The organism is Pseudomonas serbica (assembly GCF_028823535.1).
Taxonomy (GTDB): domain Bacteria; phylum Pseudomonadota; class Gammaproteobacteria; order Pseudomonadales; family Pseudomonadaceae; genus Aquipseudomonas; species Aquipseudomonas serbica.
Genome location: NZ_JAQIYM010000007.1, coordinates 57,338 through 115,008, shown reverse-complemented (window position 1 = coordinate 115,008; position 57,671 = coordinate 57,338). Strand labels below are relative to the sequence as shown.

47 protein-coding genes and 5 pseudogenes (2 of these 52 running past the window's edge) are annotated in these 57,671 nt (G+C 58.5%); 24 read left to right on the top strand and 28 right to left on the bottom strand.

Annotated features, from left to right (window positions below):
- Positions 1–671, top strand: the 3' end of a protein-coding gene (gene hglS / locus NQL71_RS13000; RefSeq protein ID WP_274642755.1) for a 2-oxoadipate dioxygenase/decarboxylase HglS. 709 nt of this gene lie to the left of the window's left edge; 671 of the gene's 1,380 nt are visible here — the last part of the coding sequence; its start codon lies off the left edge, out of view; the stop codon is at positions 669–671.
- A gap of 118 nt (positions 672–789) precedes the next feature.
- Here the strand turns inward: hglS and NQL71_RS12995 are convergent, their stop codons facing one another.
- The 9 genes from NQL71_RS12995 to NQL71_RS12955 form a co-directional block, all read right to left on the bottom strand.
- Positions 790–1,467, bottom strand: coding sequence for a type 1 glutamine amidotransferase domain-containing protein (locus NQL71_RS12995; protein ID WP_274642754.1), 678 nt, complete (start codon positions 1,465–1,467; stop codon positions 790–792).
- Positions 1,468–1,853: 386 nt separating this feature from the next.
- The gene (locus NQL71_RS12990) at positions 1,854–2,435 is read right to left on the bottom strand and encodes a hypothetical protein (RefSeq protein ID WP_046816274.1); all 582 of its coding nucleotides are present in this window, start codon (positions 2,433–2,435) and stop codon (positions 1,854–1,856) included.
- Between the two features lie 86 nt (positions 2,436–2,521).
- Complete coding sequence (locus NQL71_RS12985) at positions 2,522–2,689, bottom strand: hypothetical protein (RefSeq protein ID WP_162837827.1); 168 nt, start codon at positions 2,687–2,689, stop codon at positions 2,522–2,524.
- 11 nt (positions 2,690–2,700) lie between these two features.
- Positions 2,701–2,943, bottom strand: a complete 243-nt coding sequence (locus tag NQL71_RS12980) for a hypothetical protein (protein ID WP_166620730.1) — start codon at positions 2,941–2,943, stop codon at positions 2,701–2,703.
- Positions 2,944–3,051: 108 nt separating this feature from the next.
- Positions 3,052–4,125: a lipocalin-like domain-containing protein gene (locus NQL71_RS12975; protein ID WP_274642753.1), complete on the bottom strand. Its 1,074-nt coding sequence runs from the start codon at positions 4,123–4,125 to the stop codon at positions 3,052–3,054.
- On the bottom strand, positions 4,115–6,586 hold the full coding sequence (locus NQL71_RS12970; RefSeq protein ID WP_274642752.1) for an ABC transporter permease: 2,472 nt from the start codon (positions 6,584–6,586) through the stop codon (positions 4,115–4,117). Before NQL71_RS12970 ends, NQL71_RS12975 begins: the two co-directional genes overlap by 11 nt.
- A 1-nt stretch (position 6,587) precedes the next feature.
- Complete coding sequence (locus NQL71_RS12965; RefSeq protein ID WP_274642751.1) at positions 6,588–7,256, bottom strand: ABC transporter ATP-binding protein; 669 nt, start codon at positions 7,254–7,256, stop codon at positions 6,588–6,590.
- 113 nt (positions 7,257–7,369) lie between these two features.
- Complete coding sequence (locus NQL71_RS12960; protein ID WP_046816269.1) at positions 7,370–8,311, bottom strand: AEC family transporter; 942 nt, start codon at positions 8,309–8,311, stop codon at positions 7,370–7,372.
- Between the two features lie 104 nt (positions 8,312–8,415).
- Positions 8,416–9,522 carry a mandelate racemase/muconate lactonizing enzyme family protein gene (locus NQL71_RS12955; protein WP_274642750.1) on the bottom strand — a complete coding sequence of 369 codons (1,107 nt, stop codon included), beginning with the start codon at positions 9,520–9,522 and terminating at the stop codon, positions 8,416–8,418.
- A gap of 262 nt (positions 9,523–9,784) precedes the next feature.
- Between NQL71_RS12955 and NQL71_RS12950 the strand changes: the two genes are divergently transcribed.
- Entirely contained in the window at positions 9,785–10,519 is a 735-nt protein-coding gene (locus NQL71_RS12950; RefSeq protein WP_046816267.1) for a FadR/GntR family transcriptional regulator, read from the top strand.
- A 164-nt stretch (positions 10,520–10,683) separates the two neighbouring features.
- Here NQL71_RS12950 and NQL71_RS12945 read toward each other — a convergent pair whose 3' ends face one another.
- Positions 10,684–11,706, bottom strand: a complete 1,023-nt coding sequence (locus tag NQL71_RS12945; RefSeq protein ID WP_274642749.1) for an LLM class oxidoreductase — start codon at positions 11,704–11,706, stop codon at positions 10,684–10,686.
- Positions 11,707–11,812: 106 nt separating this feature from the next.
- Positions 11,813–12,721, bottom strand: a complete 909-nt coding sequence (locus NQL71_RS12940; RefSeq protein WP_046816266.1) for a LysR family transcriptional regulator — start codon at positions 12,719–12,721, stop codon at positions 11,813–11,815.
- 509 nt (positions 12,722–13,230) lie between these two features.
- On the opposite strand from NQL71_RS12940, the gene NQL71_RS12935 reads away from it, so the two are divergent.
- Positions 13,231–14,181: an enoyl-CoA hydratase/isomerase family protein gene (locus tag NQL71_RS12935; RefSeq protein ID WP_178134532.1), complete on the top strand. Its 951-nt coding sequence runs from the start codon at positions 13,231–13,233 to the stop codon at positions 14,179–14,181.
- Between the two features lie 245 nt (positions 14,182–14,426).
- On the opposite strand, the gene NQL71_RS12930 is transcribed toward NQL71_RS12935, so the two are convergent.
- The 3 genes and pseudogenes from NQL71_RS12930 to NQL71_RS12920 all read right to left on the bottom strand — a co-directional run bounded on the left by NQL71_RS12930 (position 14,427) and on the right by NQL71_RS12920 (position 16,123).
- Positions 14,427–15,257 (bottom strand): type 1 glutamine amidotransferase domain-containing protein, encoded by an 831-nt coding sequence (locus tag NQL71_RS12930; protein WP_274642748.1) that lies wholly within the window; start codon positions 15,255–15,257, stop codon positions 14,427–14,429.
- Between the two features lie 98 nt (positions 15,258–15,355).
- Positions 15,356–15,607, bottom strand: a pseudogene (locus NQL71_RS12925) (SAM-dependent methyltransferase); the annotation flags it as partial.
- Between the two features lie 39 nt (positions 15,608–15,646).
- Positions 15,647–16,123 carry a hypothetical protein gene (locus tag NQL71_RS12920; RefSeq protein WP_274642747.1) on the bottom strand — a complete coding sequence of 159 codons (477 nt, stop codon included), beginning with the start codon at positions 16,121–16,123 and terminating at the stop codon, positions 15,647–15,649.
- 574 nt (positions 16,124–16,697) lie between these two features.
- Here NQL71_RS12920 and NQL71_RS12915 point away from each other — a divergent pair.
- Positions 16,698–17,342, top strand: a pseudogene (locus NQL71_RS12915) (IS3 family transposase); the annotation flags it as partial.
- Between the two features lie 91 nt (positions 17,343–17,433).
- Here NQL71_RS12915 and NQL71_RS12910 read toward each other — a convergent pair.
- Both NQL71_RS12910 and NQL71_RS12905 read right to left on the bottom strand, forming a co-directional pair.
- On the bottom strand, positions 17,434–18,780 hold the full coding sequence (locus NQL71_RS12910) for a DUF1329 domain-containing protein (protein ID WP_274642746.1): 1,347 nt from the start codon (positions 18,778–18,780) through the stop codon (positions 17,434–17,436).
- The gene (locus NQL71_RS12905; protein ID WP_274642745.1) at positions 18,780–20,645 is read right to left on the bottom strand and encodes a DUF1302 domain-containing protein; all 1,866 of its coding nucleotides are present in this window, start codon (positions 20,643–20,645) and stop codon (positions 18,780–18,782) included. The genes NQL71_RS12910 and NQL71_RS12905 overlap by 1 nt, the downstream gene beginning before the upstream one ends.
- 145 nt (positions 20,646–20,790) lie before the next feature.
- Between NQL71_RS12905 and NQL71_RS12900 the strand changes: the two genes are divergently transcribed.
- From NQL71_RS12900 to NQL71_RS12890, 3 genes are all read left to right on the top strand, one after another.
- Positions 20,791–21,831, top strand: a complete 1,041-nt coding sequence (locus NQL71_RS12900) for an AraC family transcriptional regulator (RefSeq protein WP_274642744.1) — start codon at positions 20,791–20,793, stop codon at positions 21,829–21,831.
- Between the two features lie 248 nt (positions 21,832–22,079).
- Positions 22,080–23,528: a DUF1254 domain-containing protein gene (locus NQL71_RS12895; RefSeq protein WP_274642743.1), complete on the top strand. Its 1,449-nt coding sequence runs from the start codon at positions 22,080–22,082 to the stop codon at positions 23,526–23,528.
- Between the two features lie 49 nt (positions 23,529–23,577).
- Complete coding sequence (locus NQL71_RS12890) at positions 23,578–24,708, top strand: AraC family transcriptional regulator (protein WP_274642742.1); 1,131 nt, start codon at positions 23,578–23,580, stop codon at positions 24,706–24,708.
- Between the two features lie 8 nt (positions 24,709–24,716).
- Here NQL71_RS12890 and NQL71_RS12885 read toward each other — a convergent pair whose 3' ends face one another.
- Entirely contained in the window at positions 24,717–26,237 is a 1,521-nt protein-coding gene (locus NQL71_RS12885; RefSeq protein WP_274642741.1) for a carboxylesterase/lipase family protein, read from the bottom strand.
- Between the two features lie 191 nt (positions 26,238–26,428).
- Here NQL71_RS12885 and NQL71_RS12880 point away from each other — a divergent pair, with 191 nt between their 5' ends.
- Positions 26,429–26,998 carry a MarC family protein gene (locus NQL71_RS12880; protein ID WP_343228875.1) on the top strand — a complete coding sequence of 190 codons (570 nt, stop codon included), beginning with the start codon at positions 26,429–26,431 and terminating at the stop codon, positions 26,996–26,998.
- A gap of 84 nt (positions 26,999–27,082) precedes the next feature.
- Here the strand turns inward: NQL71_RS12880 and NQL71_RS12875 are convergent, their stop codons facing one another.
- Positions 27,083–27,850 carry a sulfatase-like hydrolase/transferase gene (locus NQL71_RS12875; protein ID WP_274642740.1) on the bottom strand — a complete coding sequence of 256 codons (768 nt, stop codon included), beginning with the start codon at positions 27,848–27,850 and terminating at the stop codon, positions 27,083–27,085.
- A 433-nt stretch (positions 27,851–28,283) separates the two neighbouring features.
- On the opposite strand from NQL71_RS12875, the gene NQL71_RS12870 reads away from it, so the two are divergent.
- Positions 28,284–28,412, top strand: coding sequence for a hypothetical protein (locus NQL71_RS12870; protein ID WP_274642739.1), 129 nt, complete (start codon positions 28,284–28,286; stop codon positions 28,410–28,412).
- A gap of 146 nt (positions 28,413–28,558) precedes the next feature.
- Here the strand turns inward: NQL71_RS12870 and NQL71_RS12865 are convergent.
- Together NQL71_RS12865 and punC are read right to left on the bottom strand one after the other, a co-directional pair.
- Positions 28,559–28,797: pseudogene (locus NQL71_RS12865) on the bottom strand (group II intron reverse transcriptase/maturase); the annotation flags it as partial.
- Between the two features lie 178 nt (positions 28,798–28,975).
- Complete coding sequence (punC, locus tag NQL71_RS12860) at positions 28,976–30,166, bottom strand: purine nucleoside transporter PunC (RefSeq protein ID WP_274642738.1); 1,191 nt, start codon at positions 30,164–30,166, stop codon at positions 28,976–28,978.
- Positions 30,167–30,288: 122 nt separating this feature from the next.
- On the opposite strand from punC, the gene punR reads away from it, so the two are divergent.
- The 8 genes from punR (at position 30,289) to NQL71_RS12820 (ending at position 39,237) form a co-directional block, all read left to right on the top strand.
- A complete protein-coding gene (gene punR / locus NQL71_RS12855; protein WP_194939641.1) occupies positions 30,289–31,206 on the top strand; it encodes a DNA-binding transcriptional activator PunR in 918 nt (305 codons plus the stop codon).
- A gap of 281 nt (positions 31,207–31,487) precedes the next feature.
- Entirely contained in the window at positions 31,488–32,342 is an 855-nt protein-coding gene (locus NQL71_RS12850) for an aromatic ring-hydroxylating oxygenase subunit alpha (protein WP_274642737.1), read from the top strand.
- A gap of 29 nt (positions 32,343–32,371) precedes the next feature.
- On the top strand, positions 32,372–34,123 hold the full coding sequence (locus NQL71_RS12845) for a Rieske 2Fe-2S domain-containing protein (RefSeq protein ID WP_274642736.1): 1,752 nt from the start codon (positions 32,372–32,374) through the stop codon (positions 34,121–34,123).
- A gap of 11 nt (positions 34,124–34,134) precedes the next feature.
- Positions 34,135–34,773: a glutathione S-transferase family protein gene (locus NQL71_RS12840; protein ID WP_274642735.1), complete on the top strand. Its 639-nt coding sequence runs from the start codon at positions 34,135–34,137 to the stop codon at positions 34,771–34,773.
- A gap of 41 nt (positions 34,774–34,814) precedes the next feature.
- A complete protein-coding gene (locus NQL71_RS12835; RefSeq protein WP_274642734.1) occupies positions 34,815–36,188 on the top strand; it encodes a nucleobase:cation symporter-2 family protein in 1,374 nt (457 codons plus the stop codon).
- A gap of 43 nt (positions 36,189–36,231) precedes the next feature.
- Positions 36,232–37,338 carry an S-(hydroxymethyl)glutathione dehydrogenase/class III alcohol dehydrogenase gene (locus tag NQL71_RS12830; RefSeq protein WP_274642733.1) on the top strand — a complete coding sequence of 369 codons (1,107 nt, stop codon included), beginning with the start codon at positions 36,232–36,234 and terminating at the stop codon, positions 37,336–37,338.
- 65 nt (positions 37,339–37,403) lie between these two features.
- Positions 37,404–38,249: an S-formylglutathione hydrolase gene (gene fghA, locus NQL71_RS12825; RefSeq protein ID WP_274642732.1), complete on the top strand. Its 846-nt coding sequence runs from the start codon at positions 37,404–37,406 to the stop codon at positions 38,247–38,249.
- 28 nt (positions 38,250–38,277) lie between these two features.
- Positions 38,278–39,237 (top strand): LysR family transcriptional regulator, encoded by a 960-nt coding sequence (locus NQL71_RS12820; protein WP_274642731.1) that lies wholly within the window; start codon positions 38,278–38,280, stop codon positions 39,235–39,237.
- Between the two features lie 332 nt (positions 39,238–39,569).
- On the opposite strand, the pseudogene NQL71_RS12815 reads toward NQL71_RS12820, so the two are convergent.
- Positions 39,570–41,002: pseudogene (locus NQL71_RS12815) on the bottom strand (IS1182 family transposase).
- Positions 41,003–41,774: 772 nt separating this feature from the next.
- Between NQL71_RS12815 and NQL71_RS12810 the strand changes: the two are divergent.
- From NQL71_RS12810 to NQL71_RS12795, 4 genes and pseudogenes are all read left to right on the top strand, one after another.
- A complete protein-coding gene (locus tag NQL71_RS12810) occupies positions 41,775–42,557 on the top strand; it encodes a maleate cis-trans isomerase family protein (protein ID WP_274642730.1) in 783 nt (260 codons plus the stop codon).
- A pseudogene (locus NQL71_RS12805) lies at positions 42,503–42,859 on the top strand (isochorismatase family protein); the annotation flags it as partial. The gene NQL71_RS12810 and the pseudogene NQL71_RS12805, both read left to right, overlap by 55 nt.
- A gap of 129 nt (positions 42,860–42,988) precedes the next feature.
- Entirely contained in the window at positions 42,989–43,366 is a 378-nt protein-coding gene (locus NQL71_RS12800; protein ID WP_077182651.1) for a c-type cytochrome, read from the top strand.
- A gap of 107 nt (positions 43,367–43,473) precedes the next feature.
- Positions 43,474–44,457: an NAD-dependent epimerase/dehydratase family protein gene (locus tag NQL71_RS12795; protein ID WP_274642729.1), complete on the top strand. Its 984-nt coding sequence runs from the start codon at positions 43,474–43,476 to the stop codon at positions 44,455–44,457.
- Here the strand turns inward: NQL71_RS12795 and NQL71_RS12790 are convergent.
- Positions 44,423–44,836 carry a MerR family transcriptional regulator gene (locus NQL71_RS12790; RefSeq protein WP_077182650.1) on the bottom strand — a complete coding sequence of 138 codons (414 nt, stop codon included), beginning with the start codon at positions 44,834–44,836 and terminating at the stop codon, positions 44,423–44,425. The genes NQL71_RS12795 and NQL71_RS12790 overlap by 35 nt on opposite strands.
- Positions 44,837–45,087: 251 nt before the next feature.
- Here NQL71_RS12790 and NQL71_RS12785 point away from each other — a divergent pair, with 251 nt between their 5' ends.
- Positions 45,088–45,633: an NMCC_0638 family (lipo)protein gene (locus NQL71_RS12785; RefSeq protein ID WP_274642728.1), complete on the top strand. Its 546-nt coding sequence runs from the start codon at positions 45,088–45,090 to the stop codon at positions 45,631–45,633.
- 458 nt (positions 45,634–46,091) lie between these two features.
- Here the strand turns inward: NQL71_RS12785 and NQL71_RS12780 are convergent, their stop codons facing one another.
- Entirely contained in the window at positions 46,092–46,898 is an 807-nt protein-coding gene (locus tag NQL71_RS12780; RefSeq protein ID WP_274642727.1) for a class I SAM-dependent methyltransferase, read from the bottom strand.
- Between the two features lie 179 nt (positions 46,899–47,077).
- Here NQL71_RS12780 and NQL71_RS12775 point away from each other — a divergent pair, with 179 nt between their 5' ends.
- Positions 47,078–47,458 (top strand): hypothetical protein, encoded by a 381-nt coding sequence (locus NQL71_RS12775; RefSeq protein ID WP_046816263.1) that lies wholly within the window; start codon positions 47,078–47,080, stop codon positions 47,456–47,458.
- Positions 47,459–47,509: 51 nt separating this feature from the next.
- Here NQL71_RS12775 and NQL71_RS12770 read toward each other — a convergent pair whose 3' ends face one another.
- The 5 genes from NQL71_RS12770 to NQL71_RS12750 all read right to left on the bottom strand — a co-directional run bounded on the left by NQL71_RS12770 (position 47,510) and on the right by NQL71_RS12750 (position 56,041).
- Positions 47,510–48,940, bottom strand: coding sequence for a sigma-54-dependent transcriptional regulator (locus NQL71_RS12770; protein ID WP_077182967.1), 1,431 nt, complete (start codon positions 48,938–48,940; stop codon positions 47,510–47,512).
- The gene (locus tag NQL71_RS12765; RefSeq protein WP_077182966.1) at positions 48,909–50,402 is read right to left on the bottom strand and encodes a sensor histidine kinase; all 1,494 of its coding nucleotides are present in this window, start codon (positions 50,400–50,402) and stop codon (positions 48,909–48,911) included. Before NQL71_RS12765 ends, NQL71_RS12770 begins: the two co-directional genes overlap by 32 nt.
- Positions 50,403–50,501: 99 nt before the next feature.
- Positions 50,502–51,581 carry an SCO family protein gene (locus tag NQL71_RS12760; RefSeq protein ID WP_274642726.1) on the bottom strand — a complete coding sequence of 360 codons (1,080 nt, stop codon included), beginning with the start codon at positions 51,579–51,581 and terminating at the stop codon, positions 50,502–50,504.
- Between the two features lie 17 nt (positions 51,582–51,598).
- Positions 51,599–54,406: a multicopper oxidase domain-containing protein gene (locus NQL71_RS12755; protein ID WP_274642837.1), complete on the bottom strand. Its 2,808-nt coding sequence runs from the start codon at positions 54,404–54,406 to the stop codon at positions 51,599–51,601.
- A 186-nt stretch (positions 54,407–54,592) separates the two neighbouring features.
- Entirely contained in the window at positions 54,593–56,041 is a 1,449-nt protein-coding gene (locus tag NQL71_RS12750) for a sensor histidine kinase (protein WP_077182963.1), read from the bottom strand.
- A 290-nt stretch (positions 56,042–56,331) separates the two neighbouring features.
- Here NQL71_RS12750 and NQL71_RS12745 point away from each other — a divergent pair, with 290 nt between their 5' ends.
- Positions 56,332–57,671: the 5' portion of a hypothetical protein gene (locus tag NQL71_RS12745; protein ID WP_274642725.1), read on the top strand. Its footprint extends 7 nt past the window's final position; only the first 1,340 of its 1,347 coding nucleotides appear in the window; it begins with the start codon at positions 56,332–56,334; its stop codon lies off the right edge, out of view.

Genomic DNA, 57,671 nt, shown 5'->3' with positions numbered 1-57,671 from the left:
TGCAGGCGCAAATGCCGGCGCACGGCATCACCCCCAAAGCGGTGATCGAAGGTCCGCCGCGCCGCCAGTGCCCTATCCTGCTGCGCCAGACCAGTTTCAAGGCACTCGACGAACCGGTCGCTTTCACCGATCAAGCTGACACCCGCGGCAGCCACAGCGCCCGCTTCGGTGAAATCGAACAACGCGGCGCTGCACTGACACCCAAAGGCCGGGCGCTGTACGACCGTTTGCTCAATGCCGCACGGGACGAGCTCAAGGATTTCCCCAACGAAGCCAACGCCGCTCGCTACAACGAATTGATGGCGCAACACTTCAGTGAATTTCCCGACACCCATGAGGGCATGCGCCAACAGGAACTGGCGTTCTTTCGCTACTTCGTGACGGAAAAAGGCCAGGCGGCCGATGACCTGGACACCTTGAGCCTCGAAGAGCTGGTCAGTGGCGGGTATCTGCGAGTTGAACCGCTGGTGTACGAAGATTTCCTGCCGGTCAGCGCGGCAGGGATCTTCCAGTCAAACCTGGGGGATGGCGCGCAAACCCACTACGGCGAGCACTCCAACCAGCAGGCGTTCGAAAAGGCCCTGGGGCGTTCGACCATTGATGAACTGCAGTTGTATGCACAAACGCAGCAGCGCTCGATCGAGCAGTGTCTTGCCGCATTGGGCAATTAATTAACACCTCCCCTGCAGGAGCCGGCTTGTCGGGTCGCCGCATCGCGGCGAAAGCGTGCGCAAGACTTACGCACTGTTCGAAGACGAGTTCGCCGGCAAGCCGGCTCCTACAAAGTGATCATTTCAACTTGGCCAGCAAAGCTTCAGCCGTGGCCTGTGAAGACGCCGGATTCTGCCCCGTCAGCAACAGGCCGTCGGTTCGCACGTAGCTCGCCCAGTCAGGTCCCTTGGAAAAAATCCCGCCCTTGGCCTTGAGCTCGTCCTCCACCAGGAACGGCACGACATCGGTCAGTTGCACCGCCTCTTCTTCGCTGTTGGTAAAGCCCGTGACCTGCTTGCCCTTGACCAGTGGCTGGCCGTCGGCGCCTTTGGCATGACGCAATACGCCCGGCGCATGGCAGACCGTCGCAACCGGTTTGCCGGCGTTGTAAAAGGCTTCGATGAGGGCAATCGAATGCCGGTCTTCGGCCAGGTCCCAGAGCGGACCATGCCCGCCTGGATAGAAGATCGCGTCATAATCCTGCGCCTTCACCGTGTCCAGTACGACGGTAGAGGCCAGTGCGGACTGAGCCGAAGGGTCCTGGCGAAAGCGTTCCGTGGCTTCGGTTTGCGCATCCGGCTCGTCGCTCTTGGGGTCCAGCGGTGGCTGGCCGCCCTTGGGCGAAGCCAGGGTCAGTTGAGCGCCAGCGTCCTTGAAGGCGTAATAGGGTGCCGCGAATTCTTCCAGCCAAAAGCCGGTTTTCTTGCCGGTGTTACCCAATTGATCATGGGACGTTAGAACCATCAGGATTTTCATGTCGTCGTCACTCCATCGCGGGGCTGCAGGCAAACTGATAACAGTTAGTTACAAGTTTAAGCCCGGTGGATATTTCAGAACATAACAACTGCGCCGTTCATTCGATTGAAAGTGCAGTCATCCATCGTGTAGAAGAGTTCGCCCAGTGCAATGGCCTCGGCAATCCTTGCACTGGTAAAGAACCCTGGCACCGGGCGAACGGGATGTATTTTAATAGATGTTTACGGATATGTCCGCGCCTTAAACATGAAATTTGCTGATACATACCCTATTAGATGTCGGCTTAAATACCATTCAAAACCAACAACTTAAACTCACTGGTTCGACCAAAGTAGTTGATTGTTCCTATACAAAAGTTGTACAGGAACAATCAATTGAGAGATCACTCAACTTTTGGCTTTGGTGGTCACTTGCAGAATGTCGGTGTATGTCACGTACACGCTTTGTCCGACTTTAAGGTCCTTGAGCTTGGCTTGAACTTTCGGATCTTCGACAGTGATGGTTTTGGTTTGCCCCTGCGGGTTTTTAAAGGACACCTGGTTTGTCTTCAGGTCGATGTCGGTGATTTGCAGCTGGACTTGCACCTGACGATAAGCTTCGCCGCCAGGGACGTTCCCGGGTGCGTTGCGGGCTTCACCGACACGCTCCGAGCTGCCCGGCAAGCCTTTGTCGACATCGGTGTCGAGGTAGGCCGCGACGGAACGGGTGACCTTGATGTCGACCTGGTCGCCGGCCTTGAGGTTGCCGAGGTTTTTCGCCTTGTCGGTCAGTTGCACATGAACCTGGCGACCTTCCGGCCCTTTAAGCACCACTTGATGTTTGGCGGCATCGACCGAGACGACTTCGGTGCTGATCTGGTCAGCTTCCACGACGGCAGACAACGGAATGTCGTCTGCAACGGCATTAAGACTGGCGGCGGACAGCAAGGTGGCAAGGGCGACGGCTTTGGTCAGTGCATTGAGTTTCATAGGCAGAACATTCCCTGTGGTAAATGATGACAAACGGCGCGCAAGCGAAGCCGCAACGCCGTGTGTGGGATGAGCATAGACGCTGATCAGGGAGTGTTCGCAGTTTCTTGAGCGGTGGATTCGCCGCTGGTCGTACCTTTGCCGCTTTCCTTGCGCCGGGTCGGATCAGTGGGGCGCAGGGCGTCGTTGTCACGCTCGGTTTCTCCGGGCGGCCGAGGCTCGTCGGGGTGCTGCGTATCGGGTGTGGGTTTCATGGGCATCCTCCTCATGCTTCAGGATCATCGAGCTCCCGGGCAACGTTGATCGCCGGGGAGTCCTTGTGGGATTGTTCCGCCCTGGCCTTGAGTTCCTGCCATTGTTCGAGATCGATGGCGCCCTGCCCCAGCAGATCGTCCGCCAGACGCTGCAAATCCATGTAATAGGAGTCGGGGGACTGCTGCCAGTACGCCTCGTCTTCGAACAGGCGCTGCCATGCGTCCAGGTCGGGCGTTGTAAGGTCTTCGCGCATGGCGGGCTCCAGCAGAGGCATTCGTACGGTAGAGAGGTGGACACCCCACGGAGTTCCGGTTGATTGTCGAACCCTGTGGGAGCTGCCGCAGGCTGCGATTCTTTGGTTTTAATAACCGGTCATTTCCAGATACCCCTGCCCGCCATGGCTGCCGCTCAAACGCACCGGACCTTCCCAGTAAGGGATGCGCAGATCCATCCAGGCATTGGGGTTGAGGGCGCTGATGACGATGTCGAGGTGTTTGCCGGGGATCTGGATCGACCAGCGCACGGGCATCGAACGCCCGGCCACCTTGGCGGTATCCTGCGGGGTAAGGCGGATGTCGTCGGCGGTGAGCATTTGCGCCTGGCCCTGGGCGTCGATCCAGGTTCCCGTCAGGTAAGGTTCGCCATCCTTTTGCCGCATGCGATAAAGCATCACCTGCTCGCCGCCGGCCAGGTGCAGGGAAAACCAGTCCCAACCGCTCTGATTGGCGGTCAGGGGTTGACTGCTCCATTCCCGGTCAAGCCAGGCGGGGCCGCTGACCTGAAAACGCTGGCCGTCGATCTCCAGTGTGCCGCTGGCCTGGAAAAACGGCTGGCTGTAGTAATAGGACGCCTGGCCCTGTTCGGATTTCTGACTGAACCCCTTGTCGCCCTGCAGCACCAGCGGTCGATTCGCGGTCAGCCGCAGCTGGTAGCTGAACGCCTTGTCGCGGGCGCTGAGCTGCAGATCGGCCAAGGGATCAGCACCGGTTGCCTGAGTGCTGAAGCGCCAGTCGTCGATCCACGCGTTGAACGGCGTCAGGCTCACGCCGGCCTGTCCCACGCCGCCCCGGGCATAACGCTCGGCGGCGTGATGCACCGAGGCCGATGTTACCGCCGCGTGGCCCAGCCATATCGTCTGGTTGCCCCAGCCAGCCGTTTCGGGCGCCGCCTTCAAGGCACTGCGAAAAAGTGTCCATTGCACGCCGAACTCGCGGCCCTGATCATCCTTGAGGTTGGCGGTGACGTACCACCATTCGATGCGAAAACCATCATGAGGGCCATGATCCGCCGGGAAGCTGAACACCCGGCCGGGCACAACCTCGGCAAACGCGGCGGCTTGTTTGCCAAGGCCGGCGAACCCCTTCTCCACCGGCGCCGGCTGATCGCAACCAGCGAGCAACGCGACGGCCAGGCATAGCCCGAGCTTAATCCTCATGGGCAAAGGTCCTCAGCAGGTCCGCCGGTTGCGTGCGATACAGCGAATACAGCGGCCACGCTGACGCCAGTAAAGTCGCCAACAACGCCAGCCCCATCAACTGCAGCAATTGCTGGGGAAACACCTGCAGCGGCAGGCGCCAGCCAAACGCCTGGACGTTGATCACCGCGTCCAGGCACCAGGCCAGCGCGATACCCAAGGGCAACGCCAGCACCAGGGTCAACAGCGCCAGCAGCCAGGTTTGCCCGAGGTTGAGCAGCATCAGTTGCCGGCGGGTCACGCCCAGCGCCCACAACGGCGCCAGTTGCCCGAGACGGCTCTGGCTTTGCGTCAGCAGGCTGATGAACAGCGCCACGCCGGCTACGCAAAGGGTCAGGCTATTGAGCGCGGCGGTGGCAGCGAAGGTGCGCTCGAACACTTGCGTCGACCAGCCCTTGAGCCGGGCCTGGTCGACAATGCGGCTGTCTTCCAGGGCGAAGCGTGCTTGCAGCGCCGTCACGAACGGCGTTATCAATGCCGGCTCGATGCGCAGGTTGAAGCGGTTCGGTGTCAGTTGCGGCCAGGCGCGCAGCAAGTGATCGACGTTGACCAGCAGGTGGCCCTTGGGATTGCCATAGTCGGCGTAGATGCCGACTATGCGCGGCGACCATGGACCGTTGGGCGTGGCAATCGTCAACTGATCGCCGAGCGTCACCTTCAAGCGCCGCGCCAGTTGTTCGCTCAGCATCATCGTGTCGTCCGCTGCCAGGCGATCCCAGGCCTTGTCGTCCAAGGCTTCCAGCAACGGCCAGTGCTGACGATAGGTCGGGTGATCGATCACGCCAAAGACATCCGCCGGCCAGCCTTGCAATTGAATGGAAACCTGCCAGTTGGGCAACACCGCCGTCAACTGCGGTTGTTGCTTGAGCCAGTCGTGCATCTCCCGAGCCTGGGCCGGGTTCTGTGGATTGAGGTAGAGCTCGGCAGTCAGCCGTTGTTCCAGCCAGTGGCTGAAGGTCTGGCGAAAACCGGCGGTCATGCTGCCGGCACCGATGTTGGCCGCCAGGGCCAGCAGCAGCGCCATCAGCGCCAGGCTCAAGGCCGGCAGCTGCTGGCGGCAATCGGCGATGAACCACTGGCCGAGCACCGAAGCACTGCGGTGGGCCAGGCCATTGAGCACGGCATTGAGCACCACCGGCAGCGCCAACGCGGCGCCCAGCAATAGCGTGGCCATGAGCACAAAACCACTGGCCAGGCTGTCCCCGCGCAGCAAGGCCAGCAACGCAATGCCCAAGGCCAGCGCCGCCACCCAGCCCTGACGGCGCAACCAGCGCGCATGGGCCTGGTGCCAGGCCTGCGGATCGGCCAGGGCCAGCAACGGCAAGCGCGCTGCACGCCACACACTGTTGGCGCCGGCGAGCGCGGCGCCGAACAGGCTCAGGCCGACGCCTCTGAGCCACCACAGCGGGCTCAGGCTCAACTGCCCGGCCACTTCGGCACCGTACAACCCGCGCAGGCTGGCGGCGACATCCGGCAGCAACACGCTGGCCAACAGGTAACCGCTTGCGACCCCGGCCACGCCGCCGATCAAGGCCAAACCGCCCAGTTCGACGGCAAGACAGGCAATAAGCATCCGTGCGCTGACCCCGCAGGCACGCAGGGTCCGCAGTAAACCGCGACGCTGTTCCAGCGCCAGCCCTATCGCGGCGTGCACGATAAACAGGCCGACCACGAACGACAAAAAACCCAAGGCATCCAGGTTCAGGTGAAAGCTCTCGGTCAGGCGCGCCAGATTGTTTTCTTCGCCGCGGGTCTTGAGTTGGAGTTGTCCCTTGAACGGCTCGGGCAGTGTCGCGGAGAAATCCCCGGGCAGCAGCAGACGTGACAACTGATCCGGCAAACCGAGAATCTGCTGGGCAAAACCGATGTCCACCAGCAGCACCCCCGGCGCCATGTCCGCTTGAGCGAGCAGCGGCGGCAAGGCCCGGCCGTTCAGTGCCAGCGGCCGCTCCCCCTCCTTCAGCCCCAATCCTTGCAAGGTCTGCGGTGCAATCCAGGTGCTGCCTAGCGCTGTGAAAAACTCGACGACCTGCTCGATGGCCAAAGCCTGCCCCGCCACCTCGGACCCGGCCGGTAGCGACACGGGCTCGATGCCCATCAGTTGCAGCCGCTGATCCTCATGGCCCTTGAGCGTCAGCCGGCCCTGCAACACCGGCGACACCGGCCACCCGGCGCGGCGCAGGTCGACAAACAGTTGCTGGGAGAAAGTCCCGCCACCGGGCGCACTCAGGCTGGCCTGGGGTTCACCGCCGATCAGCTGACTGGCCCGGGCATAGCTGTCCCGCGCCTGGCTGTTCAACGCTTGCACCCCGGTCAGCAGACTGGTGGCCAGCCACAGCCCGGTCAGCACGCTGAAAAACTGCACCGGGTGCTGTCGCCAATGACTGAGCAGCGCGCGCAGGGTTTCGCGAAAAATGCGCATCTCAGCGGTCGCCCACGGCTGCCAGTCGACCGCCGTGCAGCACCACCTTTTCGGCCATTCGCGCAGCCACACTGGGGCTGTGAGTGACCATCAGCAGGGTCGTCGGCGTGTCGTCGAGCAACTCCAGCAGCAACCTCAGCACCTCGTCGCTGGTGGCTTCATCGAGGCTGCCGGTGGGCTCGTCGGCCAGCAGCAACTTGGGTCGCGACGCCAGGGCTCGGCCCAAGGCGACCCGTTGTTGCTGGCCGCCGGAGAGTTGTTCGGGGTAGCGCCGCAGCAAATCGCCCAAGCCCAGGCGCTGCACCAGATGCGCCTGCCAGCGCGGATCATGGCGGCCGGCAAGGCGCGCCTGAAACGCCAGGTTGTCCTCCACCCGCAAACTGCCGATCAGGTTGAACTGCTGGAACACCAGGCCGATCTCGCAGCGGCGCCAGCTCGCCAGTTGCCCTTCGTTCATCTGTTCCAGTCGATGCTCACCGCTGCGGATGCTGCCGCGATCGACCTTGTCCAGCCCGGCGATCAGGTGCAGCAAGGTGCTCTTGCCACTGCCCGACTCGCCCATCAGCGCCAGGCTGCTGCCGGGTTTGAGGCTCAGGTCGACACCCTGCAACACCGGCAATGGCCCTTGCGGGGTGACGTAGCTTTTGAAGACACCCTGGACTTCCAGCATGGGGAGAACCCGTTCGATGAGCATGGGCCAAGGATAGCGGTCCGCAATGGTTTTTGTCCGTTGCCGATTGCGGCCCTGCGCGGGCACCGCCCTACCCTGGAAGCGATCAGCAGTCAGGCTGCGGCAAGCCCTCCATCAATCAGGTAGATCGCGAAAGAGAACGTCACGATCGACAGCACCGTACTGACCAGGATGGAGGTCGCGGCTTCACTCTGATAGGCACCGGTCTGGTTTGCGAACATCGCCGGAATAGTCGCCGACGGAAGCGCGCAAAGCAGGATCATCTGTTGAGCGTAAAGCCCATGAGTGCCCAGTACCACAGTGGCGGCGAACATCAACACCGGATGCACGAGCAGCTTGAGCCCAAGGTTGCCCCACACCTCACCCGACATTTTCAGTTTCTCGGACGACATGATCAGTCCCAGGCACAGCAGGGAGACGCCAGGCGTTGCCTTGCCGAGAAGATTGAGCGACTCCGCAGCAATCGGCGGCAGCTTGACCTGCAGCAGCGAAATCAGAATGCCAAGGGCCGGTGCCCACATCAGCGGACGGCGGACCGCTCCCGACAGGCTCGACACGAACGCCTGAGCGCCACTGCCCTTTCCATCGGCGATGGTGAGCAACATGGTCGTCAGGGGGATCATCACCAGACTTGCGACCAGGTTCAGCACCAGCACCGAATAAATGCTGCCGGCTCCGTACATCGTTGCAAGGATCGGGATGCCCATGAACGCCGCGTCCGGGTAACCGTTGACGAAGCCCTTGAGCGTCGCGACCTTGAGATTACGCGTGGTGAACCAGCCGATCGCGAGCGCTATCGTGTACATGCCCATGATGCCGATAAAGGTAGCCGCGACGAATTTGAAGTCGAAGAGCTGTTCACGGGGTGTGCTCGCCATCCCGACAAACAGCAGTGCCGGGAAGATCCAGCCGAGTACCAGCCGGCTGATCAGCAGGCTGTCCGAATGGGTAAGCCGTCCGCGCTTGCCAGCGATGTAGCCAAGCGCGATTACAAAGGCGACGGGCAAAATGGGTCCTACGATTCTGTCTAACATGTGCTCAATCCTCGTATTTATTTTTATCAAGAATGTCGTCGTGGCTGATCGAGGCCGATACGGCGGCCTCGATCAACGCGGCAATGGCCAGGCGACCGTTGCGGTTAAGGTTTGAAGCGGTAGTCTCGAATGACGTCCTGGTCCGGCTCGATTCCAAGCCCCGGCCCTTGGGGTACGTCGATGCGGCCGTTACGCGGAATGATGGCGTCGCCATAGAGCTGCGCTTCGAGATCGAAGTAGCGCCATTCGACCAAGGACTTCGCGCCGCCGAGGGCGGCACTGCCATGCACGGCGGCCAACAGGCCGGGGCCGTCATAAAAGGCGTGGACCATCACGGTGACGCCATGGGCATTGGCTAGCGCATAGACTTTTTGCAGTTCGGTAATGCCGCCCATTTTTGCCGGGCTGGGCTGGATGAAATCGACTGCGCCGGCTTCAAGCAGATGCTGGAAGTCCATCAGCGTCGAAGCGTTTTCGCCGGCCGCAACCCGGATGCCGCCCTGTTGGCGCACTCTCGCCAGGCCCGCATAGTCTTCCGGCGGCCACACCGGCTCTTCGATCCAGCGCAGATTCAAAGGACGCAGCTTCTCGGTCATATCGAGCGCTTCGCGAACCGACCACGGGGCGTTGACGTCCAGGGTGATTTCCACACCGGGGCCGGCGGCTTCGCATGCAGCGCGAATGACATCTGCATTCACCTCATGCAACTTGAGATGACGGAAACCGCTGTTGACCGCACGCTGAACATTGACCCGAATCAGTTCAGCGTCGGCATAGCGGATCAAGCTTGCATAGGCCGCCAACGACGTGGCCTCGCTGCCACCCAGCAACTGGTAGATCGGTTTACCAGCCGCTTTGCCGGCGATATCCCACAACGCGATGTCAATCGCCGACAGGCCATAGATGAACGCGCCACTGCGACCGAAGACGTGAAACTTCTTCTGCAGATCCCCCTGCAGTTTTTCGCGCCGCGTCACATCACTGCCAATCAGCTCAGGCGCGAGGATCGTGTCGATCACGACTTTCACCGCGGGTATCGCGGTGAAGCCGAAGGTTTCGCCCCAGCCGACGATACCCTCGTCCGTGGTGACTTTAACCAACAGGGAATCGACCATTTGCAGGTCTTTCGGGCCCCAAACCCCACCGGCCGACGGACCACCCGTAGTGAAGGGAATCCGAAGCGGAATGGTTTCGATGCTGGCAATTTTCATAGGACTTCGCCTCAAGCAGGTTGCATGGGTGGCGCGGCGATTCTGGAATTTCGCCCGTGCCGGTTTGAGGACAACGTACATGACGTTCTGTTGTCCTTCAACTGAACAACTGCTGCTTTCCGCTAGACCTTGGTCTAAATGCCATTCAACCAATTGTTTTTATTAGCTTTTATTTTTTATGACGAAAGTGAAACGCAGTTTTAACTGTCGAGAACAAGTCTTCTGATGTAGATTAAGAAGACAAGCGAAAGGAAGAAAAAGAATGAGCGAAATGAATGTGCAACCCGTGGCGCGGCGACCTCATCTGGCTGAACACATCGCTCGTTCGTTGAGTGATGAGATTGCGTCTGGCCGATTGCGTCCTGGAGACCGCTTGCCAACGGAGCAGTTTCTCGCGCAAAACTTCGGCGTCAGCAGGAACGTCGTGCGCGAAGGGATCGCGACGCTTCGAGCGCAGGGACTGATCCAGTCACGCCAGGGCGTTGGCGTGTTCGTCTCGGCCACGACCCCATCACCGCAAGCCTCACCCCAGCGCGAGCACGCGCCGTTGCTGGACGGGGACAATACGATCCGCAACATGTTCGAAGTGCGGGCCGTACTGGAAAGCCAGGCTGCCGCACTTGCGGCGTCGCACATGACGCCCCACAAGCTGAAAACAATCCAGGCTGCGGTCCTGCGAATGCAATACGTGGGCGAACCGACGCTGGACACTGTGAACGCAGACCTCGACTTCCATCGAGCCGTGGCCGCTGCGTCTGGCAATGACTATCTCGAGACAATGATTCGCACAGTGCTCGAGCCAATGCGGGCACTGATCACCATGAACTTTGCGCGACGAGGCCCTGTGTTCAGTAATATTCCGCATGCAGCACGCGGTGAGCACGAAGACCTGGTGCAGGCGTTGACCGACCGGAATGCGGCGGCGGCACGCCAGATCATGGGGCAGCACATCGTCAATGCAGCATCACGATTCGGCTACGAAATTGATTTCTTCTAACGTCGACTGGCAGACGGTGGTTGTCTCGTTATCCTACAAGTGAGTGTCCACTCATGTCTGATACCTGACGCGCATGCCCATCGGCGCCAGGACGATGCGAGGGGACAGTCGCTGACCCGCCAAAAGCGATGACAGGTATCGATCATGAGAGGGTTGGCTAAACCTCAAACATGCGACGGGAATAACGGCAAGATGTGCTCAGCGAGCTCGTCAAGAATCTCGCCGTAGGGTTGACGGCTGACCTTGGGGTTGAGCGCTATATGCGAAATACCGGCAGCTTGTGCTTGCTCCAGGTAATTGCGCAGGCCGTTACGCCCCGCCCGGAAGCCTCCCTGGATGCGCTGGAATGGCTGGTCCGGGTAGTCGCTGAGGTCCAGATATCCGCCTAGGCCTAACGGTTTGAAATCGTTTCGCCCTTCAATGTTACGCACTTTGGCGTGCCAGCTCTCGCCCAACGATGCCAGCCGCTCGGGGCTTTGCACGCCGGCCAGATAGCCATCAAGGTGTTCAGCCAACCACTCGATGCTCTGCTGCGCCTGGCCGACAGCGATAGAAGGGACGCGTCCATACGGCGCTTTCGGCACCAGGTCGAGGTTTCCGGATGAACCACCGAATCGCTCGGAGCGAAAGCGCGGAAAGTCCTGTTCAATCAGGGTGCGAAACACCGAGAAGGCATCACGGTAGCGATCACCACGGGTTTCATAATCGATACCTAGCATCGGGTAATCGCTGTATCGATCGCCCGAAGACAACCCCAACACCAGCCGCCCTTCGCTCAACTGATCCAGGGACGTCGCTTGCTTGGCCAGATACATAGGCTCGTGGGTAGGCAGCACGATACCGGTGGTTCCCAGGACGATGCTGCGTGTGGCTGCGGCCAGGAAGCCGATGTAGACCAGGGGCTCAAAGATGTGCGCCACATCGTTGTAATCCGGGTCGTAGAAAGGAATGTCACGCATCCATAGCGCGCCAAAACCAAGCGCCTCGGCGCGTTGCGCCATTTCCACGTGATCATGCATGGTCGGTGCCGCTCGGCCGGCGTGGGTTTCGAGGGGCAAAATCAGCCCAACCGTCAGCGCCTGTGGTCGGAACAGGCGTTGAAAACCAGGGTGACGCTCAAGCGAAGGATCGGCGGTCGGTAAGGCGCCAAGTTGCACTTGCAGTGAGCGTTGGGTGGCGATTGTCATAATGGCAGTCTCGGTAAGTGACGATGACTGACATCTTTATTGAATCCTGACCTCGGATAAACACCACCAACAGACCCTCACACGGTCCTGCGAGTCCCCAATATTTTCAGGTTTCCCACGGCAAACCTGATTCCCAGCGCTCAACCAACAGATCGATAAACGCGCGGACACGCGGTGACAACTGACGCTTGCTCGCATAGACAACCCGGATGGGGTCGGGCGATGCGCGATAAGGTTTGAGCACTTCCACCAACGTTCCGTCGCGCAAGTCGTTACCGGTGATATAGGTCGGCAAGTGAATCAGGCCAATACCCGTCAACGCCGCTTCGCGCATGGCTTCAGAACTGTCTATGTTCAACCGCCCTGGTCGTTCATGGAAATAAAGGCCGGTGGGTGTCTGGTAACGCCAGACACTGGCCTGGCCACTGATGAAAGCGATGGTGTCATGCCCGACCAGATCCGCAGGCATTTGTGGAACACCGCAACGGGCCAGATATGAGGGCGAGGCACACGTTGCGAACTGCTGCCAACCCACGGTTCTGGTTAATAGTTGTGAATCGTCATTTGGCGCGCCAATGCGGATGGCTATGTCGACACCCTCTTCGACCAGATCGACAAAGCGATCGGTAAACCAAACGTCCGCACGAAGTTCAGGCCATTGCTTCAGATAAGCATCCAGAATCGGCAGGATATGGCGCTGACCAAAGGAAAGGGGCGCTGTGAGTTTAAACGTGCCGGTTGGCCGTCCACGACGCAAGGCCATGGTTGCATCCACTTCATCAAGATCCTCGAGAATTTGCTTCCAGCGCTCATAGGCGACGTAGCCCTCGTCAGTCAGGCTCAGTTTGCGCGTCGTGCGATTCAGAAGCCGAGCTCCCATCCGACCTTCAAGACGAACGATACTTTTACCTACAGCCGATCGGGTCAGACCAAGTGAGGCGGCCGCGCAGGTAAAACTTCCAACCTTTACAGCGCAGACAAACGCAGCGATGTCGCCGAATCGGTTGGCTTCCATGGGTGGCTTTACTCCAATGAAAACTTGCGTTGTAGCGGGACATGAAGCCCGAAAGAGTTTTTTTGCTGCTGCCCCGGGATGACAAATTATTACCCCTGAAAAGGATGTAGTGCCACAGAATCCCAGGCGGTATCGAATCAAGTTTCATCGCCTGCTGCTTGGCCATTGGGTGGCCGATTGTGCTGTCGGTGATCTCATCCGAATGGGCGCCTTGCGAGCCGATTATTCGCTGCTACGCTTGAGCATTCGGCGCTGCCGGCGTAAGGCGACATGTTTCGCCCCCCTGGACTCGGTGTTTCCGGGTCTATCGAGCCACCTGCCAACTTCAGCCGCTACTGCCGACCGTGTCGGGCCGCATTCCGGTCATGCGCACGAAACCCATGCTCATGTGTTGACCCGCGACGGAACGGAGCAACGGGCGTGATTTTTCTCGGCCCGATCAATTGGCAGGCCATCTGTAGCTCAACGGGAATTCGCATGCCCTCAGGCATTTCTCTGGAGACACTCCTATGAGACTTCAGTTGCTATCGGCTGCACTGATTTTCGCCAGTCTGGCGACGACAGGCGCGGCGCTTGCTGGCGAGACTTCCCCCTCAACAACCGATAAAGCCTCACCTACCAGCGCGGTCAAACAGGAAATCAAGCTCACACGTGTCACACCTCAGTACTGGCGGGTCACCTTCCACAACCCGCCGTACAACATCTACGGTCCCGAAACCATGCCGCAGCTGAACGAGGTGGTTACTGCCATCGAATCCGATCCGAAACTGGTGGTCGTGGTGTTCGACAGTGACGTGCCGGATTTCTTCCTCACCCACTATGACTTCGTTCCCCCGCTGACTGACACCACCAGCCTTCCCAACGGCCCCACCGGGTTGCCGCCGTTGCCCGACATGCTGGTGCGGTTGAGCAAAGCACCGGTGGTGTCGATCGTGTCGATTCGCGGCCGTGCCACCGGTGTCGGTAGCGAACTGGCCTTGGCCAGCGACATGCGCTTTGCCAGCCGCGAGAAAGCCATCCTCTCGCAATGGGAAATCGGTGCCGCTCTCGTGCCCGGAGGCGGTCCGATGGCGCGTCTACCACGGCTGATCGGCCGTGGGCGCGCACTGGAAGTGCTGCTCACCGGCAACGACATCAATGGCGAACTCGCCGAACGCTATGGCTACGTCAACCGCGCGCTGCCCGATGCCGAACTCGACAAGTTCGTCGACACCATGGCCCGGCGTATCGCGCGATTCGACAAGCAGTCAATTGCTGACATAAAGCGCCTGGTCAATGCTGCCAGCCTGCCACCGAACGAAGCCATCGCCGCCGAATGGGATGGTTTCATCGGCTCGGTAAAACGCCCGGCAGCGCAGGCCCGTATCAAACAACTGATGGAGCTTGGGTTGCAGACGAAAGCCGACGTGGAGAAGCGCCTGGCTCACTACACCGGCACCTTGGGTGAGGAATCGAAATGATCCTGCCCGTGAGGCTTAACGTCAGCGTGCCGGGACTAGACCAAGCGGTGAAGCCGCAACGGATTGATGCCGCGCATCATGTTTGCCCGTATTCACGGATGATACGGAGGGGATGTGGCGGTTCAGGTCGAGTTGGGTCAAGGCAGAACTGCGCATTGACGGTGTAGCTGCTGATCTTGCAATAAGGCTGGGTGCGCAAAGCCCCGTGAAATCGGGGCTTTGCGCGTCGGCCGCGCCGCCCAGGCTTACTTCATTTTTGCCAGCATGGCCACGGCGACTGCCTTTGCCGACTGTGGATTCTGGCCGGAAATGACTTCGCGGTCTTCAATGACATTCACGCTCCATGGCTTGGCTTCGGAGAAGTGAGCACCGGCTGCCGTCAGGCCGTCCTGCGGGAACAGTTTCATATGGCCGCCGCCGAGGAAACCTTTGGCCTGCTCCTCTTCCGCGTCGGTGAAGGCGGTGACTTTATAGCCCTTGTAAATCCAGTTGGCTGGCGCTGCCGGCTGTTTGCCCGATTCCAGCGCGGAGACAAAACCGTGCGCGTCCGGGATCGTCGACAACATGGCTATGGTGCCATGGCAGGTGAAGCCGGTGACTTTGCCTTTTTCATGGAAGTTGGTCAGCAGTTGGCCCAGTTGCTTGTCCTTCAGCAGATCCTGCATCGGGATATGGCCGCCCGGCACGAAGACGGCATCGAACTTGTCGTAGCCGACTTTCTGAACCTGCGCGAAGCTAATTGCCGGCGAGCCGCTCTTCGAGGTCAGCTTTAGCGTGTCCAGCAGCGCGAGACTTTCCTGACGGGCATTTTCATCGTTGCCCCAGAAGCTCACATCATTGGATTTCTGGTCCGCGGTGGGCGCCTTGCCGCTAGGGGTCGCAAATATGACGGTTTGACCCGCCGCGATGAAAGTCTGCACCGGTTGCATTAGTTCGTTCAGGAAGAAACCTGTTTGCATGACCTTGCCGTCTTTCAGGTCCAGTTGCGCCTGATCCGACAGTACAACCAATACCGTGCCGGCGTTGGCATAGTTAGCGGCAGCAGTTATCAGGGCGGCAATAATGGTTTTTTTCACGCGATTCTCCAGTAGGGATGGTTTGATGGAGCCATCTTATTACTGGAGCAGAAAGCGATAGAGTCCCCGAATTGAATTTCACTTATTACACTGAGTAATCAATAGCCCCGTTTCACCCCCACCCAGCTAAAACACATCGGCACCTGCGCCTCCTGCGCCTCGTAGCGGTCATAAAGCTCTTCGCGGTTGGAATGCGGGTACTCCCTGAAATGGCTGATCTGCAGCCCCGCTTCGAGGGCGCCTCTGAAGATCGCGCCCAGGGTGTGGACGAACCAATAGGACGGCGCGGCCTGTTGCTCGACTTTGCCTTCGTAGACAATCGGTTGGTTCTGGACAAAAGGTTCGTGGCGAATTTTATGGGCAGCCCTCGATGCATGTCATTTAATGAACTATCCCCACAAGTCTAACTCCCTCTCACCTGAGTCGAAATCGTCCTTCGCTGACTCAAGGATGGGCTTGAGCCGGTTGGCTACGCCTTGGAGCACTTTTGTTACCGCTGGGGATGCTTCGCTCGTTTCAAGGTCGTGCTTAAGTGCTAACAACTCATCATATAACCGATCAGCTGCGTGCAATCGCGCAACCGCTCTATCAACACCTCCCCACACATCTATTTCATTCCATACTATATCAATATAGTGCCAAAGACTGTGTATATCACTGTAACCAGTTTTAGTCGCCACTCTCTTAAGAACTGACTCGTAGTCACTTTCCGTCATCACACGTCGAGGCGTGCCCGTTTGCTCCATGAATGCTCTTAGATGCACCATAACTTCCAAGGTAATGAAACGATGTCTAAACATGCTAAAGCAAGCTTGGTGATCTTTATATCCGGCTGCAATTGCAATACGTTTAAAATCACTTTCCAAAGATACTTTTTAATCGACCTTCCATCTACACAAAGGAACAAAGCATCATTTTTATTAACATCGCCGCCAAACTCCGCCAAAACACCAAGGTGTTTTGACCTCGCAATCAGATACCGCTGAAATGTCCTAGCATCCTTGAGAGTGATAGGAGAACTGCGCAATGGCGCGAGCTTTCGACGACGCTTCTTTGTAGGTATATATATTTTTTAAACATGTAAAATTTTCACATGTAGATTAACGCTAATCTCGATCATTTCGCTAGGACGCAAACCAGTCCTTTTCATCAACCAAATCATGAAGTGCCGCCGAGCCCGGATATATTCGCGCTTTGCAAAATCAAGAAAAGGCATAATGTAAGCTCTTTGCATGAAGATGGGGTTTCGTTCCTTTGGAATACCTAGAAGATCAATACAGCGCTCGATATCTTCTATCATCTCTATTGAAATCGAATGCTTGGGCTCCCGACTCTCACTAGTCGGCATGGCTCTATGTACAAAAGAATACTCCTCACGAACCACTCTCGCTGTTAATTGCAGCTCTATTTTTCTTCAACGCAACCGTTATTTTGGGTCCCTGTGGTCGGCATCGTGTGGCGAGGCTGATGCGTCTTGAAGGTCTGCGCTCTCAGACAGGGTATCGACGCCGTCCTGGAAAGTACGGCGGTAAGCCAGCAGTCGCTTCACCCAATTTGCTGAAGCGCCAATTCGATGTCGTAGAGCCCAAAAAGGTTTGGGTCACCGATATCACCTACATTCGTACGTATGAAGGCTGGCTGTATTTGGCTGTGGTGCTGGATCTGTTTTCTCGTCAGGTCGTTGGCTGGTCAATGAAGTCGCAAATGACCAGTGATTTGGCCATTGATGCGTTGTTGATGGCAGTTTGGAGGCGAAAACCGAAGCAGGAAGTGATGGTTCATAGCGATCAGGGCAGCCAATACAGTAGCTCCGATTGGCGCAGCTTTTTGAAGGCGAACAACTTAGTCGCCAGCATGAGTCGTCGTGGCAACTGTCATGACAATGCCGTTGTCGAGAGCTTTTTCCAGCTTCTAAAGCGGGAACGGATCAAGCGGAAAACTTACACCACGCGGGAAGATGCTCGTAGTGATGCGTTCGATTACATCGAGATGTTCTACAACGCAAAACGTCGTCATGGCTTCAACAATCGGCTGTCGCCGGTAGAGTTTGAAAAGCGTTACGCAATGAGCTTGCAAGGTATCTAGAGAATCCGGGGCGATTCAATGCATAAACAATCGCCTTATTTTTAACAGCGGGTTAAAAAACGAGCCATACATGGGTATGGCTCGTTTTGGTTCACTTACCGATACGTCTAATTTCCGCCGGGGTGAAGTCTGCTTTCACCATCGGCATCCCATATTCGACTTTGTGGCTGACTTCGTTTGTCATCTGAGAAACGCCATAGCGGCCAGAGATCAGGTCATAGGTCGTTTCAGCCACGGTAATCGGCACCTGAACGTCGTACAACATTGCATAGTGCGCCTCGAACAGTCGCCATAACTCACCACGGCTGTCATACATATCCGACGCCAGGATCTGCCAGGAATCCTCATCGATATAGAAACGTCGCTTGGCATAGACATGACGCGTGTCGGGTTTGAGCGTCGCTTCGATCACCCACACACGGTGCTTTTCATAGCGCAGTGGCTCCGAATTCAAATGACCCGGTTTCAGGAGGTCGGCGTACTTCAATGACTTGCTGTTCAACTTGTAAGCGTTGTATCCAACCAAGAGCTCCTGTTTACCAATGAGCTTCCAGTTGTAACGGTCCGGTGCACCGTTAAATCCGTCGCTGCCATCGCTGGTGATTTGCCCGAAGCTGTAACGTGCGCTGCTGTCATAGGAAACAGTCGGAGCCCGACGCACACGGCGTTGCCCCGGGATGTATTGCCAGGCCGCCCGTGCTTCTGCCACCTGGTTCATCGGCTCGTGAATCAACGTGACCTCACCGGCGTAACGTGATGGAGTCAGGGTCTGTGCGCGATAAAAATAGAGAAGATTGTCCTCCGGGCTCAGATCCTTGATCCGGTCGCGAAAGGCACCGACCTGGTTGTAGGTCACCACTGTGGATTGCCCCTGATCTTGAACCGTTGCCGAAGCAATTTCTCGGACGAAAGACCCACCGCGATATCGGGTCATGTGATTCCACAGCACTTCCGATGCTTCGGTAGGCTGGGGAAACGGGATGCCGAAATTATAATCTTTCAGCCCATATCCCATGTCGACCAGCTCAACTTTGCCCAGGTTTGCCCTGGCCTCGGCCTGGTCGGCTTTAGGGATGCTGGCGGTACGATGACTAGGGTAAACCGGCATCCGATAGTCGGGAAAACGCGCGAACATGGCGGCTTGACCGGGGGTGAGTAGGTTCTTGTATTGACTGACGTTGTCCTTGGTCACGGTATAGAGCGGGCGTTCGGCAGCAAATGGATCAGCGTAGTCCCCGTTTGCAGAAACCACGCCGGCGTTGGCAGCAATTCCACCGGTCCAGGCTGGAATGCTGCCATCGGCATTGGCGGCCATTTCAGAACCCATTGGGGTCAGCTTGGTGCCGATCAGGCCAGGGTCGTTTTGCTTGGCATGGGCCAAGGTGCAGGCAGCCAATATGGCGAGGGCCAGAGGCAGTTTTTTCATGGCATTTTTCATTAGAAGCTCACCTTGAGGTTCACCGAGGCGAAATCGCGGTCATCGATGGTGGAAAATTCGTTGGAGCCGAGGAACTCGTTGTAGGCGAACTCCAGCGAGTAGTTGTTGCGGTAGTCGAATGTCAGCGTCAGGCCGATCGCTTGTTGCCCTTCCTGGAAGTTAGGGCCGGTGCCCTCGACGTCATGGCGCCAGTTGATCGCCGGAGTGACCACAGTGGCTGGCAGCAGTTGTTCGTAGGAAAGACCGGCGCGCAGTCGATAGCCCCAGGAGAAGTCGGTGTAGATACCTTGGGTGTTGCAGAAGTCCGCGTTCATTCCGGCAACTTGCGCAGGGCTCATGCCGCCCGCCCCCGCAGCGACGCAGGAAGTTGCGATGCCGGTCGTGGGCAAGGTTCGGCCGAATGCGCCGGCACGACCAAAACGGTCACTATCGAGATTCTCGACCCAATTGAAGCCCATTTCGCCCGCCAAGGACAGACGACTGGCCCCCAGCACGTTGGTAACGGTATCAACCGCGCCAAGGCTGAACTGCCAGACCGGTTTGCGAATGTAGCCCTCGACTTGAGTGCCACGCGCAGCTGCCAATTCAGCATTGGTCATAGGCATGATCGGCGTGGTAGGGGATCCCGCCAACAGCCCGACGAAATCCGCGCCATTCAAAGGCAGCGGCATATTGGGCCGGTAACTCAGCTCACCAAAAGTTGCGGTGGTGCCGATGACACCGCTGAGGCTGGCTCCGAACAGACGAATATCCTCGGGGTAGATGTTGGAGTAGTCCCCCGTGTTGATATTGATGTTGGTACCCACGGGTGCCTGGCGAGCTATCACCCCTTGCAGTTGCGGGGTTCGACTGTGGTAGTTCATGTAATACAGACCGAGATCGGCATCTTGCAGCGACTCGATGGTGTAGTGCATGGCCAGGCCGTACTGACCGGTATCGCTCGGATAGTCGGTGGACGTGCGGCGCAAATAGCGTTCGCGTCGAGCGTTTGCGGCCCCCGCGGCGGGGTCAAAGTCCAGCAAGGATTCGGCAGTAGTGCCTTGGCCGCCGGCAATCATGTAATTGTTCTGACAGCCTTCCTGCAGGTTGTCGGCAATGCTGAAGAAGGTGCCACAGCCGTCGAACACCGACGGGCGGAAGTTGTACTGCCAGAACCCCTCCAGACTCAGCGAATCGCTCAGGTCGAAGTTGAAGCTGACCATTTCGACGGGCAACTGGCCTTCCTTGAGTTCCACTCCGGGACGGTTGAACGCAGATACGTCGAGCGGGTTAATCACGTTTACACCGTTCTGGATGAACAGCGCCTCGCCCCAACTCAATACCTGATTGCCGACCTTGACGCTCAACGAGTGGTCAGCCACGTCGAAGTTCTTCCAGACATAAGCGTCAAGCACTTCGAATCCCTTGAACCTGGCCAGATCCTGCCAGCCGGAATCGTTGAAATTTTCGAAGTCGCCATTACTGGTCTCCAGGGCATGGTCGTACCAATACTTGAAGCGCAGGAACGCACCTTGGGAACCGTCATTGAGGTCAAAGTCAGTCAAGCCTTTGAACACAGTGGAGATGGTGTCGCCCTTATCAAAATTGAGCTTGCCGTTGTCGGCGTTGTAGTTAGTGCCAGTACCTGTTTTCCCGATACTGGCCGCATCGGCGGCCGTCATCTGAAACTTGTCCGCGGACTGAAGTGCCCAACTGGTGCCCAGACTCAGCGTTGTGTTGGTGGTCAGGCTCCAATCGTCATTGACCTGCCAGGTCGTGGCTTGTGCCGACTGGATCCCGGTGGCCATAGCGACCCCCAGCGCCAGCACGTGTGGGCGTAAACGCGGTGCAGGGTTGCTACTGCAAGGGCGTGCTAAGTGCTTCATGTGTTAACTCACCTGTTATTTTTTTTAATGGCGAAGAGGTAAATCGGAATTCCACCAGTCACTTTGAAAATGCCGGCGTTATCCTTGAAACTACGCGCTGAGCGCATCTCCCCTTGCGCACCATGTGAGTAAAAAGCGGTCGAGCATGAGTCATTGGCTGACAAATAATTTTCCCGAATATCGGCAGCGCTCTTCGCTGTGCCCTTCCCCGATCATGGCCGCGTTGCGCTCGCTGGAGTCACAGGGCATTGAGCCGCAGCATCTGCAAGGGCACTGGCGTTTGCCGCTGGCGACGTTGCGTCAGCCCTTCCTGCGGCTGCCGTCTTTTCTCGCCCGACGTTTCTGGGAAGTGGCTCTGGAGCTGAGCAACGATCCCGCGTTGGGGCTGGCAGCAGCCAGGCACGTCGACCCGGGCCAGCTATTGGGCCTTGGCTATCTGATGCAGTTAATGCCAACACGCCTGGAAGCATTGGTGGTGATGCTTGAGTTCTGGCCTCTGCTGGCCGGGCATGTGGATTTGCGCCTTGAGCAGCATGAAGGGAGAGTGCATCTGAGCCTGCACCCCGGAGCGGGCGTGCTGCCGGCACCAGAAGAAGTGGATTACTGGGTGTCGCGACAAATCCAGTTTTTGCGTAGCTGGGTGTGTGCGTCCGACGCTCTGCTAGAGGTTCGCTTACGCCGCCCTCCTCCCGTCGAACCGCAGCCCTGGCACACCTTGAGTCAAAAACCGGTGTACTTTGGGACCGAGCACAATGAGTTGGTACTCGATCAGGCGGCGCTTCAGGAGCAGCGACCCGGCGGGAGTCTGAGCATACGTCAGGCACTTGATGACGCATTGCACGAGTACGTGCGCCACACGGCCACCCCTAGTGTTCTGGAGTCGGTATCAGCCGCCGTGATGCAGGAGCTTCGCGGTGAATTGAGCCTTGAAGTGTTAGCCAAACGCCTGCACACAACACCTCGAACCCTGCATCGCGCACTCCTACGCGACGGCTGGAGCTTCGTGGATATCATCGAGTTCCATCGTCGCTACCTGGCCCATGATCTATTGCAGGCCAATGAGATGTCCGTCGCGCAAATCGCCGATCATCTTGGCTATAGCGAAGTTCGCAGTTTCACCCGCGCCTTCCGCCGCTGGTACGCAGACACCCCCAGCCAGTTCCGCGCTCGCCACAACCCTCGTTAGCGATTGCATGATTTGGCGTTTGGCCAATTTATTGTCAATCAATGACTCATGACGTCCTTCGCAATGCTCGCATGTTTAGCGGGCATTTTCGTTCCATGGAAGTTGGCACTTCATGGTTCAGGCATCATCGACTGGAGCGCTGCTCTAACTATCCGCCCCTCGCCTTTTGCCTGGGGCTTTTTTTTGCGTGGTCAGTCAGGTAGCGCAATCATGGAGAGCGTCATTGCCTACTGGCCCAAGGAGGCAACATGCAAACGAACGAGTGGATAGACATTCCCAGCAACGGATACCGACGACGCGACCTGCTGAAGGCATTTGCCGCCATAGCAGCCATGGGCATTCTCGCCGGAGTACCGGGGGGTAAAGTGATTGCAGATGAATCACCACTGAGTGAAGACGCCGCCTACAAGCTTGCTATGGAGGCTTATGTATATGGATTCCCGTTGATCTACTTTGCTCGCCTGCGCTACTCACGCATGATGGAAGGTGATCCGATAACAAAGACGCGACATCTTTGGGCTCAATGGGCTCATCGCAACAACGTCGTTACACCTGTGATTCCAGGGGCTCCCCAAGTTGACACGCTGTATTCCAATCTTTGGCTTGACCTCAGTGAGGAGCCCTACATTCTTACTATTCCAAAGATGGATGGACGTTACTGGAGCATTCAGTGCTGCGATCTACTGGGTGAGACGTACGGACTATCTAATCGCCGCAACTTACCGATCGGTGGACGTATTGCTTTGGTCGGTCCACATTGGCAAGGCGAACTACCGGAAGGTATGGACGAGATAATGCGTGCAAAGATGCCGCAGACCTTCAACTTGCTGCGTATGTTTTTCGCCAATGCACAGGATCTCCCTAAGGCTGTCGAGTACCAGAGTGGATTTCTGATCGCCCCTTTATCCGCGTACCGCAGTGGTGAGCACTCAGTGCCAGGCGCTACTGCCAATCTAATCAAACCTTTGACGAACCAAGATGATCCTCTGGCCGATCTCAAGACCTTGCAGGCCATGTGGCAGCAATGCCCGCCTCCAGTTGAAGATACCGCTATTACGGCCAGCTACACCCACATTGGTCTGGGCACGGACAACAATGGCTTCGAACACCTGTCGCCTGAGATAATCAAGGCTCTCAAGCGGGCGGAAGTGGATGCACGCAAAATGGTTCTCGACAGCACAAGGTCTTTGGGTGGGCCCCATACTACTATGGGGTGGACCGTTCCCAAGCCATCCATCGGTTACTATGAGGACGGCGACTGGCTATACCGTGCTTCCATCGCGCAGGCGGGTACTGTCGCTCTGCCCATTTCAGAAAACCCCTACCATGTGTTGCAAAAAGATCCCTCGGGGGCGCCGCTCACTGGCGACTTGCGCTACGTCTTGCGTTTCGCCAAGGACCAGATCCCGCAAGTCGACGCGTTCTGGTCACTTCATGCCTATACCAGCAAATATACAGTCATCGACAATCCGCTGAATCGTTATGCCATTGGCGATCGCACACCGGGTATGAGGTTCGAGGCCGATGGAAGTCTCATTGTCTATGTACAGGCGGACGACCCGGGTGCACTCAAACGCACAAACTGGTTGCCAGTGAAGACAGGAGAACCGTTCTGGCTGATTGTTCGGGCTTACGAACCACGTGGTCTGATGAAAGAACTGCGCTGGCAAGGGCCAAAACTGGAGAAACTGACCTGAAACGATATCGGTAATGGGCGTCCGATTGCAGGCTGTGGGGCCACGCGTCATGCTGAGCATCAACTCATGTCGCAATCAACAGGCGTTACCCATGGAGCCCACGCAACAAAGCCCTGCCTCCGGAGCCAGAACTACTCTGGCTTCGGTCGCGCGCGCGATTGCCAACACGTTGGAGCTGGAATACGGTATCAATCCGGCTCCGGCGCTCGCCAGTGTAGGTCTCCATGCCGGCATGCTGCTGGATAACGAGTTGCGTCTGGATTTGACCGATATCACGCCGCTCTGGGCACGTGCAGTCGAGCTTTGCGGAGATCAGAACTTTGGGATTCGCGTCGCACGAAACCTTGCCCCCGCCGATCTCTATGGCGTTGATCTGGCCCTCTATGCCAGCGCTACACTAGGCGATGCTGTACGCCGTTACACGCAATTCATTCCGCTGCTGACAACAGTAACCCGGCCTCAACTGATTCAGGACGACGTGGGTGACTGGCGTCTGGAAACCCGACTGACGGGAGCACGCGTGCCAGCCAATGCGGCGCGAGACTGCTTCAACTACTTCAATGTCAGATTGTTTGAACGTCAATCCGCCATGAAAGCCCGTAAATTTTTGCGCCGGCTGGAAATGCCTTTGCCGCAGCCGCCTGACCCGGAACCTTGGCAAACCCTGGGCATTCCAGTTCTCTTTGGACAAACCTGCGCGACCCTGGTATTCAAATGCGAAACATGGGACACCCCTCTGCCTGGCGCCAATTCGCATCTGCTCGCTCGCCTCGAACAACCCATTTTGCAATATCTGGCTCGACTCGGTGCCCCGCTACCTCTGAGTGCCTTGCGCGCCTGCCTGGCTGACATGCTCGCAGGCGAAGCCAGCTTGCAGCATCTTGCTGATACTCTGGGCTTGGCCATCAAAAATGTGCAGTCGTCTTTGGATCAGCAGAACACAACCTTCGCCCAACTACTTGACCAAACCCGAGAGGCGCAGACCCTCAATCTCCTTGCCATGCCCAACCTGACACTGGATCAGGTGGCGGGCCGTGTCGGTTTCAGCACGGCGAGCAGTCTGGTCAGGGCTCTACGACGCTGGAAAGGTGTAACGCCTCTGAGTTATCGCAAACAACTGGCCGTTGCAGATCTGAAACCTTCGAAAAACCATAAATTGCAGTTCCCCGATCTCGATTGACACATCGATCAGTGCTGTTGCTCGCGCATTTTTTTCACCAGATCGAGTCGCAGTTTGAGCGGGTCGGTACCCACGATGACGCCATCATTTGTGAAGTGCAGCAGTCGGTCTACCTCCGGATCGTGGCGAGGCCAGTTGGGTCGCCCGGCACCGTTAGGGTCGCCCGTCTTCGCGAAGCCAACCCAATAGTCGCTGGCCTGCGCCGCCATCGCCCTGTCGTCCGGGGTGACTTTGTCACGAACCAACGCGGCAGGAATGTCGAGCGTGTAAGGGATCTCGAATCCATGAAGTGTGCCCTTGAGCTTGCCACGCTGCGATTCGGCCACGTAACTGAAACGGTACAGGTACACCGGATTTCCTGATCGCGCAATGGCGTCGGCAAGATGCCGCGAGGGTTCCACCAGTGTTTGATCCGCCAAAACATCCTGCTTGAGTTCCTCCAGAGTTTGATCACTTTGCGGATCGTAGGCGGCTCGCGCGTCAGAGCTAAGCGCGGCAAAGGGAGCAAAAAGAGCTTCCTTGTTCGCGGCCACGCCAAGACCAAGATCGCGATCATTTGCACCCACGATGACCGGCACAGCTGCTTGCTTGCCTTCAGCAAACAGCGTTTCGGGCGCCGCCGGTACGAGCCGGCCATCCAGGATAGAACCGGGTACGCCGGGAATTGGTTTACTGCTGGCCAAACCGACCAACACTTCTTCTGCTGATGCGTTTTCCAGCAGTTTCTCTGCTGGCAATGCTCGCAACGCCGCGAGTGCTTGTGCACCGTCACCGGTGATACCGACAGATTTTGCATAGGCAATGCCGGATTTTTCAGCATCGGCCAACAGTGTGAGCGGGAGGGCCTTTGCCCGTCCGGTGGGAATACCAGGGGATTGAAGAATGGCTCGCTGGAACAGGCCTCGCGACATTGGTGACACCAAATGCACCATTACCGAACCGCCGCCGGCCGACTCACCGAAGATCGTTACCTGTTTTGGATCACCTCCAAACGCGGCGATGTTGCGTTGCACCCATTTGAGCGCAGCCCGCTGGTCAAGGTAGCCATAATTGCCCTGCACTTCATCGGATGCCTCGGAAGTAAGCGCAGGATGGGCAAAAAACCCCAACCGTCCCATACGATAATTCATACTCACAAACACAACGCCCTTTCGCGCTAACGCCTCGCCCGGATACTGTGGTGTATTGCCGTGCGCGAGTGCTCCACCATAGATCCACACCATGACCGGCAGCGACCCCGATTCCTTGGCCGGGCGCCACACATTCAAGGTGAGGCAATCTTCCGACTTGGGTAGGTCATCGGTCTGCATACAGCTAGCACCAAAATGGCTGGCATCCAGCGTTTGCGCCCATGACTTGACGGGATGCGGTGCTCTCCAACGTAGAGCACCTACCGGCGGTTCAGCGTACGCAATACCCTTGAAACTGGTGACTTCGTTGGCGGTGACACCTCGCACAGCGCCCTCTTGTATGCGAACAACTGGGCCACTGGCGTTGACCTGGGCCCAGACTGCCAACGGAAACATCATGAACACACCTACGAATCCAAGTGATGACCGAAGAGCTTTACGCATAACGCCTCCGCATAGAGAAAACGTTGCTACCAAACAATGACCTGGTTACGAGACATCCGATTGGCGATTCAATGCAGTGGAGTTCTTCTCAAAGAACCCGCTGGAATTGTAGACACTGATAGACCAGAAACCATCGACCGGCGCGTCTGCTGCAAGGCAAAGACACCACCGAGCAGCGTCGGGTGGCACGCAAAGCATGTCTTTATGCACTGCTACTGATGTTTTTCTTCCTGATCTTCGGCAACCTGCTGTTGCGCCTGTTCGAAGTCCCCCTGAGTATGATCCGGGTGGTCGGCGGGGTGATCCTGATGCGTCTCGGCTTCGAGCTCTTCGCCCCCTCGCCCAACAGCAGCCTGATTCCAAGCAGTCCCAAAGGCAGCCAGGATGTCTCATTTATTCCCATGGCCATGCCGATCATGTTCGGGCCCGGCGCCATTTCCACTGTGATCGGCCTGACCAGTACCATCAAGGATTCCGACCGCGCCATATTGTCCTTCGCGGTAGTGGCACTGGCGATCTGTGCCACCATGTTCACCACCTACCTATCTCTGGCTTACGCCAATAACATCCTCAAAAAGATTGGCCCGCAAGGCATCGATGCCGCAACCCGCATTGTCGGCTTCTTCGTTTCGGCGATGGGCGTGGGCCTGATCTTCCATGGCACGGTGGAGTTTCTCCAGTCGTACGGTGTGCTACTCAATGGGGTAACAAAGTAGGACTGCAAGTTCTCATGCAGTCAAAAAAAACGGGCGCCTGTTTGGGGGCGCCCGTCGTTTTATAGCAGCTGGTTAGCCACGACGTTAATCGTGTCCATTATGACCATTCTGCTTCATGGCTTTGAGAATGCCATCCAGGTTGTAGGTTTCCGGCGCCTGCATTGGCGGGAAATCTTTGTAGGACAACAACTCCTTCTCCCAGAGCAATTGCCCGATTGGCAGCATGTTCCAGTTGTAGACATAGGCGTTGCCAGGGGAACCCAAAGAGCCGCCATAGCCGGTGATGGACTTCGCGTCAGCGCCGACTGTTGTTTCAAAGGGGTCACGTTTGAGGTTCAGTAGTTGTGTCCAGTGATAGGTGACAGCGCCGAATAGGCCGCCGGTCGCGGTATACGGAACCATGGTGTAGTACATCTTCCAGTTTTTGTAGCGTACTGCCGAAGGTTGCGAGCCGGTGCAATAAAAGAAGGTATCGCGCGCCGAATTGGTGGACTGGCCGGTCAGGTAGTCAGTCTGATCCACGCCATCGAGCTTGGTCTTGACGATGCCGGGGTAATTGCCCGCCATGATCTGTTGGTTCAGCTCGTTACCCTTCTTGCCACCAGCAATATTGACCAGGGTTGGCACCCAGTCCAGCGAGGCAAAAATGTCGGTTAGGACGGTGCCTGGCTTAATCTTCCCAGGCCAGCGAATGACCAGTGGAGCGCGCATGCCGCCTTCCCAAGTGGTCAACTTGCCGCCCTTGAACGGGGTCGTACCGCCGTCCGGGAAGGTAATGGTTTCCGCGCCATTGTCGGTGGTGAAGACGACAATGGTGTTGTCCAGCTGGCCCATGTCCTGAAGTTTCTTCAAGACATAAGGGTCAATTCTGTTGAAAAAATCGGCTTCAGTTTCCAGGGCAGAAAAGTACGCCTCGTAGATTGAAATCCTTACTTTCGGCAGAGGCTTCCTAGCTCAGATTTCACGTAGCAGCGCGCAGACAAGGCGTTTTCACGAGTCAATACGCGGGTGGTTCGAGCAAACCGACTTTTTCAACACAATCGGCCAGTTGCGGACATTCAGTCTGAATCGAAAGAAGGCAGCAGTGCTCGCAAGTCAACAGCGCCGTGCCGGTGTTCGACGCGACGCCTCTCCGCGCCCTCGCTGCCATCGATCGCCGTTCGCTACCTAGAACTACTCGGGCCAGTTGAACTCGCGCCGCAGGCAAATATCATCTGCCGGGCTGCCCACAAATATGGCGAAAGTTGCGCTTGCGTTGCGCGACGCAGTCGATGGAACTGAAACGATGCTGCTGCCCGATATTGATTTCGCTTCAATCCGCCTCCACCGCAAAAGTCAGGCGAACGCCTTTGAGGAGCTTTGCTGCCAGCTCGCCGGCGACGAACAATTGGCCCCCTGCGTGTGTCAGCTTTAATCGAAAGGGTCCCGGAGGCGATGGCGGGCTAGAATGCTTCGCCGCCCTGTCCGATGGGACCGAGACTGACTGGCAGGTGCATTACTATTGGGACATGGCAAACGCCATCAAGTCGCTCGATGAGTCCCTAAGCCAAGCGCTCGCCCTTGCGGGTGGTACTCGCCTGCCAGCAACCTTGCCTTGAGGGTTGGCCAATACTGTTTCACGTAGCCCGCCAAGTCGTCGACCGTCAAGCCATCGGCACCCGGCGCTCCCTTGTTGCTGACTACGCGCTGATCGCCCGCTTGAGGTTGGCCGGTGCAAGCACTCGCGCCATCAGCGTGTCCGGCTCCGCTTTCATCCACGCCACAGACGCCGCCGCTGCCTTTGCCCTGTCAGCCGTCATCCTCAGATAGAGGACTTTCACCTCCAAGTCACCAGCGTGGCCACAACAGCCAAGTTGGTTGCCCTTGCGCGCAACGCGCCATGCCTGGCGCACAATGAAAACGGGCGCCGTGGAGGCGCCCGTTTCTTGTTTGCGCGTTGGCGTGTCAGCCACTCCCGTAAGAAATGCCGAATCGCTGTTACCGGTCTGTTTCAAACCGCTCTGCTTCGTCGCGCTTACGCCGTTGAATCCAATACCCCAGCACCACAAGCGGCGCGGTCACCAACATTACCTCCACGGTGATCTGCAACGGCTGCTCAATCCGCGACGACACCAGCAAACTGGCGAAAAAGCACAAACCCAATTGCAGCGTGTTTTGTAGCGCCGCGGCCTTGCCGGAGTTTTCCGCAAATGGCATCAGCGCATTCGTCACGATGATCGGGAAACTTGCACCGTTGACCAGCCCCATGACGCAGAACGGGATTAGCAGTGTGGTGAGGGTCGGCGTGGTCAGCGTCGCCACCAGGTACAGCGCCACCATGCTTACGCAATAGGCGAGGATCAGCCAGGGCAGCATGATGTTGCCGCTGATCCGTTGCAGCAGGCTGCGGCAACTGAAGCCGCCGATCAAGAATCCCAGGGTTGGCAGAACGTAGCTCAGGCCGATGTCGCTGGGGCTGTAGCCCATGCCGCCGAGGATGAAGGGTGAGGCGGTCAGCCAGGCGAAGAAGCTCGCCGAGCAGGCGGCGTAGATCAATACGCTGCCGCTGAACGCCATCGATTTGAGGAGTTGTCCGAAACTGATGCGGGGGCGTTCGCCATTGGCTATCAGCCGTTTCGGCGCGGCTTCGAGCAACGCCGTTGGCACCAGCAATGCGACGCTGACGCCGAACAACACCGCAAAAATCGCCTGCCACCCCCAGTGATTGAACAGCAGCGCGCCCAGGAGTGGCGCGAGTGCGGGCGACAGGGACATCAGCGGGATGATCCCGGCAAACAAGCGATTGGCTTGCTGCGCCGGGTAATGGTCGATCACCAGCGCTTGCCAACTAACCGCCGCCGAACACACGCCGATGGCCTGGATAAAGCGCAGCCCCCACAATTGCATGGCGGTCTCGACCCAAAACATTCCCAGGCAACCCAGCGCGAACAGGCTCAAGCCCATCAACAACACGGGTTTTCGGCCGATGCGATCCGATAGCGGCCCCCACAACAATTGTCCAACGGCAAAACCGGCAAGGAAGATGCTCAGGCTCGCCCCGACTGCACCGGCCGACAGATGCAGCTCGCCGCCGATGACGCTAAACGCCGGTAAATACATATCCATGCCCAAGTAGCCAAGCATGCTCAGCCCAACCAGGTAGCAGGTGAAACCAAAAGAGTTTTTCATCAACGCCCTAACTGACTCTTCAATCAAATAATTTGTTAGCAGCGTGCCATTATGGGCGGTGAGTTTTCCGTGTGAAGCGATAATAATTGGACGCTCTTATCAATATTTTTGAAGGCACCTGAATGTGGTCTGAATATTCCCTGGATGTGGTCGATGCCGTGGCCCGGCACGGCAGTTTCAGCGCCGCGGCTCAGGAGCTGCACCGCGTGCCTTCGGCGGTCAGCTACTCCGTGCGACAGCTGGAACAATGGCTCGCAGTGCCGCTGTTTGTGCGGCGCCATCGTGACGTCGAGCCGACAGCGGCCGGCAAGCTATTTATTGAGCAGGCCCGGGGCGTGATGAAAACCATGCTCGATACCCGCCGTCTGTGCCAGCAAGTGGCCAACGGCTGGAGCGGGCAGTTGAAAGTGGCGGTCGACGCCATCGTCAAACAAGAGCGCTGCCGGCAATTGGTGTTGGACTTTTATAAACAGTTTCCTGACGTGGAGTTGCTACTCGGGTACGAGGTTTTTAACGGCGTGTGGGACGCCCTCGCCGATGAGCGCACCGACATCGTGATCGGCGCCACCAGTGCCGTGCCGGTGGCCAGTCACTACAGCTTCCGCGACATGGGCCTGTTGAACTGGTTGTGCGTGGCCAGCACCCGGCATCAGTTGGCGTCATTGAACGGTCCGCTGGACGACGATCAATTGCGCCCCTACCCCGCGCTGTGCATGAACGACACTTCACGCCACCTACCCAAACGCGACACCTGGTCCGTGGACAATCAGCGTCGGCTGGTGGTGCCTAACTGGGCCTCGGCCCTGGATTGTTTGCGCGAAGGCTTATGCGTGGGCATGGCGCCGGCACACCTGGTGCGGCAGCTCATTGAGCAAGGCGAACTGGTCGCCCTGAACCTGCAACGGCCCTTCGCCGCCAGCCCGTCCTGCGTAGCCTGGAACCAAAACAAGCATTCGCCGGCCATGGCCTGGTTACTCGATTACCTGGGGGATGCCGAGACGATGAATCAGGAATGGTTGAATGGAGAGGTCATCATTTAAAACCAGGGATATTGAAGAAGAAGACGTCCATCGTTGGTGACATACCCGCTTGATACGATTCGACGGAGTGCCATTTCGAGCCCGGTAAGGGTCGGCGCGCTTTCTAGTAAGCAAAGAGAAAAATCGTCGATATTTCACATACAAGGCTTCCGAACAGACGTATGAAAAGTTTTCATAACTGGAATGAACCATAGGCGTTAGTTAGATCTCAATCCCCCCTCTTATTGTTGCCCTACAGGACGGTGACAGAGCCGTATTCAGAACAGTAAGAGGAGGAAAAGATGGAGATCGAGGCAGCAGTCTGGAACGAATGGTATCCAGTCGCGGTGGAGGCGGATCTAAAAAACGGTTCTCAGTACCGCACCCGCGTTCTGGGTTGCGAGATTGAATACGGCCGCGATGCTGATGGCGTGTTCAGCGCGCGTCTCGCCGACGGCAGCGGCACGTCGTGCCGCACGCAGACCTGCTACCACACCCACTGGATATCACTCGGCCAGCCAGACAAGGGCTTTTTCGCATTACCCGAGTTCAACGAGTCCGACCGGCGTGTGCTTGGCCTGGGTTCGATGCAGATCCATGCTTCCGGTCTGCGCGTGGTCGAGAACTTCCTCGATATGGCGCATTTTCCGTACGTCCATGGAGGCCTATTGGGCGAAGTGCCGCATACCGATGTCAAGCCGTACCAAGTCGTTCTCGATAAAGAGAACGACGAGATTTTTGCCAATGATTGCTCCTTTTACCAGCCGATGGCCGGCGCGGCTGCCACGGGCGGTATCGACGCACAGTACATTTATCGAGTAGTTCGCCCCCTGGCTTCCATCCTCTATAAGACCAGCGTGTCCGACTCGACGCGGCGCGATGTCATCTGTCTGTTTACCCAGCCCTTGAGTGAAGACTGGTGTGTCGCCCATCTCTTGCTGGCCTGCATCGACGACGTCCACACCGACAGCGAGCTACGTCTGTTCCAGCAGACCATCGTCGGCCAGGATCTGATGATCCTGTCCAACCACCTGCCGCGAACCTTGCCTCTTGATCCGAAGTTCGAGGTGCCGACGCGTGCCGACGCGATGTCGGCCGCCTACCGCCGCTGGCTGTCCGATAAGGGTGTCGTCTACGGCACCTACCGCGCCGCCTGATCACGCCGACCATCGAAGAGGAGTACAGCATGAACACGCAAGAGAACACCTGGTACCCGGTGGCACGCACTGACGACCTGCACATGCGCCACGTCTTTCAAGGTCAACTGCATGGCGTCGAGCTCGCGCTGTGGCGTACCGACGACGGCCGTGTGAACGCCTGGGAAAACCGTTGCCCGCACCGCAGCGTACGCTTCACGCTCGGCGTGAACACCGGCAAGAAACTGCGCTGCCAGTACCATGGTTGGCAGTACCAGAGCGGCGACGGTCGTTGCACCTTCATTCCCGCCACAAGCCAGACCGCCCCCCCGCCAAGCTTGTGTGCGCAGACGTTTGCGGCGACGGAAGCGAACGGCTACGTGTGGGTCAGCCTGGAGGCGAAGGGGACGAACTCCTGCGCCGTAGCGTTCTCGCCTGAGTTCACCCCATTGCCGCTCGCATTGCGCAGCCTGACCTTCAACGCGGGCCTCGACGTGGTCGCCGCTGAACTGGCTCGCTACGCCGACTACGATGAGGACGCCGTGCCTGGCTCGAGCGCGCTGTTGCAAAACCGCGCCGAGATCGACCTAGCATGGCAGACTGGGTCGGGCGGTCGCGAAGTACGCTTCTGGCTGCAGCCAGCGAACGAGGCCAAGACCATCGTGCATGGCTCAGCCAACCTTGTCGGCATGGACGAGCGTGAGACGTTGCGCTGGCACAACCGCCTACTGACGACGCTACGTCGCCATGTGGAAAACCGTGAATCATCCGCGGGCCATCCTCCGTTGGCTGAGGCCGTGGCTAAATTGCACTTGATTCCCATCGTCCAAAGCGCTTCCCGAAACACCGCTTCCAGCGGCAGAACCTTGATCCGGACGACTGTCGCGGCGCGCTGGAATACCGCCGAGGACATCGTCGCGTTCAAGCTGGCGCTGTTGGATGGCGAACGCGTTGACTTCGACGCAGGCGCGCATCTTGACGTGCATACGCCGAACGGTCTCGTGCGCCAATATTCGCTGGTGAATGCACCGGGCGAGCGCGACCACCTGGTGATCGGCGTGAAGCTCGAACCGGCGTCGCGCGGTGGATCGCGTTCGCTGCACGAGTCGCTGCAAGTCGGCGACAGCTTGACCGTGGCGGCACCGAAAAACCACTTCCCTCTCGTCCCGGACGAGGGCGGCGTGCTGATCGCAGGCGGCATCGGCATCACCCCGATCCTGGCGATGGGCGCCTCGCTGCAACATGCAGGCCTGTCTTACGCGCTCCACTATTTTGCGCGCAGCAAAGAGCATGTCGCCTTCAAAGATCGCCTCGCCGAGCTGGACGGCCTGCAGCTACATACGGGTCTGACAGTGGATGCCACGCGCGACGCAGTCGATGCAGCGTTCATCGCAGCAGGCTCGGAGCACCACGTCTACGTATGCGGGCCACGTCCGTTGATCGACTTGGTGCGAGAACGGGCGGCGGTCAACGGCATCGCTGACGCGCGCGTCCACTTCGAACTGTTTGCTAACGAGGTGTCGCACGACGCGGACAAGCCCTTCCGCGTGAGGCTCCAAACAAGCGGCGCCGAATTCGTCGTACCGGCCGGCGTCAGTTTGTCCGACACGCTGAAGGCGCACGGCATCGTGCTCGATACCTCGTGCGAGCAGGGGGTGTGCGGTACCTGTCGCACCGGGGTGGTTGACGGCGAGCCTGAGCATCGCGACGTCTACCTAAACGAAGACGAAAAACAGAGCCAGCGCTGCCTGATGCCATGCGTATCGCGCAGCCGTTCCGAACTCTTGGTTCTCGACCTGTAAGGGAGTGGAAAATGATCACACTGTACGACTACGAACTGTCAGGCAACTGCTACAAGTTGCGCCTCTTCATGAACATGCTCGGCCTTGACTACCAGAAACTCGGCGTCGAGTTCTTCCCGGGCAAGGAACACAAGAGCGACACCTTTCTCGCGATCAACCCGCTCGGCCAACTGCCGGTGCTCGACGACGACGGCTTCGTGCTACGCGACGCGCAGGCGATCCTGACCTATCTGGCTGCGCGTTACGATGGCAGCGGACTCTGGTATCCGACCGACGATCCGCATTCGTTGGCCGAGGTCAATATGTGGCTGGCGTTCGCCGACGGCATCACCAGCACCGCGTCGGCAGCGCGTCTGCACGACTTGTTGCGTTACGAGCTCGACGCCGACAAGGCGCGCGCTGGCGCCCACGCGCTGTTCAGGGCGCTCGACGAGCGACTGTGGTTCTCCGAGCAGGAGGATGGCGGTTGGATCTGTCGCGGCGATCACCCGACCATCGCCGACATTGCCTGCTTCCCCTACGTAATGCTGTCCGATGAGGGCGGCATCTCTCTAATCGACTACCCGGCGCTGCGTCGCTGGACCGACCGAGTAAAACGTTTGCCGGGATTCATCGTGATGTCCGGCATTTTCGAAACAGCAGCAGCCTAGCTAAGCCATCTAATACAAAAAGTAAAATGAGAGGCAGCAAGATGAAAACCAAACGTTACTACCCCTCCGGGTCTCGTTGTTCTGCGGATGAAGCGCTACCGCTGGGACGTCTGTCCATACTCGGTTTTCAACATGTGCTGGTGATGTACGCCGCCGCGATCGCGGTGCCGCTGATCATCGGCGGCGCGCTGAACTTGTCCAAGAGCGAGATTGCCTTTCTGATCAGCGCCGACCTTTTCGTTTCCGGCCTGATCACCATCGTGCAGACGGTGGGGGTGCGCTGGTTCGGCGTGAAGCTGCCGATCATGATGGGTGTCTCGTTTACCGGTATCGGCGCGATGATCGCCATCGGCGCCAAGCCCGGCTTGGGTTTGCCAGGCGTATTCGGTGCCATGTTGGTGGCAGGCGCCATCGTCATCTTGATAGCACCCTTGATCGCGAAGATGTTGCGCTTCTTCCCGGAGGTGGTAGTCGGAACAATCCTCTTGGCCATCGGCGTTTCGCTGATGGAAGTAAGCGTGACTTGGGCTGGCGGTGGATATGGTAACCCCGATTTCGGCAACCCACTGTATATCGCCGTAGCGTTCGCGGTGCTGATGTTCATTCTGTTGATGGCCAAGTTCGCCCGCGGCTTTCTCAACAATGTTTCAGTGCTACTCGGTATCGGCTTCGGGGTGGCGGTCTGCCTGTTGCTGGGCGAGGTCCACTTCGACGGAGTGAGCGAAGCGCCGTGGTTCGGTCTGGTGGCACCCTTTCATTTCGGCGCACTCAAGTTCGATTTCTGGGCAATCGTGAGCATGACGGTCGTAATGCTGGTCAACGTGATCGAAACCGCCGGCGTGTTCATGGCGGTCGGCAGGATGACAGACAAGCAGATGACGCAGGCGGATCTGGTGCGCGGTTTCCGGGCCGATGGTCTGGGTGCCGTGATCGGCTCGATCTTCAACATCTTCCCGTACACCTCCTACTCGGAAAACGTCGGCCTGTTGGAAGTAACTGGGGTGCGCAGTCGCTGGGTCTGTGCAATGGGCGGTGTGGTCCTGATCGTGCTGGCGCTGATTCCGAAGCTGTCCGCCGTGGTCGCCTCGGTGCCGGTCTTCGTGCTCGGTGGGGTCGGCATGATCATGTTCGGCATGATTGCGATGGCTGGCATAAAGATACTCAGCCATGTCGACTTCGTGAACCAGCCACTTAACGGTTTTACCGTGGCCGTCAGCGTCGGCATCGGCCTGGCCCCGGTCTTCGCCAAACACTTTTTCGACAAATTCCCGGTGGAAATGGCGCCGCTGCTGCAAAGCGGGATCGTACTGGCAGCCATTTCTGCGGTACTGCTGAATTTGCTGTTCAACGGAGTACAGCAAAACAAAAAGAAGAAACCTGAGGCAGAGACAGTAGAAAAGACTGCGACTGCATGACTCATTACTTGTCCGTTGTAATCGGACCCTCCTGGAGCGAAAAATGAAAACCAAAGCCGCAGTCGCCTGGAAAGCCGGGGCCCCGTTGACCATCGAAACCGTCGATCTAGCAGGTCCGAAAGAGGGCGAAGTGCTGGTCGAACTGAAAGCCACCGGCATCTGCCACACCGACTACTACACATTGTCTGGCGCCGACCCCGAAGGCCTATTCCCCGCCATTCTCGGCCACGAGGGCGCCGGAGTGGTGGTCGACGTCGGCCCTGGCGTGAAGACTCTGAAAAAGGGCGACCATGTGATCCCGCTGTACACGCCGGAATGCCGCACGTGCAAGTACTGCCTGTCACAGAAGACCAACCTATGCCAGGCAATCCGCTCCACGCAGGGCCGCGGGCTAATGCCGGACGCAACCAGCCGCTTCTCGCTCGACGGCATGCCGATCCTGCATTACATGGGCACATCGACCTTCTCGAACTACACCGTAGTGCCGGAGATCGCGCTGGCAAAAATCCGCGAAGACGCGCCGTTCGACACCGTCTGCTACATCGGTTGCGGCGTGACTACGGGCTTGGGCGCGGTGATCTTCACCGCCAAAGTCGAGGCGGGCGCCAACGTAGTTGTCTTCGGCCTCGGCGGTATAGGCCTCAACGTGATCCAGGGCGCGAAGCTGGTCGGCGCCGGTAAGATCATCGGCGTCGATATCAACCCGGCACGTGAGAAAATGGCACGCAAGTACGGCATGACCCACTTCATCAATCCGAAGGAGGTCGAAAACGTCGTCGACGCAATCATCCAGCTCACCGACGGCGGCGCAGACTACGCGTTCGAGTGCATCGGTAACGTCAACACCATGCGCCAGTCGCTTGAGTGCTGCCATAAAGGCTGGGGCCAGTCGATCCTAATCGGCGTCGCCGCCGCTGGCGAGGAGATTAGCACCCGGCCATTCCAGCTCGTCACAGGCCGCGAGTGGAAGGGCTCGGCTTTCGGCGGTGCACGCGGCCGCACCGACGTGCCGAAGATCGTCGACTGGTATATGGAAAATCGCATCAGCATCGACGACATGATTACCCATAGGCTGACCCTTGATCAGATCAACGATGGCTTCGATCTGATGAAGCGCGGCGAGTCGATTCGCTCTGTAGTCGTGTACTAAGTTTGGGGTTGACCCTTGGCGGGCGACGGTATCCACAGCGCCGCCCGCACTTTTTTGGAGAAAACATGGAAACCCTAAGCCAGCACCGCTGCTTTTCCGGCAGCCAGGGCTTTTATCAGCACGACTCGTGCGCCATCGGCCTGAGCATGCGCTTTTCGGTATACCTGCCGCCGCAGGCCGAACACGGCAAGGTGCCGGTATTGATCTACCTTGCCGGCCTGACCTGCACCGAAGAGACCTTCATGATCAAGGCTGGCGCACAGCGAGTGGCGGCAGAACTTGGCATCGCGCTCGTGGCCCCCGACACCAGCCCGCGCGGTGCGAACATCGACGGCGAGGATGTGGATTGGGATTTCGGCACCGGCGCCGGCTTCTATATCGACGCGACCCGCGAACCGTGGTCGCGCCACTACCGGATGGAAAGCTACGTCGCGGGCGAGTTCCCCAGAATGTTGGCCGAACATTTTCCGGTCGATATCACACGCACGGGGATCTTTGGTCATTCGATGGGCGGCCACGGCGCGCTGACACTGGCCTTCAAGTACCCGGACAGGTTCAAGTCGCTGTCGGCGTTCGCACCTATCGTCGCGCCGAGCCGCGTGCCGTGGGGCGAGAAGGCGTTCGGCTGCTACCTCGGGGACGATCGTGAAGTGTGGAAACGCCACGACGCGTGCGAATTGCTCAAAACGCTGGGCGAGCCCTATCCGGGCGAGATCCTGATCGACCAGGGGCTGGCCGATCAATTCCTCGAGGTGCAGCTCAGGCCCGAGTTGTTTGAAGTCGCCTGTAGCGAGGCCGGGCAGTCGCTGACACTGCGTCGCCAAGCCGGCTATGATCACGGGTACTATTTCATCTCGACCGTTATTGAAGACCATTTTCGTCATCACGCGCGCGCGCTCGGTCTGTGCTAGCGGCGCGTGGTAGCGCGGGGGAGAAACTTTGCACAACGTCGATTTGAAGTCGCTGCAGGTATTCGCCACCCTGCTCAAGGAATGCAACGTCACGCGTACTGCGCAGCAGTTGCACATGACGCAGTCGGCGGTCAGCCATACACTCGGCCGGCTGCGCGAGCTGTTTCGCGATCCGCTATTCGTGTCGGCTGGACGCGGCATGGTGCCGACGCCGCGCGCGCTCGAGTTGGCCGAGCCCTTGAGGCGCGCGCTTGATGCCATCGAAGCGCTGGTGCGCCCCGTCGAGGCGTTCGATCCGGCGAGCTTTGATGGCGTGTTCCACATTGCCACTACCGACTACATCGGCTTCATCCTGCTGCCGATCTTGGTGAAGCGGCTGAGTGAGGTCGCCCCTGGGGTCGAGTTGAGCATCAAGCCGTTGAAGCCACAGGACGACCTCCTCGCCCTCAAGAACAACGAGATCGACCTGGTCCTGTGGAATGAAGAGACCGCGACGCCCAATTTCTACGTGCGCAAGCTGTTCTCGGACCGGCTGAAGGCCATAGTGCGCGTTGGTCATCCCGAAATCGACGGCAGCCTGTCACTCGAACAGTTCCAAGCTGGTCGTCACCTGCGCATCAGCAGCCATCACGGCGCGGTGAAGGAGGCGGTTAACGGTCTCTACGAAAAGTACGGGGTGCGAAGTAAGACCTCGGTGACCGTGCCGCATTTCTTGCTGGCTTATCGCCTGGTCGCCGAATCCAATCTGATCGGCACCATCGCCGAGCTGACTGCACGCCGAATCGTCAAAGAGCTACCCTTGCAGGTGCTCGAACCGCCGGTCGAAGAGGCCCGCTTCACAGTATCGCTGGTGTGGCACGAGCGCCGCCACACCGACCCGGCGCACCGCTGGCTGCGCGGCGAGATTGCCGCGGCAGCCGAAGTCATCCGCGAGGAGCAGGCCCAATGGGCTACCCCTCTTAATTGCACCCCCTTGCATGAGCGATGACAACGCCTATGCCCTGGTTCGCATGGCGAGTTACTGCCCATCGTGCCCCGTACGGAAACTTGATTTTCGACTTCTGCGAATGAGCGGTAAGAGCGATTGATGGATTTCGCTGCGCTCAACCCAGCCTAGGGTTGCAGGTCGACTGTCAGCTATGGGTCCAGGCTGTGTGAAAACGCGCTAAATACGTCGAAAACTGAGAGTCGCGAGGATTGCCTGTGGGATAAGCGGGCGGAAGTGCGAATTACCTTAGTCAGCTACATAAACGTTCGTAATGCCGCTTGGGCCGCGTCAGCGGCCCAAACGGCTACTAACGGGCGAGCAAGCAGCTGGATTCACGCCCTGATCGCTTCAAGCAGTCCTGCGATGCCGAAGATGCTCATCATTCGTTTGAGGTTGTAGGCGAGCACATGAATGCTCATTTCGGTACTTACCCGCGGAAGTGTTTTGGTCAGGAAGTGGGTGGCTCCCATCCAATATTTGAGCGTTCCAAAAGGATGCTCAACAGTCTGGCGGCGAACCTTCATCTTCCCTGGGTCGTGCTCCAGCCGAGCCTGCATTGCGTCGATTACCGCCTCATGCTCCCAGCGCTTCACACGGCGCTCCTTACCCGTCGTACATTGCTTTTGCATTGAGCAGGACTGGCAGCCCGAGTAGTAGTAACAATGCAATAACATGCCGTCTTCCATCGACGAATGCCGCCTGGTTAGTAACTGCCCCGCAGGGCATCGATACTCGTCCGACGCAGTAAGGTAGATGAAATCCTGCTTGCCGAATCGGCCTTCGGCTTTGCTGCCGGATGTCAGGGGTTTCGGTACGAAGGTAGTGATGCCGGCTTGCTCGCAGGCAAGGATTTCCAAGCCCTTGTAGTAGCCTCGGTCGGCCACCACCGTTAGCGATTCAGCCTCGATTTCTTCACGCGCCTGGTTCGCCATATTGCTCAGTTGCCCACGATCATTACCAACGTTAGTCACCTCATGGGCAACGATCAGATGGTGTTTGTCGTCGACAGCTGTTTGTACGTTATAGCCGACCGTTCCGGTGCCTCCGCCGCTCGTGGCCATTGAACGTGCATCTGGGTCTGTGAGGGAGATCTGCTGGTCTGGACTTTCGTGGAGCTGCGCCTCGATGTCCTTGAGTTTCTGCATCTGCTTTTTCAGTGTTTCTATCTTTTCTTTAAGCCGCTCTGCTTTGGCCTCGGCCACTTCGGGCGTTGCCCGATCCGCCGAATCCATTGCCGCCAGATATCGATCAATGCTCTACTCGATCTGCTGCATGCGTGCCTTCACCTTGCCTTGAGTGAAGTTGCGGTCGCGATTATTGACGGCTTTGAATTTGCTGCCGTCGATGGCGATGATCGATTGGGAGAAGAGATTGAGGTTGCGACAAAGAACTACGAACTGGCGGCATACGCTGCGAATGGCTTTGCCGTTGTCTTTGCGAAAGTCGGCAATGGTTTTGAAGTCCGGAGTCAAACGCCCCGTTAGCCACATCAACTCGACGTTGCGCTCGGCCTCACGTTCAAGTCGGCGGCTGGACTGAATCCGATTGAGATAGCCGTATAGATCTTCAGCAACACCGCTGGGTGATAGGCCGGACGACCAGTTGCGGCAGGATCGACGCCCTCAAAACCAACTGCGCCCAGGTCGAGTTCATCGACGAAAACATCGACCACGCGCACTGGATTTTCTTCGGCCACGTAATCGTCCAGACACTCCGGCAGCAAGGTAACTTGCGTCCGAGCCTCACCTACAATAAATCGCTTCATGATCGCCCCCGCTACGATCTCGACGATCAGAAGATTAGACAATTGCAGGTGTTTTCACACAGCCTGGGTCGTTTGCTGCCCTTCGTGAAGGTCGGCAATCGGCCGATTGTGTTGAAAAAGTCGGTACTTCCAGACTGCCCGCGTACTGACTGCTGAAAATGCCTTTTTTGCGCGCAGCTACGCGAAATCTGAGCCCGGAATCCTCTGCACAAAGTCAAGATTTCAATCTCAAGCGTTTACTTTTCTGCCGTGGAAACCATGGCCGACTTTTTCAACAGAATCGGCCTGGAGCAGTTATTCAAAGAAAAGTTTTAAGCAAGCGCCGACAAAACCTTCAAAAGACCAGCACCATCCCACCAGTTTCCATTTACCTGCCAGTCCCGCATTACACCTTTGGCGCCGACTCATACCGCCTCACTGCCATCGCCATACGCGATGGCAAGCTCGTAAATGCTTGATATACGACGACGTTCCCTGTTCCTAAAATCGATTGCACAAAAGCATTCGCATGCAGATCACTTTTGTTGGCGCATCAGAATTGTTCCCGATCAATATTCGTTCACCCGCGTCAAATTTGTGCTTCAACTTAGGGTGCGAAGCTATCGCCGAGATCAAACTAGTACCAATCCTGATCCCACTCATTGGCTTCACTGCCTCCATTTCCCTGGCCTCCGTTTTCTACGTCAACACCGCCGTCTGGTGTTCACACTCAGGAAACCAAAGGCACTCAACTCACCAGCGGCAACTAAGATCACACTACAGAGGACGCCCCATGAAAAACTTTCGAATAGGTCAAATCGTACCCAGCTCGAACACAACAATGGAAACCGAGATCCCGGCAATGCTCACTTCGCGTTGCTCACTGTTTCCTGAAGAGCGCTTCACCTTCCACTCTTCGCGTATGCGCATGATGCATGTCAGTCCCGAGGAGCTAAAAAAAATGGACATCGACAGCGACCAGTGCGCGCTGGAACTGAGCGACGCTAGGGTAGATGTCATGGCCTACGCGTGCCTTGTGGCAATCATGTGCCAGGGCCCGGGCTATCACAAAGTCTCGCAAGAACGCCTGAGCAAAACCGTTGCTGCTAACCGGTCGAACGCTCCGGTGCTCAGTTCCGCCGGCGCGCTGATCGACAGCTTGAACATGCTTGCCTACAAGAAAATTTCGATCATCACGCCGTATATGAAACCGCTGACCCAGCAGGTCATCGACTACATTGAGGCCGCCGGCATCGAAGTGGTCGACTCCATCAGCCTTGAGGTGTCCGACAACCTTGAGGTTGGTCGCCTGGATCCGATGAATCTGGTGGCCCACGCTGACAAGCTGAATATCGGCCAGGCCGACGGTGTGGTGCTGTCGTGTTGTGTGCAAATGCCTTCGCTGCCAGCGATTCAGGTGGTACAGGATCGTCTCGATAAACCCGTACTGTCGGCCTCGGTCGCGACGGTGTACCAGATGTTGAAAACTCTCGGCCTGGAAGCCAGGGTGCCGAATGCCGATCTCCTATTGAGCCGGGCAGTCCGCTCACCGAGCTTGTCCCAGAGTTGCAGCTAATGGGTGACGAAGTAATTTTTGAGAAAAATCGTCCCAACGCCTTTGTGGCGACCGGGTTGGCCGGTCAGCTACGCGAACGCGGCTGTGAAGGCATCGTCGTGACAGGCATGAAAACTCAATACTGCGTAGACAGCACTTGCCGTGCTGCCCGCGATTTGGGCTTCGATGCTGTACTCATCGCCGATGGGCATACCTGCTCTGATACTCCAACGCTTAAAGCAGAGGCCATCATTGCCCACCACAATGCAACTTTGGCGGGGCCATTCTGCCGAGTCGTTCAGGCTAAGGAATGGAGTTTTTAGGACACTCCCCTGATCGACCCCAGCCAAGGGTCGATCAGGCCGCTTGGGTGCTGACGCGACGGCTGATATCTTTCCCGCGCACCAGATCGCGTCCGATCGACGCTGAGCCCATCAAGGAAGATAAAAAAAATGAAAATACTATTCATCGCTTCGCTAGGAATTTTATCGCTGACTCAAACTTCACTGGCCTTCGCGGATAATGCCAATGGAAAAAATCTCTATCTACAGCGATGCAGCATGTGCCACGGAACAGATCTCAAGGCAACAGGACCACTGGCCAATAAAAGCAATCCGCCTACGCCTGATCTGACAACGTCCGCTTTCAAAAAGCGATTGAATGATTATCCGGGCGTGATTGTCTCTTCGATAATACTTCGCCCAAATGGCGACTTAATTCCAAGAACCTTGCGTGAGAATGGTGTAAAGCTATCACCGCACTCATGGAGCGTTAAGGATCTGCGCGATTTGAATCAATACATGGGTGGTGTGATTTCACAAAAACGATGATCTTTAAAGTGCCTGGTCCTGACGCCAGCGCTTGACTCTGTCCCTTGGGGCAACCCCTACCCTGCCTTGTCCATATCAGGTTCCGCCGTCAGCGGATAAGGCAATCCATGAATACATTATCGCTGGTCACCGGTGCCAATGGGCATCTGGGCAACACCCTGATCCGGGCACTGCTCGCCCGGGAGCAACAGGTGCGCGCCGGGGTCCGTGACCCGCAGAGAAGCGCAGCCCTGAACGGGCTCGACTGCCAGGTGGTACGCGCCGAACTGCAGGACCCTGACTCCCTGCGCCAAGCCATGCAGGGGGTGGACGTGCTGTATCAAGTAGCGGCAGTGTTCAAGCACTGGGCGAGGAACCCGCAGGCCGAGATCGTCGACGTCAACGTACAAGGCACGCGCAATGTACTGCGGGCCGCGGCAGATGCTGGGGTCCGGCGCGTGGTCTATGTGAGCTCCGTGGCAGCGGTGGGACACAACGGCCAGCGCCTGGATGAAAGCAGCTGGAACAACGACCAGGACAACCCGTACTACCGCTCGAAAATCCTCTCTGAACGCGCGGCCTGGGAAACCGCCCAGGCCTGTGACCTGCCGATGGTCGCGGTGTTGCCCTCGGCAATCATCGGCCCTCATGCCACGCGGCTGCTGACCGACACGATGGGATTTCTTGCCGCCGTGCTGGCGCGCAAGCTGGTGATGGACCCAAACTTTCATTTCAACTTTGTCGATGTGCGCGACGTGGCCGATGGTCTGATCTGCGCCGCTGAACAAGGCCGTCCCGGCCAGCGCTACCTACTGGCCAATCAGCGGGCCTCATCACTGGCTGAGGTGATCGAGGCGCTCAACACGTTATGCCCCGGCTATCGCCTGCCGCGCCGCGTACCCAAAGCCTTGCTGTTGCTGATCGCCTGGCTGCAGGAACAGCGGGCACGCTACACCGGCCAGCCAGCCGAGCTGCTGCTCAGCCAGGTGCGGATGTTTTATGGAGTGCGCCAGGTCTACTGCATCGACAAGGCCATCAAAGAACTGGGCTACCAGCCGCGCTCGCCGCAGGACGCTCTCAAGCAGGCGTTTGCGCACCTGTTGGCGCGCTGATACCAGGCCCGGCGCCAGGCACTGGCGTGGAGGCGAATTGCTGGTTGATATGTTGTTGCAACAGAGTCAGTTGCCGCTCCCGATCCTGCAAGGCCAGGATCTGCGCTTGCAGTTCCAGGCGCTTGACCTCGATGCCCTGATTGGCCAGCGCCAGGGGAAACGGTGCCTTGTGTTGCTTGGCCGCCAGCAGCTCGCTCATCTCCCCCAGTTTAAACCCCACCGCCTGGGCCGTGCGGATCATCTGCACCAGCGTCAGATGATGGGCCGTGTACAACCGATAACTGCCACGGCGCTGCGGGCTCAGCAGGCCCATCTGCTCATACAAACGAATGGCTTTGGCAGTGCACCCCGACAACCTAGCCAGTTCACCTATGTACATGTGACGCTCCTCCCTGATCCAGCTGCGGCCTGCAGTTTACTGGCTGTGGCTGGAAGTTGTCCTAGTTCACGCGGTGTTCATGCGGAGTCGGTCAGGGGCACCGAGACAGGCAGAAAACGGCCAGGAGCGGACTCTATAATTTGAGTCTCGAACCTTTCTGGTCTCTGCATTTTTAGGGAGGCATATGATTTGGATGGCAACTCTCTGAAATCCTGCTTAGCTTGATCGTGGTATCTCCAGGGAGGGTTCGCATGTCCAGAATTTTCGCCACTTTACTCATGTTCACTCTAGGTACGAATGCTTGCCTTGCCAGCGAAGGTGATGATCAAGCCAACTCGTTCGCCAAAATTTACGCATCGCTTTGCATGAAGAACCTTCCAAATCTGGAAGCACTCCGAGAAAAGCTCAGGCCAATCCCTAGCCTTCCTCCCGAAAAGGCGGTGCTGTTTCTGGCAGGTGATCCTGGCGACGCTTGGTCTGTTCCAGACAAGTACGGAACGTTTGTGTTAGCGCTTCCTAGCAGCAAGAATTTTTGCGCCTTACATGTCCGCAGGGCAAGTACGGAGACCGCTATCAAGCTGTTCACTGGAATGGTCGCAAATCCGCCCCCTCCGTTTACCTCAACACTGGTAAAAAACGAGCAAACGCAATCGCCCTCAAATGGACAAACTCAAACCCTTTCCTACGAATGGTCAGTTCCAAGCGCGACACGAAAAATGTTATTTACCATCACCACCACCGCATCTGAATCCGCACAACTTCAAGTGCTTGGTTCAGCAGCAATCATCAGCCAATAGAAGCAACCACTGCGTGCAAAGGATTGCACCGCAACGACAAGCAGCAGTCATCCATTTTTAGCCAATGCTGACCGGCAGCTAAGGGTCGTTTTCTGCCGCTCGCGACGGGCAGAGAACGGCCGATTCTGTTGAAAAAGTCGGCCATCGTTTCCACGGTAAAAAAGTACGCGCTTGAGATTGAAATCTTTACTTTCAGCAGAGGATTTCGGGCTCAGATTTCGCGTAGCAGCGCGCAAAGAACGCATTTTCAGCGGACAGTATGTGGGCGGTCTGGAAGAACCGACTTTTTCAACAGAATCGGCCAATAGCAGACGTAAAGCAGGGCAAAAAAATCCGTATCCTTTCTTCCGCCCTTTCTTCCCCAAATGCACTTCAGCGCCTGGTTCGCCGGCAGCCTGGCTCCTACAAAAGCGAAGAACATTACGCGGTGCTGCAGATGCACCGCGCCAACCCCCGGTTCAACGCTTCACCGCCACCCAGGTAAAACACATCGGCACCTGCGCCTCCTGCGCTTCGTAGCGATCATAGAGTTCCTCGCGGTTGGAATGCGGGTACTCCCTGAAATGGCTGATCTGCAGCCCCGCTTCGAGGGCGCCGCTGAAGATCGCGCCCAGGGTGTGGACGAACCAGTAGGACGGCGCGGCCTGTTGCTCGACTTTGCCTTCGTAGACAATCGGTTGGTTCTGGACAAAAGGTTCGTGGCGAAAGTACGAGCTGGCCAGGCGGTAGGGATCGGGGGCTTGGGGGTCTAGCATTTCCAGGAACGGGTGGGTTTCGTAAAGCACCAGCGCGCCACCGGGCTTGAGTGTTTGCGCCGCATGGCGAAAGAATTCGCCGATGTCGGGCATCCAGTTCAACACGCCGATGGTGACCAGGGCCACATCGAATCGCCCCTGCAGCGATTGTGGCAGGTGGTGAATGTCGGCCTCGATGAACTCAGGCGAATGGGGCGAACGTGATGCCAGTTCCCGCGCCTGTTCGAGAAAGGCCACGGACTGGTCTACCCCCACCACATGGCGAGCCCCCAGGGCAAACAGCGACAGGCTTTCCCGGCCGTTGTTACAGCCCAGCTGCACCACGTCCTTGCCGTCGATACCGACTGGGTTCAATACACCGATGAGGGTTTCATCCAGGCAGGAAAAGTCGGCCTGAGTCACCGCGCTCAATAGCGCCTGCCATTGCGCGGTCTCCTTGTGGTGACGGGCGGAATCATTCCAGGCATCGCGGTTGCTGGCGATGGCTTGTTGTTTTGACGGCATTTCCATTGCACGCTCCAGAATCGGGTACAGGTTTGACCGGCCCGAGTCTAGTCCATGGCTGCAAACCACCCCATCGGAGCATTGTTGCGATTGTGTAAACCGCGCCTTGCCAACGTTCGCCCACGGGAACGCTATAGTTAATGACCTTGGGGAAACGCGCATAAACCGATGCCGCAGGTGCTGCCATGAACACAACCGTACCGACGCTGTTACTTGCCCTCTGCCTGGTTGCCAGCAGCGCACAGGCGGACGACACTGCGATGCAAACCGAAGAATCGAGCAGTGAATTCAGCTACTACGGAGCGGATCAGCCCTTTGCCCATCCGGTTCCTCCGACAATGAGTACGGTGCCGCCGGGATCCTATATCCCTACATCGCCCCAGACGTTCACCCCGGTGTCGAGCCAGCACGTGTTTTCCGACTCCCGCTTGCCGACGGTGGCCGATACCACCGTGCGCGTGTTCATTCGCACCTATGACGCCGTACACGGCGTCTATGTGAACCAGGAGGTCCTCGACCCGACGTGCATGCTCGCCTGCCTCGGCAATCAGAGCCCGGCCTTGTAGACAAGGCCGCTCCAACTTGCTGCTTGCAGCTTCAGGCTCGCAACGGTTTCTCTACCACTGGCGCTTGTCCGGGCGCGCCAGGCCGAGTTTCTCGATCCGGTAACGCAGCATGTCGCGGCTCAGGCCCAGAAGCCGTGCGGACTTGGTGACGTTCCAGTCGGTCTTGTCGAGCATCTTGCGCACCATGTCGCGTTCCACTTCCGGCAGGTTCATCGACTCGCTGCCGTTATAGGACGCACGCGGTTCGCTCGGTGGCGGTTCATGGGTGAACATCGCCGGCTCGTCCACCAGGCTCAGGCACACGTTCAACTGGTGGGCGGCAATGGTGTCGTGTTGCGCCAGCAAGACAGTCTGCTCAAGCATGTTGCGCAGTTCGCGCACATTGCCAGGCCAGGTGTAGTTGAGCAGCAACTCTTCGGCCTGTTCACTGAAACGCAGGTGCGGCTTGCCGTAGCGTTTGCCATGGGTCGCCAGGAAGTGCCGGGCCAGCAGCAGGATGTCTTCACCGCGGGCGTACAGGCGCGGCACCTTGATCGAAATGATGCGCAGGCGGAAGAACAGGTCGCGGCGGAACTTGCCCTGCTGGACCATTTGCTCGAGGTTGCAATTGGTCGCGCTGATCACCCGCAAATCGACCTTGCGCTCTTTCACCGAGCCGACCCGGCGGATGGTCCGGTCTTCCAGCAGTTTCAGCAGCTTGGCCTGCAGGATCAGGTCCATTTCGCCGATTTCATCGAGAAACAACGTGCCGCCGTCAGCCGCTTCCACCAGCCCCAGGCGACGGTCCTTGGCATCGGTGAAGGCGCCCTTCTCGTGCCCGAACAGCTCCGATTCCACCAGGTTGGAAGGAATCGAGGCGCAGTTGAACTCGATGAACGGCCCTTTGCTGCGCGGGCCGTCAAAATGCAGCGCCCGCGCCACCAGTTCCTTGCCGGTGCCGGTCTCGCCTTCCACCAGCACCGGCGGCAGGTCGGTGTTGGCCATGCGCCGCTCGGCGTCGAGCAGTTGGGCGATGGTGCCCTTGAGGTAGACCATCGGGGCCGACTCGCCGATCAATGCCTGCACCCCGGATTTCTGCGCCTCGCGCTCCTGGTAGAACGACAGGGTTCGCTCCATCCGGTCGGTGGCCAGGGCCTTGTCCAGCAACAGCTTGAGCTCCGGTAGCGCCACCGGTTTGGTCACGTAGTGGAACGCACCCTCTTTCATCGCCACCACGGCGTCTTCGACGTTGCCGTAGCCGGTCATCATGATCACTTTCAGATCCGGCGCGCTGATGCGCAGCTTCTGGATCAGGTCATGGCCACTCATGCCCGGCAACGAGTTGTCGGTCAGCACCACATCCGGAACAAAGGTGCTCAACTGCGACAGTGCGTCTTCGGCCGAGTGGCAGACAGTCACTTCGAAGTCCTTGCGCTCAAGGTAAGTCTGGATATTCTCGGCGAGCAGCTCATCATCCTCGACCAGCAGTATGCTGTGCTCCATATTCCCCTCCCGTTGCCACTTTGAAATTGAGACAGACGCGGGTTCCTTCCTGTTCTTGGCTGGTCAGTTCGACCGAGCCTTCAAATCGCTCCATTATTCTTTTGACCAGGGCCAGGCCCACGCCCAACCCTCCCTGTTTGGTAGTGAAGAACGGCTTGAAGACCATTTGTTGTTGCTGCTTGGTCATGCCCTTGCCGGTGTCGTTGAGGATCATGCACACCTGATCGGGCACCGACGTTTCGATTTCGACACTCAGTACACCGCCCTTGGGCATGGCTTCCAGGGCGTTGGCGAACAGACTATTGAGAATCTGCGTGAGCAACACCTGTTGGCTGACAACCGGCGGAACCGCGCTGGGCGAGAAGCGCACCTCGACGTTCGAGCGGCGAATCTGTGGTTCGAAGGCGCTCAAGGTGTCGTCGATGACCAGCACCAGGTCGACGGCTTCGTGGTCGTCGTTGACCGGGCGCAAGGACACCAGCAACTCACGGACCCAGCGCGACATGCGATCGACCTGGCCGATGATGTCGCCGATGTTCTTCTGCGCGGACTGGCTGGCAATTTCCTGGGCCAGTTCGGCGCTGGAACGAATATTGGCCAGCGGATTGCGCAGGCTGTGGGCGACCGCCGAGGACATTTCCCCCAAGGCGACGAAGGTCTCGTTGGCGACCAGTTGTTTCTGCTGGCTCTGCAACAGCAGGGCCGCGCGCCGAACGATCCAGAACAATCCCAGGTAGATGACCGCACCGCCGAGCAGGGTAGCCAGCCAGATCGCCTTGAACCCGCGCTGGATGCGCGCTACCAGGTCCGCCGGCTCCTTGTAGATCTCGACCATGGCAATCACTTTGCTTTTGTCGGCGTTGAACATCGGAATGTAGTTCTCGACGAACAGGTACTGGGGTTCACGCAGCAGGCGCTGCTCGGGGCGTTCCTCATCGATCTCGTGGTAGCTGGTGGACACCGCTTCCTTCATTTCGAAGGACTCGTCGAGTTCTTCGTCGCCTTCGATGCGCACACCGATCAACTCGGGGTTGGTCGACCAGACAACAGTGCGGTCCAGGGCGTATACCGTGGCCAGCAGAAGGTCCGGCAGGTGTTCGATATGATCAAGGAACTCGATGCGGGCAGCGGCACGGGCGCCCGGGTTGACGTCGGGATAGGCCATGTCGGAACGCGGGTCCAGCATTTCGCCCATGGTTCGCTCCGGTGAAATCGTCGCATGGCGAATTTCCGCCGCGCCAATGGCTTGCACGAATTGCGCGGTCAGCATGGAGTCGCGCTCGATGCTCTCCTCGACCACGAAACGCGTGGAAACATAGCCCAGCCCCAATGCCACGCCGGCGATGATGAAAAAGCTCCCCAGGGAGAACCAGCGCACCAGGTTGAACGGCGGTCGCCAATCCTTGCCCTCTGCGGCCGGCGTATCCGGCGCAGGTACTTGTGGTGGTTCCGGTATCTGCATGAGATGCCCTGGTTGCTTGAAACAAGCCTTGTTTAGCCGTTCCCGATCAGTGTAGGTGGCATTGACCGGCAATGGCTGCCCGATAAAACTATTTCGCCACTATTGCACCGGCGCCGTGTCGGGCGCGGCGATGGCGTGTGCGGGTTGCGGCTCCTCGGCGCCGACGACCCGGGGCGTGAGCAACGGCTGCTGGCGCTCGGTTTCTTCCTGGAGGAACTCGATGATCGACTGCGCCGAACGCTCATCCAAGCGCAGGTTGGGCATCGGGATCTTGTCGAAGCGCTCGAACAACTCCATGGCAAGCGGGTCTTTCTCGGCCAGCATGCGATCGGGCTCGCGGATCCAGCGGCTCAGCCAGGCCGAATCGCGCTGGCGGGTCACGCCGATCAGGTCCGGACCGATGCTGCGCATGCCGATGCCCTGCCCGTCCATCGGGCCAAGGCTGTGGCACGACGCGCAACGGGTGCGGAACAGTTCTTCGCCGTTGCTCGGCGGGCGGATCTGTGGGGCATTGGCGTAGCTTTCGGCGAGGCTCGGCTGCTTCCAGTTATGCAAGGTATTGGCCAATTGGTCGGCCAGGATCCAGGGATTCTCGAAGGGCGAGGCTTTCATCCAGCGACCGGTTTGCTGGTTGCCGACGATCAGGCTCAGGTTGTGGTCCTTGCTGCGGCCGTTGTCGACGCCTTCGATGAACAACCCGAGTTTTTGCCGCAACTCGGTGACGTCGCCGAATTCGCCGGTGAGAAACTGCCAGCCCGGCCCGACCTGGAAGCGTTGCGCATAGGCCTTGAGCACCTCGGGGGTGTCGCTCAAGGGATCGATGCTGATGGAGTAGAAAAAGATGTCCTTGCCGACCCGGTCGCCGAGCAGCTTCTGCACCTGGCGCAGACGCGCGGTTTCCAATGGGCAGGAGTCGCTGCACGAGGTGAAGATGAAATTGATCACCACCACCTTGCCCTTGATCAGGTCATCGAAAAAATGCACCTGCCGACCGTCCTGGTCGGTCAGCAGGGTGTTGGGGAAATAATCGCCACCCCACGGGGTGGCGGTATCTGTGACGGGAGCGGGTGTCGACGGCACCGGGTTGGCCACCAGCAACTGGCTGGCCAGCAGGCCCGTCACCAATATCAGCACCAGATGCATGCCCAGTGCTTGCGCACGTGCGCCAGGCAACTTCATGTCGACACCCTCCCGTCTCATTGTTTGACCGTCACTTTCGGACCCAGGCCATCGCCCGTGCGGAAGGTGGGCAGCGCGGCGGAGTTGACGTAGCGCACACCGTCCCAGCTTGGCAAAGGCGTGGGCATCAACTGGAATTGCCCGGGCTTTTCTATGTCCCAACGCAGCAGCATGGAATTGTCCTCATGCTGGGTGTTGTGACAGTGCTCCATGTAGGTCCCGGCGAACTCGCGGAAGTTGATCGCCATCTCGACACTGTCCAGGCCATCCTTTTCCGAACCGATGCGGTACACGTCCTTGCGGGCCCATTTTTCCCATTCCGGTGGCGCCTTGCCGCCGCGGCTGAGGATGATCCCCTCCTCGAAGTGCACGTGCACCGGGTGGCTCCAGCCCGTGCCGCCGGCCTTGATATTCCACACCTCCAGGGTGCCGTAGCCGGCGACCCCGGCATCGGTGGGTCCGCTGGCCAACTGGGTCGACGCGTTCAGGCGCCGAGGGTCCATGTGGAAGCCGAAGCCGCCGTCGGTCTTGACTGTCCAGGGCGCTTCATCGGTGCCGTCGGAACGGCCGAAGGTGAAGGTGCGATGGCGGGCCTTGGCCAGCAGCGCCTTGTCGGCGGCGTTGTCGCGATGGATCTTCAGCGGGATCATCACCAGGCCTTCAGCCTTGCCCGGCTTGGCCGGCTCGTAGGCCGCCGGGTTCATGGCCAGGTCCTGACCGGTGTAGGGTTTGACGTTGAGTTGCAACACCTTGCCCACTGCCGGATCGCCCTTGTCCCACATCGGTCCCTTGCTGGTTTGCTTGATCACCGCCAGGTATTTCTCCGACAGCACGTCAGCCAGGGGGACAGGCTCTTTCGGCCCCTTGCCGTCGTCATGCACCAGCAGGTTGACGAAGAAAATCTTGTCCCCCGGCTTGATGCCGTTCTTGGCGAAGTTGACGATGATGTCGAAACGCTCGGCAATGCCCTGGGTCGGCAGGATGGCGTTGTGGTTCTGTTTGTCGCCGTCGGCGTCGAGGTCCATGGTGCCGTCGAACGGCACGCTGTGTTCCATGATGTTGCCGTCGTTGGCAATCATGTGGAACGGCACGCGGGCATAGGACACACCCGAACCCTTGGGCCCCTGGAACTCGCCGCTGGTGCCCTTGATTTCCCGCACCAACGCCAGTTTGAAGTAGCGCGATACCGAGCCGTTGAGCATGCGGAAACGGTAGCTGCGAGCGCGCACATCCAGGCTCGGTTTCCACTGCCAGTTGACCAGCATCTGGTCACCGAGGAAGCCATCGGTGTTGAACGGGTTGAACCACAGCTGGCCGTTCTGATCCCAGGCCTTGTCGGCGAACACCAGGTTCACGTCATAGTCGCGGTTGCCCCAGGGCAAGGCACTGCCGCTGGGGAAACGCAGGTTGACGCCGTCGTTCACCGACTCGTTGCCGCGGTCCAGGGCGCTGTAGTAGTTCATCATCGCCGCGTTGCCCTTGTAGACGTTCTGCGCGGTGAAATCGAGCATGTGGTCGTGGAACCAGTGGGTGCTCATGGTTTCGCGCCAGTCGCCGCGAATCTTGATCGTGCCGTTCTCGCAGGTCTTGCGGCTCGGGCTCAGGTCATTGGTCCACAGGGTTTCGCCTGGCGAGCAAGGGAACGCCGCACGTGGATCATGGGCGTCGGTGTTGAGGCTGTCGTAGCCGGCCAGCTGGATCGGCCAGCGATAGTCGTAGTACTGCCCGGGGAAGAAAAACGCGTTGGCATACCCGTCGCTTTCCGCCGGCGCGTGGCCGTTGTGTTCGTGGGTGCTGATGGTGTGCAGGCCAAAGCCCATGTTCGCCGACGGATCGATCGGCAAGCCGTTGTAATGGCGCATCAGCAGCGGTTGGCCGTAGCGGACCATCAGCAGCTTGGGCGGCAGGGTGCCATCGAAGGTCCACACCGAGTTGTGGTTCTGCACCGGCATGTTGGGGTGAAAGCGTGCATCGACGCCTTTGGCCGTGCCGTCCGTTGTCGCTACGCCGGCGACGTTGTGATACAGGCCACCGGGGCCGAACTCGCCCACGGCATAGCCGTGCATCTGCCGGGCGTCACGCAAGCCACCGTTGATCCGCGCGCCGGTCTGCACGGTCTTGTAGGCATTTTGCGGATAGAACTCGTTCCAGCGCTGGTGGGACCAGCCCTTTCCTGGCGGACGGCCTTCGGCGGACGAGCCAACATGGCGGTTGAGGAAGTACTCGATCTGCGCCTGCCACGGGTTGCGATCCACCACGTTGGCGTACTGGCTGGGGAACGGGGTCAGCCCGGGCTGGCGCAGGAAGGCATCGAGTGCGGGTCCCGGCGGTGCACTGCGGGCCGCGCTGTTGGGGTCTTGCGCCGGTAACGGGCCAATGGCCGCCGGGGGAAACGGCAACGGCGCCGCCGGTGTGGTGGGGTCGAGTTTCTCCGGGCCGAATTCTTCGAACAGCAGCAGTTGCTGAGTGAACGGCTGGGCGCCATACAGCGGGCTCGGCTTGCCATTGGTGGGGTAGTTGAAACTGGTTTGCACCGCAGGCGGCAGAACGTTTTCCACCCGCTCGGTATCGCGTGAGCCCTTGACCCCGTCGGGCAGGTCGAAGGAATCCTCGTTGGCCTCGGGCATGGTCAGGATGGCATTCAGCGCCCCTGCCTTGTCTTCAGGTTCATCGTAATAGGCGGAAGGATCAGTCGGCTCCGGCTGTCGCTCGTCGTCTATCGGGCTGGCGCGCAAGGTCCCTGTGCTGAGTGAAATCGTCAAGGCAACGCTCAAGGGCGTCAACAGACCAAACCATCTGAAGGGGTACCGCGCTTTTGCGTCCATCACCAGCCGTCTCGAATATGGGAAGGGGGTGATGGGGTTTTTGCAAGGAGTCGGCCAAACTTGTAACTGTTTTATACAAATGTATTAACACTACACAAATCAATGGCTTATCAACATCAATGTGCCACGATCGGGAAAATCGACTGGGGAATGGCACCCGCTACCGGGGAAAGTTCACACCCATTGTCAGGGAACGCGCTTGAACGTCAGGCTGACGCGGGTGCCCTCGCCCTCGAGGCTTTCAAGGGCCACCGCTCCGCCAAAACGCTCCATGATGCGCTTGACCAGCACCAGTCCAACGCCGAGCCCGCCCTGCTTGGTGGTGAAAAACGGGCGGAACGCCATGCGTCGCTGCTCCTCGGTCATGCCTTTGCCGGTGTCACTGACCACCACGCGAACATTGTGCGCATCGATGGGCGCCATGGTGAGGGTCAGGGTACCGCCTTCGTCCATGGCCTCCAGGGCATTGGCCAGCAAACTGTTGAGGATCTGCGTCAGCTGCACCTGCTGACTGAGCACCATTGGCGTGCCTATGGGTTCGAACAGTACATTGACCCGGGCCTTGACGATCTGCTGTTCGAAAGCCGTGAGGCTGTCGTGCAGCACCGCCACCAGGTTGACCGCTTCGACGTCGTCATTGAGCGGGCGCAGGGATTGCAGCAACTCGCGCACCCACTTCGACATGCGATCGACCTGGCCGATGATGTCGTTGATGTTCTTGTGCGCCGGGCCAGTGTCGAATTCCAGCGCCAGTTCGGCACTCGAGCGAATGGTCGCCAGGGGATTGCGCAGGCTGTGGGCCACGGCCGAAGACATTTCGCCCAGGGCCACGAAGGTTTCGTTGGTGATCAGTTGCTTCTGTTGCGTCGCCAGCAGGATCGCCGCCCGCCGCACGATCCAGTACAGCCCCAGGTAGATCAGGCCGCCCCCCAGGGCCGTGGCCATCCATATCAGCACCAGGCCGCGTTCCATCCGGCTGATCAGGTCCTTGGGTTCCTTGTAGATCTCGACCATCGCCGTGACGTTCTTGCCTTCGGCATCGAACAGCGGAATGTAGTTTTCGATGAAGATGAATTCCGGCGGTGTGACGAACTTCTGTTCCATGCGGGCCTTGTCGACATCGTGATAGCTGGCCGACACGGGCATCTTCGAGACGAAGGCCTGGTCCAGGTCTTCGTCGGCGTGAATCGTGGTGCCCATCAGGGCCGGGTTGGTCGACCAGATGATCATGCGGTCGGGGGCATAGACGTTGGCCAGGATCACATCCGGCAAATGTTCAATGTGGTCGAGGAATTCGCCCCGGGCATTGGCGCGAGCCAGCGGGTCGACGTCGGGAAAGTCCCGGTCCTTGCGCGGGTCGAGCAGCTCGCCCATGGTCCGCACATTGGGAATCAACACATGGCGCACCTCCGCGGAGGCAATCGCCTGGATGAATTGCGAGGTCAGCAGGGCATCGCGTTGCACGCTTTCGGTAATCACGAATTTGGTCGATACCGAGCCCAGCGCCACTGCCACGGTGCCGATTACCGCCATGCTGATCAGCGAAAACCAGCGCAGCAGATTGAACGGCTCTTTGCGCGAGTTCAAGCGAACTTCGCCCTGGTTGAATATCAGTGTCTTTGCAAACATGGTCATGGACAGTGTTCCCGCAAAACCCCTATAGGTTTATAGCGCACTGCCAGCAGATTGCCCGACGCTGGGTCCTACTCCTCCCCCGATTCCCCAGTCCCCCCGCCGCCCCCATCTACCCCCAAAGCTGGGGAAAGAGGCCCGCCCGGTCATTTGCGATTCCCTGCGCGAGCGCGTCACAAACCTCTATGTACCGGGGCTCGCACCGACATTTTCTACGGTTGGCATGGGAGTTGCCGAAGACCTCCCAACTGACCCATTTCCAAGGGGCAGGTACTCTGATAGAGGGAATACTCATGCACCCTTTACTGTCCAAAACCGCGATCGCCCTGATCGTGAGTGCTCTGGCCCAAGGCGCTGCCCAGGCTGCGCTGTTTGCTGTAGATCCTGGTCCCTACCAGCCAGCCACGGGTGGCTTCGCTTCCTGGTATCAGGACAGCCATGGCCGAACCCTTGACCTGTGCTTGACAAAAGCTGTCAGTTCCAGGGTTCCCGGCGCTCCTGGCACGCCGTCCTACATGTGCCTTCTAGGCGCCGTTCCCGGTGTTTTCGACGATACACAGCCCATCGTTTTCCCGACCAATTTTCCCGATGAAGCGTTCTGGTTTACCGGCGACGGCTCCATCGTCGATGCCGCCCGGGGCATCGACCTGACCTATGTCAGCGCCGTGGAAGCCGCCTTCGCCGCCGAAGAACCGAAAGAAGGCGACCAGGTCAGTTTTGGCCGTATCCGCATCCGGGTCGACGTGCCCACCGCCGGCGTCTACACCATCACCCACCCCTACGGCGTCGACATCTTCGACGTTCCCGCCGGTGGCAGCCGCGCGATCAACATGACCCGGGACATCGGCATCGGCACGCCGAAAAACTATGACGGCGCACTCAAGAGCGACATCGGTCCGTTCCTGCGCAGCGTCAACGGCCCCTATACCGAGACCAACCCGGTCACTGGTCAAGCCGAGCAATTCGTGGGCGATCCAAACCTGTCGGAGGCCTTCACCGGCAGCCCGTACAACACCAACTACATCCGCATCGAAGGGCCTAATGGGCTGGACTTGCGTACGACCGTGATGGCCATTTCCGGCAAGTTGTCGACGGTGGTCCGCCCCACTCCGATCATTGCCGAGCGCAGCACCTACTCACGCATAGCCGGTGAAAGCGCACCGGTGGCCCAGCAGGATGTGTTCGTCATGGCCCCACCGCCACCGGCCACTGTGACCCTGGACAGCAACAGCCCGGTGCTGAACCTGACCGAAGCCGACACGACCGGCCACTGGTACGCGCAATCCTCCACCAACCCGACGCTGCCGAGCAGCCTGACGCTGACCGCTGACAACCACCTGGCCATTCCCACCAGCACACCAACCTCCGTGTCCATGCCGCTGACCGATCTGGTGGTGATCTCCCGGGCCGAGTACAGCCTGAGCAACGGCCAGATCACTGTCGTGGCTTCGACCAGCGATGAAACATCGCCACCGGTCCTCACCGTCACCACCGGCACCGGTGTCGCCATCGGCGCCCTCATCGGCGAAGGCGCGGTGAAATCCCTGTCGACCGGCATCTCGCCGATTCCACCGGCCAAGGTTCACGTGGCGTCATCCAATGGCGGCGGCGACACCGAAGAAGTGGTCATCGT

Coding starts and splice junctions, on each gene's coding strand:
- NQL71_RS12995 (WP_274642754.1), bottom strand. CDS start 1,467: ATGAAAATCCTGATGGTTCTAACGTCCCATGATCAATTGGGTAACACC.
- NQL71_RS12990 (WP_046816274.1), bottom strand. CDS start 2,435: ATGAAACTCAATGCACTGACCAAAGCCGTCGCCCTTGCCACCTTGCTG.
- NQL71_RS12985 (WP_162837827.1), bottom strand. CDS start 2,689: ATGAAACCCACACCCGATACGCAGCACCCCGACGAGCCTCGGCCGCCC.
- NQL71_RS12980 (WP_166620730.1), bottom strand. CDS start 2,943: ATGCGCGAAGACCTTACAACGCCCGACCTGGACGCATGGCAGCGCCTG.
- NQL71_RS12975 (WP_274642753.1), bottom strand. CDS start 4,125: ATGAGGATTAAGCTCGGGCTATGCCTGGCCGTCGCGTTGCTCGCTGGT.
- NQL71_RS12970 (WP_274642752.1), bottom strand. CDS start 6,586: ATGCGCATTTTTCGCGAAACCCTGCGCGCGCTGCTCAGTCATTGGCGA.
- NQL71_RS12965 (WP_274642751.1), bottom strand. CDS start 7,256: ATGCTGGAAGTCCAGGGTGTCTTCAAAAGCTACGTCACCCCGCAAGGG.
- NQL71_RS12960 (WP_046816269.1), bottom strand. CDS start 8,311: ATGTTAGACAGAATCGTAGGACCCATTTTGCCCGTCGCCTTTGTAATC.
- NQL71_RS12955 (WP_274642750.1), bottom strand. CDS start 9,522: ATGAAAATTGCCAGCATCGAAACCATTCCGCTTCGGATTCCCTTCACT.
- NQL71_RS12950 (WP_046816267.1), top strand. CDS start 9,785: ATGAGCGAAATGAATGTGCAACCCGTGGCGCGGCGACCTCATCTGGCT.
- NQL71_RS12945 (WP_274642749.1), bottom strand. CDS start 11,706: ATGACAATCGCCACCCAACGCTCACTGCAAGTGCAACTTGGCGCCTTA.
- NQL71_RS12940 (WP_046816266.1), bottom strand. CDS start 12,721: ATGGAAGCCAACCGATTCGGCGACATCGCTGCGTTTGTCTGCGCTGTA.
- NQL71_RS12935 (WP_178134532.1), top strand. CDS start 13,231: ATGAGACTTCAGTTGCTATCGGCTGCACTGATTTTCGCCAGTCTGGCG.
- NQL71_RS12910 (WP_274642746.1), bottom strand. CDS start 18,780: ATGAAAAATGCCATGAAAAAACTGCCTCTGGCCCTCGCCATATTGGCT.
- NQL71_RS12905 (WP_274642745.1), bottom strand. CDS start 20,645: ATGAAGCACTTAGCACGCCCTTGCAGTAGCAACCCTGCACCGCGTTTA.
- NQL71_RS12900 (WP_274642744.1), top strand. CDS start 20,791: ATGAGTCATTGGCTGACAAATAATTTTCCCGAATATCGGCAGCGCTCT.
- NQL71_RS12895 (WP_274642743.1), top strand. CDS start 22,080: ATGCAAACGAACGAGTGGATAGACATTCCCAGCAACGGATACCGACGA.
- NQL71_RS12890 (WP_274642742.1), top strand. CDS start 23,578: ATGCTGAGCATCAACTCATGTCGCAATCAACAGGCGTTACCCATGGAG.
- NQL71_RS12885 (WP_274642741.1), bottom strand. CDS start 26,237: ATGATGTTTCCGTTGGCAGTCTGGGCCCAGGTCAACGCCAGTGGCCCA.
- NQL71_RS12870 (WP_274642739.1), top strand. CDS start 28,284: ATGCTGCTGCCCGATATTGATTTCGCTTCAATCCGCCTCCACCGCAAA.
- punC (WP_274642738.1), bottom strand. CDS start 30,166: ATGAAAAACTCTTTTGGTTTCACCTGCTACCTGGTTGGGCTGAGCATG.
- punR (WP_194939641.1), top strand. CDS start 30,289: ATGTGGTCTGAATATTCCCTGGATGTGGTCGATGCCGTGGCCCGGCAC.
- NQL71_RS12850 (WP_274642737.1), top strand. CDS start 31,488: ATGGAGATCGAGGCAGCAGTCTGGAACGAATGGTATCCAGTCGCGGTG.
- NQL71_RS12845 (WP_274642736.1), top strand. CDS start 32,372: ATGAACACGCAAGAGAACACCTGGTACCCGGTGGCACGCACTGACGAC.
- NQL71_RS12840 (WP_274642735.1), top strand. CDS start 34,135: ATGATCACACTGTACGACTACGAACTGTCAGGCAACTGCTACAAGTTG.
- NQL71_RS12835 (WP_274642734.1), top strand. CDS start 34,815: ATGAAAACCAAACGTTACTACCCCTCCGGGTCTCGTTGTTCTGCGGAT.
- NQL71_RS12830 (WP_274642733.1), top strand. CDS start 36,232: ATGAAAACCAAAGCCGCAGTCGCCTGGAAAGCCGGGGCCCCGTTGACC.
- fghA (WP_274642732.1), top strand. CDS start 37,404: ATGGAAACCCTAAGCCAGCACCGCTGCTTTTCCGGCAGCCAGGGCTTT.
- NQL71_RS12810 (WP_274642730.1), top strand. CDS start 41,775: ATGAAAAACTTTCGAATAGGTCAAATCGTACCCAGCTCGAACACAACA.
- NQL71_RS12800 (WP_077182651.1), top strand. CDS start 42,989: ATGAAAATACTATTCATCGCTTCGCTAGGAATTTTATCGCTGACTCAA.
- NQL71_RS12795 (WP_274642729.1), top strand. CDS start 43,474: ATGAATACATTATCGCTGGTCACCGGTGCCAATGGGCATCTGGGCAAC.
- NQL71_RS12790 (WP_077182650.1), bottom strand. CDS start 44,836: ATGTACATAGGTGAACTGGCTAGGTTGTCGGGGTGCACTGCCAAAGCC.
- NQL71_RS12785 (WP_274642728.1), top strand. CDS start 45,088: ATGTCCAGAATTTTCGCCACTTTACTCATGTTCACTCTAGGTACGAAT.
- NQL71_RS12780 (WP_274642727.1), bottom strand. CDS start 46,898: ATGGAAATGCCGTCAAAACAACAAGCCATCGCCAGCAACCGCGATGCC.
- NQL71_RS12775 (WP_046816263.1), top strand. CDS start 47,078: ATGAACACAACCGTACCGACGCTGTTACTTGCCCTCTGCCTGGTTGCC.
- NQL71_RS12770 (WP_077182967.1), bottom strand. CDS start 48,940: ATGGAGCACAGCATACTGCTGGTCGAGGATGATGAGCTGCTCGCCGAG.
- NQL71_RS12765 (WP_077182966.1), bottom strand. CDS start 50,402: ATGCAGATACCGGAACCACCACAAGTACCTGCGCCGGATACGCCGGCC.
- NQL71_RS12760 (WP_274642726.1), bottom strand. CDS start 51,581: ATGAAGTTGCCTGGCGCACGTGCGCAAGCACTGGGCATGCATCTGGTG.
- NQL71_RS12755 (WP_274642837.1), bottom strand. CDS start 54,406: ATGGACGCAAAAGCGCGGTACCCCTTCAGATGGTTTGGTCTGTTGACG.
- NQL71_RS12750 (WP_077182963.1), bottom strand. CDS start 56,041: ATGACCATGTTTGCAAAGACACTGATATTCAACCAGGGCGAAGTTCGC.